Below are 57,671 nucleotides of genomic sequence, written 5' to 3'. Positions count from 1 at the left end.
CGCCGGAGCAGGCCTGGCCCACAAAGCCATTGCCGAACTCGACCGCACCGACATCACCACCGACGACGACACTGTGTGGATCGGCGGCCGCCACCGAATCCGCATCGCCCCCCACGACGCCAGCAATGTCGAGCCGGCCACGATATGGCACCGGTGGCACACCGTCCTGCAGTTCTCCGAGCGCTACCCGTCGACGACGTTGCTTACAGAACATCTGCAGCGCAACACGTTTCCCGATATGACCGGGCTTCCGCAGCGCAGTGGTCCGGTTGCGGTGCCGATCGACCGGTGGGGCCACCTACCCTTGCCAGTCACGGCGATGACCGCCGCCGAGGTCGGAGCGGTGATCACCAGGCACCGCACCGGGGCTTCGCCACTGCACACCCCGCGCAGCCTCCTCGTCAGACCCACCGACGGTGGTACCGATCGGAGTGACCCGATCGCCGCGCCTGAGCCAGTTTCTGTCGAGCTCGACTCCGGGTACTACCGCTCGGGTGTCGAGGCACGTCGACGCGCCCACACGGCGTTGGCCGATGTACCGGACATGGTCGACGACGTCGAGGACCGCATCGAGCAACTCCTGCAACGCACCCTGCAGCTCCTCGATTCATCCACCAGCGGCGACAGCACTTGATGCGGCACGCTCACGATCCGGCACCTAGGTCGTCGTCCAACTCGTCGAGCAAGAGATCGGACACCGCGCCGCTGCCGCAACGTGGGCGCAGCACCTGGATTCCGAGAACCGCGACAGATGACGTTCAAGGCTCAGGCGTGGGCTCGAGACCCGGTCGCCGATCGTCAACATATCTTGACGGCGCGTAGCCGCTCTTCATGCCATCGGCCGACATCGACACCGTAGAGGCGTCGCGGCACTTGCCCTAGCGCCCGGTGCTGCTTGTCGCCATAGCACGCCCGGATCTGCACCGGACTGCTGATCTATTGGAATGTATATAACCATATAAGACTAAGTCTGATACTTATACATACAATCAGATAGTATGAGTGCATGGAGTACGGACTGAACCCCTTCACACCCGGGTCTGGCACCCGACCCCCCGAGCTCGTCGGACGCACTGCCGAGCTCGAACGCTTCGACCTGTTGATTGCACGCGCGAAACAGCGCCGCTACGACCGCGGTTTGATGCTGCAGGGACTTCGAGGGGTCGGGAAGACCACGCTCTTGGCGACCATGGCGGACCAGGCTCGCCGCCACGACTGGGTGGTGGTCGAGGTCGAAGCCCAGACCAGTGTGGAAGGTGCCGAGGCCCTGCGGAGGCGTATCGCCAAAGATATTTCTCGCGCTGTACGGCGTCGCCAGTTCGCCGGCCCGGTCGCGGACAAGATCCGGCAGTTGACCGAAGAATTCTCGATGTCCGCCACAGCATTCGGTGTCGGAGTCGAGCTCGCTCGCTCATCCGGTGCCGAGAAACCTAGCCTGGGGGTCGAATTCGAGGACCTCGTCGAAGATCTCACCGAGGAACTCCGCAAGGACGGCACCGCGCTGGGGCTGTTCATCGACGAGATGCAGGAACTCGAACCGGCGCTCTTGCAGGTGATCCTGGCTACCCAGCACCGCGCGGCTCAGCGCGAGTGGCCGTTCTTCGTGTGCGGTGCCGGCCTGCCGAACCTTGCGCAAGCATTGGCCGACGCACGCTCGTACGCCGAGCGCCAGTTCGACTACAGGACCATCGGTCCGCTCGCCGACGATCAGGCCCGCGATGCGATCGTCACACCCATCACCCGGCTGAACCAGGACATCGATGCCGAGGCAACCGACTACGTCGTCGCGGCGAGCGACGGTTACCCGTACTTCCTTCAGGTGTTCGGTCACGAGCTCTGGCAGGCAGCCCAGCAGTCCCCGTTCACACTCGCCGACGCCGAGGACGCCGTCGACACCGGCCACGCCTCGCTCGATTCCGGCTTCTACAGCTCACGGTGGCTGCGGGCCACCGAAGCCGAGAAACGCTATCTGGTGGCGATCGCACGCAGCGGAACCGATACTCCGCGGACGGCAGCCCTCGCAGAAGCGCTCGGATCGAATCCGCAATCGATGGCACCGCACCGTGACTCCTGCATACGCAAAGGACTCATCTGGTCTCCCGCCCGCGGCCTGGTTGCGTTCACCGTCCCCGGGATGGCGGACTTCATCCGCCGCCAACCCAACGCACCGATTATCTGACCCCAACACCCAAGGACGTCGACTGGATCGACATCGAGCACGTCAATCGCTCACACCATTCAGCATCCACACAGCGCCATTGCACCAAGAGTCCAGTTCGGTCCGGCGTGGCAGCATCCAGCCGCGCTGGAGGAGGACCAGAGCGAGTAGAGCGAACAAGGCCGGTGCTCGGTATCACTCTGAACTCGTGGCCGATGCACACCGTGCGCTAGAACGGGTCCGGTGGGCCGGTGTTCATCACGGCCAGCATGTAGTCGTGATCGGGTGGATCGGCCGGGTGATCGTCGACGATCACGAACACTGATCGATCCGGCTCCGGCGGGGTGCGTGCTTCCTCCCGGGCTGCGAGCCATTCCCGCCAGACGATGCGTTCGGCGCGGTGGCGCACGATGCGGGCACGAACGGCCGAGGTGAGGCCGTGACGATGGCCGATGTCGTCTAGTTCGACGGGCCCGATACCGATGTGGGTGTTCTCGATTGCGAGGAGCCCGGCGACGCGTAGATCCAGCAGAGCCTCGTACCCGCTGGTGCGTCCCATCCCGAGGGCAGTGAACAACTCATCCGCCGTCAGAGGCTCTGCTGCGGCAACTACTGCGTCGTAGAGGACGCGGTGACGCCACCCGATGACACTCCACGCCGGGTGTACCGACTCCACTTCGGCTGGCCCTGCCACGGTATCGACTACCGCCGCTCGACCCGCATGTGTGGGCACTAGTGCGTACCGATCGGGGTTCTGGCCGACTCCGCGTTCGATCAGCAACAGCGGTGAACCTTCCATGTCCCGCAGCCGCTCCAGAACGGACCACACCGTCGATTCCGGGAGCATGCCAGCGGCGATGGACAATGACCGCCCACCGACACCGACGGTGGGCACACCTTCCACTATCTGCCCTGACACTGCGGCAGCCCACGCCAGTGCCTGAACGACTGCATGAGTAGTCCAACGATCCCGGCGATGAAGAAACTCGGACGCGACCCAGGTTTGAGCGTGGGTAAGCCATAAACGAAGAACCGGATCGTAGGTACCCCCTGTGTGCCTTTGCTTGTGCCCGGTATCCCGGACTGGGTCGGAGAGTGTCGATGCGGCCCAGTCGAGGGCGCGGGCAGTGTCGCGGCGGATGGCGCGTTCGGGTTCGGCGTAGCGGGCGTATGCGGCACGCACACCCGCCCATGCAGGCTCAGTGACGCGGGTGAGGATGTCGGTGGCGCTGGCTCCGGCCAGGACTGCGTGGGTGATGACCGATTGGCGTGCTTCCGAGCGTGAAGGCCAGCGGCGGGTGTCGATGCGGCCGGTGCTGGCGAAGTCGAGGACGCAGCGCGGCGGCGGGGCGGAACGGCAGAAACGTGGGTGCAGCCGTGCGTCATCGCTGCTGCCGAGGACGCGTTCAGAGGACGTCTCGGCGCGGATGTGAGTGTCGATCGGGCTGGTGCCCGTACGGCCCGTTCCTCCGAGCAGCGCTTCGAGGCGTTGGAGTGTGCCGGCATCGGACCCGACGGTCAGGATGTCGGCCGCTGTAGTCGGGTCGAGGTCGACGAGGGTGCGGTAGCCACCTTCTTTGCACTGCGAGCCCGGCACGGTGATGCACCCGGTTTTGTGGTTGGTCATCGGTGTGATGTCCAACGTGGGAAGTCGCGCTGCAAGAAGACGTAGCAGTGGCCGGATCTCGTCGGCGGTGACTGTTCTTCCCGGTGCCAGCGGTATCAGCACGTGGCGGCCGCCGCTGGTCGATTGATCGACGACGGCGCGGCCACCGCATTCGGTCAACCAGGCCAGCAGACGCGTCACGTCGGCGACAACGCAGCCGTGGCCATGGTGTTTGGTGTCGAAGTCCAGGGCAACGATGCCGGCGCGCTCGCGTGAGAACAGCGGAACAGCGGAAGGCAGTGCCGGCCTTTTGACCGTCAGCGGCCCCGCAGACACGTATTTACGTGTCGTCGGGTCGTAGAGACGCATCGATCGGCGCGCAGCAATGGCCGGTGCGAATCGACGCCACAGCCGGTCCGCAGTCGCATCCGGGTGGACGACACGAGCATTCAATCTTGTACCTACTTCAGGGCACGATGTACCCTGAGACATGTCCGCCAAGACAGTCCCTTCGGGGAAAGCAGCACAGAACGAGTCGCGAGTTAGTCACTCGCTTCTCTGACTTCAGAAGCCCTCGGCCCGCACGCCGGGGGTTTTTGTCATCTCAAGGTGCTGCGTAGATTTAGTTGGACTAAGACCCGAATGTCGATTCAGGTCGAGACGGCTACGCAGTCAAGGGCAGGACCCCCTGTTCATGCGCGCGATTCAGTTCGCGCGCAAGATCTTCGCGGTCGCTGGCAATCGCGATCAGATCAGCGACGTACTGACTCAGAGATGTCGCGCCAGCCGAGCTTCGCTGCGCCTTGAGCGTGTCAATCAGCTCCGACGGCAGTCGGACAGTCAGCGACGTCCGGTCACCCTTACTGGGCATCGGCATGGCACGGCCTCCTTCGTCTACTTCCGCGGTCCCAACCGGTGTCTATCCTGAACCAGAATCATTTTCGAAGCGTTGAGACACGCCGAGGAAGTCACCAGGAATTACACCTCTGTCATTCAAATGGTCTTCACGCGTTGCCGGTCCACTCTCGCAGCTGCGTCACACAATGGCCGTCGACCAATGTCTGTGGACGTGGTGGACACTATCTGGCATGGAGATCGCCCAAACCATCTCGAAGACTCTGCCTCATCCGCGCTACCGGTTGCCGTTTGCCGGAGACATCGTTGGCCTCGATACTGCCAAGCCGGTTCAAAAAGAGATGGCAATGGCCACCGAGCTAGGGGGGATCTACGAACGCAAGATTTTCGGCCACCGACTCGTGGTCGTCTCGGAACCGGAGCTTGTCGCGGAAGTGAACGACGAGAAGTACTGGGCAAAATTTCTCGCCCTGCCACATCGCAAGCTACGCGCCATCGGCGAAGACGGTCTGTTCACCGCGTTCAACTCGGAGCCGAACTGGCATCGCGCGCATGCTGTTTTAGGGCCGGCGTTCAGCAAAGGGGCCATGCGCGGTTACCACGAAGCCATGCGGGAATCAGTCAACGAACTTCTGACCTCGTGGGATAGCGGATCTGGTTCGGTAGACGCCTACGACGAGTGCTCAAAACTGACCTTCGACGTGATCGGGCGTTGCGCCCTGTCGCATGATTTTGGCTCGTTTCGCCAGGCCGTACCCTTTGCGGACGCCATCGCTCGCGTCCTTCACTATGTGAACAAGTCATCGAACGATGTGCCGATCATCCGCTCTGTCTTAGGACGAAGGGCGACGAGGCAGCACGATGAGGACCTCCAGTTCATACGCCACACTGTCGACTCCCTAATCGAACAGCGAATGGCCCAGCCTGACTCCAACAAAACATCTCCGGATCTGCTCGAACATATGCTCAGCACGCCAGACCCCGATACGGGCGACAGACTGGCCCTGGAGAACATCCGCAATCAGATCATCACTTTTTTAATCGCGGGGAACGAGACAACAGCATCGACCATCGCCTTTGCGTTGCATTTCCTGAGCACGCGGCCCGATGAGATGCAGCGGATACGGGCCGAAGTCGACGCCGTCGCTCCTGATGGCACCGACATCGAGTTCGAGAATGTGCCCAAGCTGCGACGGACACGACATGTAGTCGACGAAACTCTCCGCCTGTGGCCCGCTGCACCCGGCTACTTCCGCAAGGCTCGTGAGCGCGGAGCAACTTCGCTGGGCGGGTACGAGGTACCCGAGGGTTGGGTTTTTGTTCTCCTTCCACAGCTGCACCGCTCCCCGGAGTGGGGGCCAGAGGCAGACAAGTTCAACCCCGACCGGTTCGCCACAGGCCAGGCCAGCGACACCAACCGCCGCATCTACAAGCCATGGGGCACTGGTTTGCGAGCGTGTATCGGCCGCCAATTCGCCTTACACGAGGCAGTGCTTGCGTTAGCGTCCATCGCTCGTCGGTACGAGATTCGGGCAGACCCCGGTTACCAGCTCGATGTGCGCGAAGCAGTGACAATGAGGCCACACGGCGTCAGACTTTCTGTTTCGCGGCGGCTGTGACTGTACCGTCGTCGGTCTAGGTCGATCAGGAAGGGGAACCTGTGGACATCGCGAACAGCTGGCACCTGGTGGAAACCCTGGTGCCGGGACAGATGACAGTCATCAGTACTGGGGGGAAGGTCCGAGATTGGACCAAAATCGATCGCTTGTCACCTGGGCCTGAGTTCGATCTGCATGGTTTTCTGGAACTCACACGCAGTTCTAGCGCCCAGCAAGATGTGCTCTTCAAAGGCCGTCGGCGTGAAGCTCGCATACGCGCAGTACCAGTTCTGGGGCCGTCAGGGGAAACCCACGGCATACAGGTCTGGGTGGGGGACCCGGAGGTCGAACCCGATCCTGTGCGCATCGTTTCCGGAATAGCCTGGCTACTCGAACGCACCGTCATCGAGCAGACGGTCGAGGCTTCCGCGATGTCCGGCGTCTCTGCTGCTGATCACGTACCAGAACGAACCCCGGCTGAGTACAACGCCAAGGCTGTCAAATTCGATGGGTCCGAGGAGTTGTTCGCCCAGGCATTGGTCCCTACACACGGTCAGAAGTGGGAGGGCCCGATGTCCGTTCTCCACGCAGATGGCCGGATCATGCGTTGGCATTGCTGGGGGAGGGGGAGAACTGACCCTCCCAACGTCGGCCTCAGGCTGCTATGGCACGACGTGACAGACACAACGGAACCCGACAAACCGACATTGGCTGAGCTGGGAATGCCGAGCGGCCTCGAGAGCGGTGGAACACGCATCGCTGTATTCGACGGCCGAACCGGGATTTTGACGATGTGGTTACCGGAAGCTCCAACCTGGGTGAAATGGCGTGACCTCACAAGCGGGTGCGGCGTGTTGCACGACGACGACCGAGCGACACTGTCAGATGCTCTGGAAAAGTGGACTTACGATACGTCACCTGTGTCAGCTGATGTACGCGTCCGTGCAATCGACGGCGGCGACGCGACCGGCTGGAAATGGCAGCAAACCCGACTCGAACTACGGCCCTACCCTGGGCAACTTGGTGACCGGCTGGTCCTTGCGGTGCTCCCCGCGCTACAACCTTCCGAGCAGGTGCTAGAGGTTCCCACTCCCTAACTGATCGTGATAGCTTCGCCCTCGGCACCTTCCGCTCTCCCGAAGAGTTGAAGATTTCCTGTCGGCCGCATGGCCCCCAGACGCAGCCTTTTGAGCACCACGTGGAACACATTTCACGTGGCTAACAAGCACGCGTCTTGGAGCCAGAATGTCAATCCAGAGTCAGGTCCCCAGTCAGGCCGGTTCGCCCCGTGGCCGCTTCCGCACACGCTCGTATGCCTCGCTGACCCGTTGCGCCGGGTACCCCAACGCTTCCGCTATCTGGCGGGCGGCCGGCGCGCTCAGTTTGCTCTGCCCGCGCTCGAGCGCCCCGATGTACTGGCTACTGACGCCGATTTCGCTCGCGAGCATCCCCTGGGTCAGCCCCCTGGATATTCGCAGATCACCGAGGTATTCCTCGTCCTCCGGCACTGAGACGAAATCACTGATCTCGCTCCCGAATTCCTTAGCGCATCGAGCAAGGGTGTCTATGCGGGGATGGGACTGGCCTCGCTCCCACTGTGAGTACGTCGTCAAAGCCACTCCGAGAACACGCGCAACCTCGGCACCACTCAGCTTGAGTTCAATTCGTCGTGCCCGCAGCTTGTCAGGTGCGAAACCACGCAACCGACGCCTCACCGATGGAACCTCACGAGAGGACACGATGCCACTTGTCCCAATTCGGTAGCACATAAAGCATGTTTTGATGCTAGTGTATAGACGCGGTTGTTTAGACGATGCGATTGAGGTTCGCCCCTGGGCGTCGGTAGAGCAAGATTCGGCTTACAGACGCACACTGCATCAACCGCAGCGTCCAAGCATCACTGATACGCCAAAGAAAGCGAGAAGCCAACTGACACAGAGTAACTCGAATTAGCAGACTCCAGATGCGCCGTGATTGGTCGTCCCGAAACGCATCCGGAGTCCCCTCCACCTACAGAACAAAGCCCCAATATCGGGCCCAACTTGTATCCGCAGGGGCTCTCCCAGCCTATGCGGATCTAGCAGAACCGCAATCGGATCGGAGACACCTATGACATCTGTCGCGCAACCGCGAACGTTACATCCGGGCTCCACCTGCAATCCCGGCACCGCCCTCTGTCCCTCGGTCAACGACCGTGTTGCGGGCCTAGCCGTGTGTTCGCTCCCAGCCGTGCCCCACCACAGCCACCACAGGCTGATCTGCGAAGAGACCGGCGCGGTGATCGGTGAATGGACTGACGCCAATGCGACGTTCTTGGAACCACTTCCACGGTCTCCGCTCTTCAGCCACGTGGCCTAGTACCCCCAATCTCGACTGACGCCTGAAGAGGCGATCAGTCGCGAGGGTCTACGCGGCGAACTCACTGCACTGAGGCTCCCGTGTAGCCCCTCGGTTGGTGGACCGGCGCGAGGGTCGCGTGGTGACGCTTCGACCTCATCGTGTGCCGAACTGCGCGACCCCGCCGGGACATCGACCACACTCCCACCCCTCCACTGACAGAAAGGAATACGACCGATGCCTTGGATCTTCTCGCAGCTTTGGTTCTGGCTCGGCCTGCTGGGCTGAGCGCTCGTGGATGCCAGCGTGCAACGGACGCGCGCTGGCATCCACTCCCAAGGCATCACCCATCGTCCGCGCTGAGGGATCACCCGAAGGCTGACCCTCGTTTTCGGTCGTTCTCCCAGCGCGGACGGTGGTGGTTCCACCATCAACCACTCCTGTCACACCCGCCCAATACCGCTGCATAGCAGCGACTTACGAAAGGCACCACCACACATGTCTCCCCAGCAAGGAATCGGCGGACGTCACCGCCGCCGCAGAGAACGAGCACTCGTTCTCACTGCCGTGCCCGTCGCCGTCGCACTGGCATGGGGCACCGCAACCGCACACGCGGCACCGCAGGACTTCGTGACCGCACCCGACACCGCCCAGTCCGGCACCACCGACACCACCCCCGTCGCGCCGCCGGCCCCGACCCAGGAACGCCAGTTCCTGCCCGGCTACCAGGCCTCACCCCAGGTCCAGCAGACGCAGTGGCGTAGCTACGACGACTACCGGTCCGGCAACCAGCAGTCCTCGTACCAGACCACCTACTACGAGCCCGCCCCCGCGCCGCAGGCCTCCCCGACCGATGCACCCCCTGCCCTGCAAGCGGCCCCGCCGCCCCCGCCGCCGGTTCCGACTGTGCAGCGCAAGGTCATTGCACCGATCGACGCACCCGAGGGCTACGTCCTCGTCGGCGGCGAGCTCGTCCCGTACGACCCGAACCTGCTCGACCCGAACCTGGTGGAACAGTTCAACAACACCGGAGCCGCCATCCAAGCCGACGGCGGAAACTGGCTCGTGGACAACGGCTTCGCCGACGCACCCCGCGCCGACCGCATCGCCGCCGGCACCGCCACCGGTGTATTGACCGGTGGCGCTGTCGGCCTCGCCGCCTCCGTAGCCCCGGCCGCCGTGATCACCGGCACCGGTGCCGCTATCGGTGGCGCGCTCGGATTGGCGGCGACGACCGTAGCCACACCCGCGGTCATCTGGGCCGGACCGGTGGGGTACATCTTCGTTCCCGGTGCGGCCGCCCTCGCAGGAGCAGGCGTCGGTGCTGCCCTGTCGGCACCGATCGTGCTGGGCCTGACCGGCACCGGCGCTGCCATCGGCGGCATCCTCGGTGCCACCGTGCTCGGCGGCGAGCAGCAAATCATCGAAGAGCCTGCCCCGCTCCCGGCCCCGGCCCCGGTGAGCGTTCCAGCGGTCTCTGCTGCGCCGCTGCTTGTCGAGGCCTCCGGTACCCAGGACACGGTCGACACCACCATCGGGCAGGCAATCAGTGCTGCACCGGTATGGACCGAACCCGCCTACGAGCAGGTTCAGCAGTTCTCCTCGACGGTGCTCGAGCAGCCCGCCGTCGCTGACACGGTAGCCGCGGTGAACACCGCCGTCCCTCCCGTTCTCGACCAGGCGAAAGCAGCACTTGCAGGACTGAACATCGCGGTCTGATGTCCGGGTGCAGCCCGACCACTGCTGGTGGCCGGGCTGCACCCGAAGGTTCGACCCCGTTCGTTCCTCACCTCGACCCTCGGAAAGGCCTGTTGTGGCACCTCGAGACCGCACCACCGACACCGGCGTTGACGACGGCACCGACGACTGGTTCGCCGACCCGGTCGTTGCCGAGACCGACACCGCCGCAGCGGCGTCCGAGTATCCATCCGAACGCAGACTGACGGTCCTGGCAGAGCACCAGGCCGCCGATGTCGATCCGGACGACGACTGGTTCGTCGAGCACCCTACCGACGACATCGCTGTGGACCACCCTGACCGTGGCCCCGCATCCCAGCCAACGGATGCATACGGCTCCTTCGACGAACGGACCTCTCTACTTCGCGCTGGAGGCCCCTACACCGCGCCCACACCTTCGCAGTCCTGGTGGCGACGTCACCGCTCCGCTGTCGCCGTCACGACTGCACTCGCGGTTCTGGTCGGAGGAGGCTTGGGAGCAGCTCTGGTCCTCACCGGCGTCGGTGACGAACCGCAAGCCCCTGCCGCACTGCTGCCCGACGAGATCCTCACCACCACAACGGCTCCGACCTCGACCGCACCCGCAGCGGCCGGTGCCGCCGCAGCCGATGTCACCTGGTGCCGGGGGCAAGCCGACGGTGACCCGGTCACCGAAGACAGCGACGATCCAGGCGCAGTGGCGATCTGGCGGTTCGAGAAGGCCTTCTACTTCGACCGCGACGGGGTCGCCGCCCGCGCCGCAGGGGCACCGGATGCGGTGATGGCGTCCGCACAGCGCCTCCAGACAGGCATCGACCAGCTCGAACCCGACATCGAGTTCTGCGTGCTCGCTGATCCGGTCGACGCGGGGATCTACGACGTCACCGTCGTCGAACGCGGCCCCGGCATCGACGGCCGTATGAGCCGCCAACGGATCACCACCACCAAGACGCAGGACGGCACGACGCTCATCTCCGCCATCGTCCCGCGCTGACCCCCTATGACCAGGCACATCCGCTGGACCCCACTGAAGAAGAGAGAAGCCGTGCACACAACCATCGACCAGGTTCGTCGCCTCACTCCGCGCCTGCTCGCCGCCACCGCCGCGATGACGGTCGCGGTCTCCGCCAGCGGCGTCGCGGCCGCGCAGCCCTCCGCCACACCCACCCCGTCCGGATCGGCGACTACGAGCCAATCCAGCACCGACGGCGACTGCCCGGTGCTGCATCTCGTCGTCGTCCCCGGCACCACCGAGATCGACGAGAACTCCTCTCCCGACGCCGATTCCGGTTTCTTCTCCCGGTTGACCGTTCCGGCGATGCGTGATGCGAACTCCGGTGACGGGCCCGCTCTCGAACGCAGCTACGTCCCGTACCCGGCGAGTTTCGGTGGCAAGCCCGGCGATCGCTCCGCCGTTCCCTACGCCCAGTCCGTCGACATCGGCGTCGAGAACACCACCAAGATGATCTCCGACATCGCAGCACGCTGCCCCGGCACCAAGGTCTTCCTCTCCGGCTACTCCCAGGGCGGCGAGGTCGCCTCCCAAGTCACCCGCGACATCGGAGCAGGATACGGCCCCGTCGACGCCGACCACTTCGCCGGCGCAGCACTGTTCTCCGACCCCACCCGAGCCGAAGGCGAAGACGTCATCGCCGGCGGCGGCTCTACTCCTGCCCCGGCACCGGGAACGAGCGGCGCAGCAGTGGACACCGTCCAACTTGCCCCGGCCGTCGCCGCAGCCGCCCCCGCAGGCGGCGGTATCGCACCGACACCGAAGATCGCAGGATTCGGAGCAGTCTCGGACCGGGTCGCCTCGTACTGCACCGCAGGCGATCTCGCGTGTGACACCCCCATCGACGCCCCCGCCGCCAAGCTCGTTGCCTCCATTGCCGGACAGTCCTCGATGGACACCCGCGACCCCGTCCGGATCCTCACCGACGTCTCCACCGCCGTCGGTCGAACTGCCCTGATGACCGGCGCGTCGGTGATCAACGACAACATCGACTTCGACTCCAAGGCAGGACGATTCGAGGTCAACTCGTCCTCGGAAACAGTGCTGTCGAAGATGGCGAAGTACTCCGACCCCTCCGCCACCTCGACCGACGAGATGATCGACGAAGCGGTCGGTGCGGTCACCAAGATCGCCGGCATGGCCATCGGCGCGGCGATCACCGTCGCCAAGGACGTCATCACCCCCGAGACCATCGGCCAGCTCGCCACCGTCGGGCTCACCAACCCACCCGCAGCCCTCGGCATACTCGCCACCAAGGTGCTGTCCTCGGCGGTCAAGCTCGTACCCCCGGCGACGATCGATTCGGCCGTCGACGTCGCGTTCAAGGAAGTGTCGAACACCATCGACGAGAACGCCGGTCTCGCGCAGCTCGTCACCGACACCTCGTACTGGAACACCGCCACCAAACACGGCTCCTACGACAGTGTTCCGGTCGGATCCCAAGGTGAGACCCCCGTCGAGCTGACCGTGCGATGGATCGTCGCCCTCGCCGCTGACCTGACCGGCGATCAGTCTCTCGCCGACAAGGTCGGGGCAGTGATCAAACAAGGTGCGGCGCTGTTCGCCACCACCGACACCGTCCGCAGCGCCGGGAGCATCCTCGCCGCCCACGCCACCGTCGGAGCCACCGGCACCGCCACAACGACCACAGCGGCCACCACGACGACCCCCTCTGCTTCTGCCGCTGTGCCGACCACCGTCTCACCAACCACCACTCGGTGACCGAGAACGCCGGAGAAGGAGGTGCGCCCGACATGGCCGCACAACCAGCTGAGCACCATGACTACTACCGAGACGACGACGTGTCGGTCACCCCGGCCGGGCTGCGGATACCGCCGCCCTCACGCCGAGCACCGATTCACGACGACCCGGTCGCGGTCAGCGGTCGCCCGCCCGTGATGTGGCTCCTCGCCGCTCACGGGCGCTCCGGCGCAGGCACCCTCGCTCAGATCTGGGCCCCGGCGGGCGATGCTCGCCGGGGCTGGCCCGCAGCCGACCGGCACCGCAATGTCGTCGTCGTCTGCCGCACCGACCGCGCCGGCCTCGACGCTGCCCACGACCTTCTCCTGCAAGCTCAGGCCGGCCTCGTCGGCGACTGCACTCTCCTCGGACTGGTCCTGGTACCTGACGCCCCCGGCCCACTCCCCAAGACCCTGCGCCGATGGGCGGACGTCGTCGCCTCCGCAGCACCAGCGGTGTGGCGAGTCCCGTACGTCGAGGATCTGCGCACCCACAGACAGAACGAACTCGCGATCTGGACACCCACCGAACCCGACCCACCGCCACCCGGCCGGATGCGGGCACTGGCCCCCTCGACGACCAGCCCACACCACGAACTCGCCGCGATCGGGCGGGAGATCTTCACCGCCGCCCGCAATGCGTCAGGCCACTGAACCGCACCCTCTCAACCAACACCCAAGGAGAACACCATGATTGCCAGCCTCACCGCATCGACGACCACGTTCCTCGCGCAGAACATCGGCGATGTCAGCCCCCAAGCACCGGACGGCCCTACCGGGGACAAGATCTTGACCCTGCTGTCCTGGCTGATGTGGGGCTGCATCATCGCTGCCGTCGCCGGGATCATGATCTGTGGCGCGATGCTCGCGTACGAGAAAATCTCCGGCGGAGGCCAAGGCGGCAATGCGACCGGCAAACTCGTCGGCGGACTGTTCGGGTCCATCGTCATCGGTGGTGCCGCAGGCCTGGTCAACATGCTCGTCCTATGACCATCGTGAACTGGACTCTGTGGGGTCTGATCATTGCCTCGATTGTCGGAGTCATGGTTGGCGGCGGTGAGCTTGCGTACGACCAATTCAGGGGCCGCTGGTGTCAGGCCAACCAGCGGGCCATCGGACTGCTGTATGTGTCGATTCTGCTCGGATTCGTTGCTGGAGTGGCGAATACAGTGGTCACGGCGGCGATGACATGAACACCGTCGTGCTCGCGCAACCACCGACCTCACCGGTCGAGTGGCCCGACGAGGTGTGGCAGCCGATCATGACCGGCTTGTCGTGGCTGCTGTGGTTCGCCATCATCGCCTGCATCGCAGCGCTGTTCGTGTGCGGGGCGGTGTTCGTCAACCAACGCAAATCCACCGGCACGCAGATGGTCGAGGACGCCACCCTGGCTCGCATCCTGATCTGCGCTGCGATCATCGGCTCCGCATCCGGCATCGCCCAAGCCGTCCTCGCCTGAGTCCAATCCTACTGCAAACGCACCGAATTCAACCGAAAGGCATCTCTCGATGACCGTCTCGCGCACACTCCGGATCGCCGCAGCCGCAGCGACCGTCCTCGTTCTCGCTGCGTGCGGATCCGACAACGACGACAACCCGGCCACCGGGGCGGTCAATCCGGCACCGGACCTCCGCTCCGCTCCGGCCGAGCTGACCTGGCGCGAGATCGCAGGGGTATCGGTGCCGACATCGCGGGTCGACGGGCCCGCCACCGGGACGTCGGTGAACCGCAGCGGCTACTCCCAGACCCCGCAAGGTGCGGTCCTGGCCGCCATCATCGGCCAGACAGCACTCGCCGTCGCCGACGACCGGGCATGGCCGGAGGTGGTCAACACCGTCACCGCACCCGGGCCCGGACGTGACGAGTTCGCGGCCGCACGCGCCGCCGTCACCGTTTCCGGATCCGTTCCGGCCGACGCTGCACCGAGGTTCGTCGGGTTCGAGGTCACCGACTACACGGACAACCCACTCTCGGCGGCGGTGTCGGTGGCTCAAACCATCGGCGGCGACGACCAGCTCTACGCCTACCCCGTTGCTCTGCAGTGGATCGCCGACGACTGGCGCATTGTCCTGCCGACCACCGAAGAGAACATCGATGCGGTCGAGCTGGACTCGCTCGACGGCTTCACCACGTTGGAGCACAACTGATGAGCGCCCTGACACGCAAACTCCTCATCGGCCTCGCCGTATTCGTCGTCGTCGCGGTCGTCGGCGCGATCGTCTTCGTCATCCCGAACATGAACGACGACGACACCCCGCCGACGACCGCTGGTCCACCGCCGACGACAGCAGCACCTGCCACCGGTGGCTCCGAGCTCGACACCGGCGCGGAAGGGTTCGGTGTTCCCGACGCGGACCTGTCCGGGCGCACTGTGATGGTCCCGAACAACCCTGCCGGCCAACCATTGCCGCAGCGTGAGCCGACCGGGCCGCGTGTCGAATGCACGAATGACGGCCGACCGGTGACGTCCCCGGAGTCGATGATGATCCAACGCAACTTCGGTGTCTCGACCCTGTACTCCGAGACGGATGGTCCGTCGTACATCGACGGCCTGGTCCTCGCCGGCTACACCCGCACCCCGCAAGGCGCGGCACTGGCCGCCGCTAACTTCCTACCCCGCGGCCTCGCGGGCGGACCCGTGGCTGTCGAATCCACGGAGAAGCTCACCCTGATACCTGACGAGAAGATCGGTACCCAGGAGAAGAAAGAAGCAGAACTCGCGAAACCGGTCAACACCGAGACTGTGGCATTGCGGGCACCCATGGCGTTCAAGATCCTCTCCTGCACGGACAGTTTCGCCGTCGTCGAGCTCGCTCAGATCCGCGATGTCGATGACGCCGGTAGACGGATGCAGAACCCGACCTACACAGGACTGCGCCTGAATATGGCGTGGGATGGTGGCACCTGGAAGGTCAGCAAACTCGACGGTGCCACTACTGGCGGCCCGTACAGCTCGCTCGATGGTTTCACCCGGTGGGCACTGTGACCCGCACAGCGGCCTTCGCCGCCCGCGCTGTCGTCATCGCACTGCTCTCACTGATCGCGGTAGTCGGGGCCAGCGGACTCGCCCACGCCCAAGATCCGACACCGGCACCCACACCGAATCTGACCGAGCAGATCAACCCCGACGCCGACGGCAACGACTTCCAGCAACAACGCCGCGAGTGCGTTGCCGAAGGCTCGCCGGTCCTCGGTGACGGTTGGCTCAACGACGCACTCGAGGGAACCGCCGTGGGCGGCTTCATGGACGAGGCACTGTGCCTGGACAACGCGTTCACCGATCACCCCGGCGACGCGTTCTCCACCGCCGTCGACTCCACACTCTCGACATTCTGGGGTGACCCGGTCGGGGACTTCGCCAAATCGGTGATGGAAGGCAACACCCAAGCATTCCGGTCGGTGATGACGTTCTGGATGTCCTCGGGCATTCCGGGCCTCGCCGCCGAGAACGCCATGTCGGGCCTGCGCAACATCATCTCCGGATTCACCGTGGTCGCCTTGTTCGCCTCGATCGTGATTGCGATGATCAAGCTCGCGATCGCCCGCAAACAAGCGGTGATGGAAGGGGCCACCGAGACCGCGACCATGTTGGTGCGCACCGTCGTCACCGTGTCACTGCTGCCGATTCTGGTGTTGATGTTCCATCAAGGCGGCGACATCGCCTCTGCATACGCGCTGGAGAAGTTCGTCGGCGGAGACCTGAACGAGAAGATCACTGCCATCACCGCGTTCGACGACAAGACCGGCCTCGGCCCGATCCTCGCGCTCGCCTGCGCTGGGTTCGCATTCCTCGGGTCGGTCGCCCAATTGATCGCACTGTTGATCCGTGAGGCGGTGCTGTGCGTCGTCGTGGCCGTGATCCCGCTCGCCGCTGCCGCGTCGGCCACCGGCACCGGGCGCAGCTCCTACAAGTCGATGATTGCCTTCACTCTCGGCGCGTTGCTGTTCAAACCGGTCGCGACGCTGCTGTACCTGTTCGCGTTCTGGGCGTCGTCGGCGTCGAGCTCGGATCAGATCGCCACCGTCATCATCGGCTCCGTCCTCCTGGCGATAATCGGGTTCTCCCTACCCACCTTGATCAAGATCGTCGCTCCCGCAGCGGACACCATCTCCGCCGGTGGCAGGGAGGTCGGTCAGCTCGGCGCAGCAGGCGGGGCGGTGATGGGTGCCGGTGGGATGGCTGCATCGCGTGCCCTCGGCTCGGTCGCGAACTCCGTCGGCGGATCCTCGGGTGGCGGCAAGGGCGGGTCTTCGGGTGCGGCCGGTACCGGCGCACGTTCGTCTCCCGGTTTCCAGGGCCGCTACAACGGTGGAGCGAGTCCCTCGCACGCGGGCGCATCGTCCGGGCCGATGGGCGCAGCCCGCAGAGTCGGAACGGCCGCTGCATCGGCCGGCCGCACCGGTACCTCGGCAACCCTGCGCGGCGCAGCAGGGGCACTCAAAGCTGCGGGCACCGTAGGCCGCACCGCAGGCTCGGCCTCGACCACTCTCGGCTCGGCCGCTGAAGGCGCAGTCGGCAACTACCACGGACGGATTCAACGATGAGCGCGCAGCTCGAAGCCCCGTACGAGCCGCCGATCTATTCGGCAGGTAACCGGCCGCAGAGCACGTTCGCGTTTGGCCTGCCGACGAAGGTCATTGCCTACGGTGCAGGGTTTTTCGCGGTCTCGTTCGCAGTCCTGATCTTCGTCCACGTCGTCGTTGGACTGGCTCTGATGGGTGTCGGCGCGCTCATCCTCACCCCTCTGGTCATCGCCCCGAACGGCCGAACCCTTTACGAGACAGGACAACTGAGAATGCAATGGATGCGGCGTAAGCACATCGACAAGTCCACGGAGTACCACGCCGGACCGCACTCGAGGATCCCTGGTGGCCGCTACAAGCTCCCTGGCCTGCTCGCCCGCACCAAGGTCTACATGGGAATCGACCGTCACGGCAACGAGTTCGGGATGATCCACAACCCCGACGATCACCGCTACACCGTCGTATTCGATGCCCTCCCGGGCGGTGACGAAGCGATCGTCCAGCGCGACAAAGACCTCTACACCGCAGACTGGGGCGTCTACCTCGCCGACCTCGGACTACCCGGCGACATCGTCGGAGCTGTGGTGGTGGTGGAGAACATCCCTGCCACGGGCCTGCGCCTGGCACGGCGCGCCGAACACGAACTCGTCCCCACCGCACCGCCGCTGGCTGCGTCGTTCGTCGAGCAGTCCGCCGTCCGGATGCCCTCGGGTCGCCACCGCACCCTGGCACGGCTGTCGATCACCTTCCGCGCCACCACCCGCGAACGCCAGAAGGACCCCGAAGAGATGGCCACCGAACTGGCCCGCCGTCTGCCGGATCTGTACGAGTCGCTCTCCGGTGCCGGGATCGACGCCCAGCCGATGACCGCCGCCGAGATCACCGCGGCCGTGCACCGCTCCTACAACCCCTCGACCGAGAACGACTTCGAGGAACTCGAAATCTCCGGCGAAGAGCATGGCGTGGACTGGGACGACGCCGGACCGGGACGCGCGAAGACAGAGTGGGGTCACTACCGCCACGACGGCGGTGTCTCGGTCGTGTGGGAGATGGCTGCACCGCCGGAATCGGTGTTCACCGACACCGTCCTCAAACCGCTGCTGCAGCCGCACGACGACATCCCCCGTAAGCGATTGACGCTCGTCTACCGCCCCTACACCGCCGGGGATGCCGCGAAGAAGGTCGACAAGCAACACCGAGACGCCCTGCACGCGATCAACTCTCGCGGCAACAAGATCACCTCCGCCGGGTCGGAGAAGCGCCACGAGATCGCCGAGCAGGCCCGCCGCGAGATGGTCTCCGGAGCCGGATACGAACGCTATTCGGCACTGCTGACGATCACCGTCGGATCGGTCGAAGAAATTGCGAACGCGGCCGCCGTCACCGAATCACTCGCTGCCCGCTCCCGCCTGCGACTGCGGCGTGCGTTCGCCTTCCAGGACGCCGCGTTCGCCGCCGGTCTCGGCGTCGGAGTGCTCCTGCCCGATCAGATCTCCACTTCGATCCTCGTGCGCCGCAGCTAGAGCGCCGCCGACCGCATCCGGCCCACCCCTGCCCGAGAAAAGAGACACTCACGATGACGACGACCGACCACCGCCCGCGCAGGGACTACGACCCTCGGTACGACGAGGCCAGGTCCGACGAGCCCGACCTGTACGAGACGTCAACGCCGCAGCCGTCGGCGTTCGTGCGGTGGATCATCGGCGACACCGACTACGCCGAGCTCGCCGCCCTCATCGCCACCGGCGACGCCGAAGAGCCCTCCGCTCTTTCCCGGCGCGGCCTCGGGCTGACCCGGTGGCGCAACGACCACCCACGGGCCGAACAAGCCGTCCACGAGGCAGCGGGAGACCCCTGGTGGCGCGCAGCACTGTCGTCGAGCGCACGCGGCCTCAAAGGAGCCGGTGGTGGCCGGATGTCGACCGTCCCGGCCCCGATCGAGTACGAAGCGACCTCGGTGCAGATGTGCGGGCTCAACCCGTGGGCGATCGGCGCGGCCGCACCCTCGGCGGGCACCATCGTCGGTCAGCACGCCATCACCGGCAACGCCGTCTCCTGCGATCCGTTCGCGTACTTCCGCGACAAGCTCATCGGAAACCCGTCGATGTTCGTTCTGTCCCTGCCCGGCCTGGGGAAGTCGACGCTGATCCGCAAGATCCTCCTCGGGGCGTGCGGATGGGGGCAGACCCCGATCGTCGCCGGCGACATCAAAGGCGAGTACGTAAAGCTCACCCACCTGGTCGGCGGGCAGGTGATCACCCTCGGCCACGGCGGTGGACATCTCAACCCCCTCGCCGCCGGAGCCCTCGGGCAGGCCGTCGTCCGCGCGATCGCCGCCCGCAACGCAGAAACCGACCCCGATCGCATCGCCGAGCTCGACGAGCTGATCGACGTCGCCACCATCACCATCTCCACCCGCCAGATCAACGCCGTCTGCGCCCTGGTCGAGCTGATCCGCTACGACACCCACTCGGTGAAAGCCTTCGAGAACTCCCTGATCGGTATCGCGCTGCGCGAGCTGTACGCCGACGGCGGATTCTCCTACACCCACCCGCCGCTGCTCAAAGACCTCTACACCCGCATCGACGCCGGCTCGGCAGACATGCTCCAAGCGGCCTACAAGACCGATCGCGAGGGCTACCGCGAAGCCATCACCGAACTGATGCAAGCCCTCGGTGCACTGACCTCAGGCCCACTCGGAGACATCTTCGCCGACCACACCACCGAACCGATCGACCTCGACGCACCGATGATCTGCATCGACGTCTCATCCCTCGACCGGGGAGACACCACCCTCAAAGCGGCCGTGATGCTCTCCTGCTGGGCCGACGCCTACGGCACCGTCGAAGCTGCACACCTGCTCGCCGACGCAGGCCTGGACCGCCAACGCCTGTTCCTGATGGCACTCGACGAGCTGTGGCAGGTCATCGGTGCCGGACCGGGCATGGTCGCCCGCGTCAACGAGATCACCCGCCTCAACCGCACCGACGCGACCGGGCTGCTGATGATCACCCACACCGGCCGTGACCTCGAAACCCTGCCCACCGAAGCCGACATCAAGACCGCGAAGGGCTTCATCGACCGCGCCGGCATGGTCGTGTGCGGGGGACTGCCGATCGGCGAGGTCGAGCGCCTGTCCGGGGAGCTGAAGTTCACCGACGCCGAAGCAGGGATGGTCACCTCCTGGTCGCGCGGGGCAGCGCTACGCGGGTCCGAACGGCGCACCGTCCGCAACCCGATCGGGCGCGGGAAGTTCCTGATCAAGGTCGCCAAGGACAACACCCCCGGCATCCCCATCCAGACGGTGCTCACCGACGTCGAATACGACACCGGAGTCCACGACACCAACGCCCGCTTCGCCGAGTACTTCGCCGGCGGCCAGCACCACGCCGCCGATACCGACGACGCCCATTACGCGCACGACACGGCACTGGTCGGAGCGCAGTGATGACCGCCGAGTACCCCCGCGCCGAATACCCGGCGCAGACCCGCGCGTGGGCGCTCGATCAATACGAGAAGTCGCGACACAACTACTCCTCCCGCGCCGAATGCGTTGCCGCCTTGGCTGTCTCGATCGGGGCACACGAGAACACCGTGGCCCGGTGGATCAAGGACAAGTACGGGCCCTCGCGTCGCCCCGCAGCGGACGAGGTGACCGCACGACTTCGTGCCGCCGAGGAGGAGATCACCCGACTGCGGTCGGAGAACCGTTCCCTCACCGAGCGTTTGGCCGCCCACGCCCCGCGATCGATCGTCGCGGAGTCGATTTCGGCGGCGGCGGCGTTGTGAAAAAAGGCGGCGCGATCGCCCTCGCTGTGGTGCTCGCACTGTCACTGTTCGTGGTCCTGTTCGTCACCACCGGTGTGCGCGAGGAAGTGCCGACCGATTGTCTTCCCGGGAAGGGCATTTCCTCTGCTGCAGGCGGGGTTCCGGCCGGGTCGTTCTCCAAGCCGGTCAAGACCACCGAATCGACCGTGTCGAGCCCGTTCGGGACGCGATGGGGCACCAACCACAACGGCATCGACCTGGCAGGTCCGGTCGGGACACCGATCTACGCCTACGCCGACGGCGTCGTCTCGAAAGCCGGACCCGCCGACGGGTTCGGCATGTGGATCGTGCTCGATCACAACATCGACGGCGCGGTCGTCTCCACCGTCTACGGCCACATGTTCCCCGACGGTGTGCTGGTGAAGGTCGGGGACCGCGTCACCGCCGGTCAGCACATCGCCGACATCGGCAACAACGGACAGTCGACCGGCGCGCACCTGCACTTCGAGTACCACCCCGGCGGCTGGGCACCGGGCAACGCGATCGACCCGCAACCCTTCTACGACGCCGCCGCCGACCCCGGCACCGGAGCGACCGGCCAGAGCCCACTCCCGTCGACGAGCACCCCGACAACCCCCGCACCGTCGACCGGCGGCTCCGCCGAGATGGCAGCACTGCCCGCCAATGTCGGCTCCGAGGAGCACTTCCAGGTCGACACGGTCCGCGTCGCCCGCGCTGTGCACGCGAAGTTCCCGCAGATCACCACCATAGGTGGGTGGCGCGCCGACGGTGGGGGATTCGACGACCACCCCTCCGGCCGGGCCGCGGACATCATGATCGACAACTGGCCCTCCGAGGAAGGCAAAGCACTCGGCGACCAGGTCAAGGACTACCTGTGGAGCAACCGCGACTACCTCCAGATCGAATACATGATCTGGCGACAGGAATACATCCCCTCCCAAGGTGAACCGAACACCATGGAGGACAGGGGATCTCCCACCCAGAACCACTTCGACCACGTCCACGTCACCACCGTCGGCCACGGCGCACCGGCACCCGGGCAGACCTACGGGCCCGTCCCCGGCGGCGGCGGATCCGCAGCGAAGGCGACCGGGAACTGCACCACCGCACCCGGTGCCGGTCTCGGTGATCACGGAGATCTCGCCGCCGGCCAGATCCCTCCCGAGTTCGAGCCGTGGCTCGCTCTGTCGTCCGCTCAGTGCCGCGAAGTCTCTCCCGCGATCCTCGCCGCTCAGCTCAAACAGGAATCCGGCTTCACACCGGGTCTGACCAGCCCGGCCGGGGCCGAAGGGTATGCGCAGTTCCTCCCCGGAACGTGGGCGTCGTTCGGTTTCCCCGTCGACGATCAGGGCGTGGTCACCGGAGCTGCGGGGGAGGGCGATCCCAACGACATCGGCGATGCCGTCATGGCGCAGGGACGCTACAACTGCTCGGTCGCCGACACCCTACGGCCGGGTATCGAATCCGGCTCTATCACCGGCGATCCCGTGGAGCTGATGCTCGCCGGATACAACGCCGGCCCAGGAGCGGTCCAACAGTTCGGCGGCGTCCCGCCCTACTCGGAGACCCAGAACTACGTCACCACCATCACCGCCACCGCATCCGACTACGACCTGGCCCGATAGCCGCCACCGACCAATGCTCGACGGAAAGGCCCACTCATGAGCACCGCGCCGACACGCACCAGCCACCACCTGACGTCCCACGATCGGCATCGAGCACTGACAGCCCTTGCTCTGACCTCGGTCATCGTATGGACGGTGTGGGCTGTTCCCGTCGCCCGATTGATCCTGGAGTCGATGATCACCACGATCGAGGACAGCGGCCGCGCCGCGGCGACCAGCGACGTTCTCGCGCATGGTTGGTGGGCCGTCATTGCCGTCACCGCGGCGATGACCATAGGCAGCCTCATCGCTGTCGCCGACGCCTCTGCGCGAGCGCAGAACTGGACTGTCACTGCGCTCCGCAAAGCCATCCACGTGGCGGCGACCGCGCTCGTCATGTGGGCGATCTGGACGGTGAGCGTTGTCGCCGGAGCAGGAGTCCCCACCGTCGGCTAGCGCGGCACACAACCACATTTGTTGTCGGTGGCCACCAGGACACTGGCACCATCACAGACCAAGGAGCACAGATATGGCACAGATCCTCCACAACCGCCAGGCGGATGCACCGATCGTCGATTGGCTCGAAGTCATCGCCAAAGCCGCTGCGCTGGGCCAGATCTGCGACACCGACGCTGAGTCAGCGAACGACTCCGACTCGCAGGAGCACACGAGATGAGCCGAAGAGCAGGCATCGTGTTCGCGTGTCTCGGTCTCGTCGGGGTGGTCGCCATTGCCGCTCTGGTCGTGTTCGTGTTCCGCGGTTCGGACACACCGCCACCACCGGGCACGGACGCCGGGATCGCCATCGACCCGTCGGCCACCGACCCGGTCGGCGTCGCGACGTCGGTGATGTCCGGTGTGTTCACCTGGCAACCGGCAGTGCAGGATTCACCGTGGGATGCCCTGCACGCCCAGCGCGACAACGTGACCGGATCGATGGCCACCGCCGCCGCCACGCCACCCGATCCAGCCCCGCAGCCGATCCCGGAGTGGTCGGCATGGGCACGCAGCGGAGACGTCGTCACCGCCGTCGCTCGACCGGACACCAGCGTCTACGCCGACGGCACAGCCGCCGAGATGGACGGTGACAACCAGTCCACCGTGGCTGTCGTCATCGACCGCGTCGTCCAACACCGCAGCGGTGAGATCACCCCGTTCACCGGCTACACCGGAGCCGTCGACCTCGAACGCACCGCTGACGGCTGGAAGGTCGCGAACTATCGCCTCGTCAGCGCAGGCCTCTAGCCCGACCGGCCACCGGCAACACCCTCGCTGTCCACACGCCGCACGCACCGCAGAGAAGGATCTATTGTCATGGGAAAAGTCGGAATCCTCACCGAAAAGCCCTCCGCAGCTCGCAACTTCGCCGCCGCACTGGGCGGTATGAGTGGCACGTTCGCAGGCACGGAGTACGTCATCGTCCACGCTCGCGGCCACCTGCTGGAGTTGAAAGACCCTTCCGCGATGGTGCCCGCGCCTCTCACCGACAAGTACAAGAGCTGGGAGCTCGAATATCTCCCGTGGAACGCCGACGACTTCCGCTGGGAGCGAGAGATCCGGCGCCGGGTGTCCGGCGGCAAGCTGGTCACCGATCCGGACGCGAAAAGCTTGCTGCAGGACCTCAAGACAGTGCTCTCGGAGTGCGAGAGCGTCTGCAATGCAGCCGATCTCGATCCGACAGGTGAAGGCTCACTGCTGGGCTGGGAGATCGTGGAGTACCTGGGCCTCGAGAACAAGAAGCTCGAACGCATGGAGTTCCTGGACGAGACACCGGCATCGCTGCGTAAGGCCTTCACAGCCCGTCGCCCGGTCACGGCGATCGCTGCCGAGGGCGACTACCGCAAGGCCGACTTCCGGTCGAAGTGGGACATGCTCTCGATGCAGTTCACCAGAGTTGCGACCAAGACGACCGGGGCGAGCACGGTACTGCGTAACGGGCGGCTCAAGTCCGCGATGGTCGTGATCGTCGGTGACGGGCTCGACGCGCACCACGGATACGTCAAGAAGGCGTTCTACGAGAACCGGTTTCGGGACGAGAACGGCGTGACGTACACCGACCCCGAGGTCGATCGATTCGAGAACGAGAACGATGTTCCCGGCGGCCTTCAGTCGTCACCGGTCGTCCACGACGGGACCACACGCAAGAAAACGGGACCGCCGAAACTGATGGACCTGGCCGGACTGTCGTCACTGCTCGCGAAGAAGGGCTTCGGGGCGAAGAACGTTCTCGACACCTATCAGAAGATGTACGAGGCGCAGGTGGTGTCCTACCCGCGTACCGAGGACAAGTTCATCTCGATCGAGCAGTTCAACGAGCTGCTTCCATCGGTCGACGCGATCGCCGGTGTGGTGGGCGTGGATCCGGCGGCGCTGAGCCATCGCGGCCCACGTACGAGCCACGTCAAGTCCGGTGGCGCGCACGGTGCCAACCGTCCGGGGCCCAACGTACCGCCGAGCCTCGCGGCAGTGGAGAAGGCCTACGGCGAGCTGGGTCGGGAGATCTACGAGCTCCTCGCGAAGAACTACCTGACGATGCTCGCCCCCGATTACGAGTACGACCAGCATCGCGGCCACGTCGAGAAGTACCCGAGCTTCGTCGGCTCGCTGAATGTGCCCGCAGTGCTCGGATGGAAAGGTGTGTTCGTCGTCGAGGAGGAGGACGGCGGCGAGCGCGACGAGCAACCCACTGGTGCGACGGCGTTGGGTACTATCGCGGACCCGTTCGTCCACGAGGGCTTCCCGCCGCGGCCGCCGCATCCGACGATGGGATGGTTGATGAAACAGCTCGAGAAGCGGAGCGTAGGTACCGGCGCGACCCGGACAAGCACCTATGCCGAGGTCACGAACAACTCGGGCGGCAAGGCCTTGATGATCGAGAAGCGCGGCAAGATCACCCTCAGCGCGATCGGTGAACTCAACCATCGGATCCTGCCGGGCACGCACATCGGGGATCTGACGATCACCGAGCAGGTCTTCGAGCAGATGGCGCAGATCGAGGCCGGAACCGGCAAGGCAGCCGACTATCTTTCCCTCGTGGCGGATCTGGTGCGCCGCGACCTCGCGACGATGACGGCGAATGCGAGGACGTTGTCCGGCGAGCTCACCGCACGGATGGGCAAGGCCGGGGTGACCCGAGAAGCGATGGAGATGATCGAGCTGCCACCGGAGCTGCATTTCACCCACGCAGGCACGGTCGTGACCCGCGCCAAGCGGGTCTTCGGCGGCCACCGGTTCACCGACACCGAAGCAGCGGCACTGCTCGCCGGCCGGGTCATCGAGATCGTCTCGACGAGCGCGAAGTCGGGAAAGACGTTCACCTGCACGGGAAAGCTCGAACCAGGCGTGAGGGAGAAAGACGGCAAGCAGTACCCACACGTGAGCTTCAACCCTCGATTCGAGGAGCGTGCACCTCGGACCGATCTGGTCAGTGGAGTGTGGAAAGGCAAGCCGGTGACGTTCAAAGGTCGCGGATGGGGTGCCAACGAACACTGGCGGGGTAAGGACTTCACCGATCAGGAACTGGAGAAGCTATTGGCCGGGGAGACCATCGAATTCGACGCCACGAGCAAGACAGGTAAGACGTACCGGGCCCGAGGCGCACTGGCCGCAGGTACGTACCAGGGCAGCAAGACATTTGGATTCAAGCTGAAGTTCGAGGACCGCAAATCCACCGCAGGCACCAAGAAACGCACCGTGCGTCGGTAAACGGGTGCCGCAGGACAGCAGCGGGGTCGTACGCCTGCACCCATCGGGGAAAAGAGTTCGAGCGGCAGGTTCAGAAGAAGGTCAGCTGCGCCTCGTCGACGCGGACACGTCCGGGCTTCGTCCGGAGGGGTCGTACCGGGGGAGCGTGCCGAGCCGGCACCGCCGGTGCGGAACCTTCGGCGATGCCGAGTTCGGCGCACGCGCGGCGCGCCAATTCCTCTCGTACACGCGATCTTTCGGCCACGCGCGCACGTCCGATCACAGTGTCTCGGGCACTCCACTCCAACTCCCACGCCGCCGATCCCGGAGGCGGCGCGCCCACAGCGCGATCGGTCACCCGATCGAGGAGTTGATCGATCCTGTCGATTACCACCTGCGCAAGCTCGTCGAGCACACGCTCAGGCACCGTGGCCACGCACTGGTTGTCGCTCACACCCGACACTGTAGAGGCGGGCACTGACGAATATGCTGCAGGGCAACCTGCCTCATGAAACTAGTTGCGGCACAGTGCCTGAATGCCATGGTGACGCTTCCTCATACTGATCCAGCACCATCGGACCGTGAGCGCTCGCGCCGATCTTGGCGGCGCGTTACGATTCGGTCAACGTCGACCGTATAAGACGGTCAATCCGCTACCCGTGCGGCTCCCGCCGGCTATGTCGTTGCTCGGGCGTTGCTTGCGCAGACGATGAGCGAGCTCGGTCAAGACGAGGTGCGCCAACTCGACAAACAGCAGTCTTTGCCTGTGATTCGAGACAATCGCACACACGCTGTCGAGACCGGCGAAGCCACACCTGTTCCTGTCGCAGCAAGAGCTGACCTTCTGCTCAGCGTCTGCAACGCGGTACCGTCCATGGCCATCATCGGTGACTCCGACCGAGCTGTCGATATTTCCTATCCTGTCTGCGACGGCGTCACCCCTGGCATATCTGACCGTTACGGTCGTTCTACCAGTCCAAGGTGGGCGCAATTAGTTCGCCGACGATCGCTGCGCTGACCGGTTCCGGCCGCGTCTGCGTCCACGCGGCGGTGCACACGTCGAGGTGGTTGTAGCCGGTAACCGCGATGGTGCGACCGTCGGTGGGTGCGTTTGCTTGCTGCAGCCCGTCTGCGAAACCGGAGTCCGCGCCGTCCAGGTAGAGGATGGGGCGGTCGGGCATGGTCAGGACGGGAGCGAAGTTCTGCAGGTCCGCTGTGCGGTCTCCGGAGTTGAGAGCGAGCAGTTCGAGCAGTAGTCGCAGGGGGAAGTTCCACTCGATGCCGTCGACTACCGGGTTCGCCATCAAGCTCGCCAGTTGTCGTATGTCGGTGACTTCGCTGTCGGGAGTGGTGTACGTGATGCCGTCGCGGGTCTGAAGTCCGCTGGTGGGGATGCGGTCGTAGGGCAGCCAGGTGATTGGGCCGTCGATGGCAACGGGGGCGACCATCGTGTTCCCGCCGACGAGACCGGTGTAGATCTGCGGCAGCTGGGCGGGGAGAACGAGGTTCTTGAGGTCGGCGGGCGTGCCGAATCCGCCGATGCTGCTGCGTAAGTAGCCCAGTGGTTGGGTGTTGTCGTCGAGCACGAGTCCCAGCAGCGCCGCGTTGGTGATTCGAGTGCGGGAGATGTCGGGTTCGGCGCGGAGAAAGTCGACGACGGTGGGGGATATCAGCGCTTGTGCAAGTAGCTCGTTGAGGAGGTCGTCGGGGATGGTGCCCACGATCGTGGACTCGGCATCGGGGGCAAGGTCTGCAGCGGAAGCGATGCTCGCCGCCAAGCCCAGGGCGCGGTTGAGCAGCGGGATCGTCGGTAGAACGCCCGTCGCGGGGGTGAGGGCATTGAGTCCGATGCCCAGTGAGTCGATGGCGTCGAACAATGCAGAGCCGGTGGTGGCGAAACGAGAGTCGAGGGAGAAGTATCCGGCGCAGGGTGCGGCGAGGGCTCCGTTGACGTCGAGCCGATTGGCTTGTGCCCCGGCGATGAGGGCTCCGAGGGAGTGTCCTCCGCAGAAGAGTTTGCTCGACCTGAACTGCTCTGGGAGCTGGTCGGTGATGACTTGTTGGTCGCGAAGAGTTTGCTCGATGCCGAGCAGACTCGTCACGGCGATGTCAGGATCGAGGGGGGCTTCGATGCGCGCGTTGTCCTGTAGGTAGTACTGCGCTGCAGCATCTGGATCGTTGTTCTGTTTTGCGCGCTCGAGCCCGGTGGGGTCTTCGAGACAGTTCGCTCGGCGGTCTATGACCCACACTTCGATGTTGCGGCCCTGAAGGGCCGCTGCGCGCACGGTGTTCGAGGCGAACGGTGCCAACATTCCTGCGCCTTCGTACACCCCCGGTTGGGTGATGAGTACTGCATCCGACTTCTCCGGATCATCTGGGCCCGAACCGGATTTGACGCGGAGGTAGCCCAGGTTCTGGCAGGCATCGGGGATTGCTATGCCGCTGGGCCCGAGGGGTGCCGAAACAGTGACGTACGTGGTCTCGACGTTCGGCGCTGCGGTGGGCCCCATGTCGTAAGGCTCGATGAAAGCAAGGCTGGTCGGCGCGGCGGCGGCAGTCGGTGCCGATGTCACCGCGATGGCCACGGCCACAGCGATCGCGCAGACCGGTCGCAGGACGGAGAGGGGGCGTGCAGTCATGTCGGTCCTTGTTCGTTGCCGGACCGGACCGGTCCGGTCTGTGGCGGCAGGCCCCCGCGCTGCCGATTGTTGTGTGGAACTGACTATCTCGATGCTGTCGTGTCGGAGGTGTTGCTCCGCTGCTGCGTGCGACTCGTGCAGTGCCGAGGCGCTGCACGAGTCGGTCGGCGGTGGCGGGTGTATCGCAGCGACGCCGGCCGTCAGGGGTGTTGGCTTGGCCCTGACGACGTTGCGCTGTGTTGAAGCTTGTCGCGCAGTTTGTGTTTCATGATCTTGCCGGACGGGTTGCGGGGGATCTCGGCGATGACCAGCTCGCGCGGCAGTTTGTAGTCGGAGACCAGCTTTCCGGCGTGCTCACGGAGTTCGTCGAGCGTGATGTCGCAACCGGGAAGTGGGGTGACGACGGCGACGATGGTTTCGCCGTACACGGCGTCGCTGCGGCCGACGACGGCGCAGTCGGCAACCCCGGGGGTGCCGGCCAGAGCATTCTCGACTTCGACGGAGTAGACGTTGCGGCCACCGGTGATGATCATGTCCTTCATTCGGTCGACCAGCGTGATGTATCCGTCGTCGTCGATTCGCGCGAGGTCGCCGGTGTGCAGCCATCCCTCGCGTAGGACGTCTGCGGTCTCTCGCGGCTTGTTCCAGTAGCCCTTCATGACGGTCTCGCCCTGCAGGATCAGCTCCCCGGTCTCCCCGCGTGGCACATCCCGGTTCTCCGGGTCGACCACTCGGACGACGGTGTTGAGCAGGCTGAATCGGCCGCTTGCGGAGGGCTTGGCCCGTACCTCGTGCGGGCGGCTGTAGATTCCGCCCGGTCCACCTTCGGTCTGACCGCACGCTTGGTAGAGGTTCACTGCCGGCAGTGCGTCGAGGAGGCGGCCGACGGCGTCAGCGGGCATCGGTGCGGCACCGAAGATTCCGGTCCTCCATGCGCTGAGGTCGCGGTCGGCGAGGTCGGGTTGGCGGAGCAGCATCTGGTACATCGTCGGCACGCCGAAGAAGCCGGTGATCCGCTCGCTCTCGAGCGCGTCCAGTACTGCTGTGGGCTCGAAGCCGGGGAGTACGACATGTGTCGCGCCGACCATCGTGCCGGGAATGAGCATCATCGTCAGCTCGGCTGCATGGTAGAGCGGAGCGACGTGCAGCAGCCGGTCCGCCTCGGTGAGCCCGAACAGGCTGGTGAGTGAAATACCCACCCAGATGGTCCGATGATGGTCGAACAGAGCGCCTTTGGGGCGACCTGTAGTTCCGGAGGTGTAGAGAATCAGCGCATCGTCGGATTCGTCGACCAGGACCTCGGGTGTGGAGTCGGGCTCGTCGGCGGCGAGGTCCGCGAGACTGCGGTGCCCCTCCACGTGTCCGAGCGCGAGGAGCAGCGGGGAGCTCGCGTCACCGACGGTCTCGGTGACCACCTGCGAGACGGTTGCATCGAATGCCAGGACCGATGCACCTGAATCGTCGAGGAGATAGCGCAGTTCCGGTCCAGCGGATCGTGGGTTGATGGGTACGACGATGGCTCCGAGCTTTGCCGCGGCATAGAACGCGATCACGAACCAATCGGAGTTCCCGGCCATCAGGGCGAATCGATCTCCCTTGCTCAACCCGAGTCGGTGCAGTGCGTGGGCTGCACGATTGACCTCGGCGTCGAGTTCTCGGTAGGTACGCCTACTCGATGCGAGCACCAGCGCCGTCCTGTCCGGACACCGCTGCGCACTGACGGTCAACATGCTTCCGATCGTTGGCATAGCCGCTTTCCCCTTCGATACCTGCTCGGTAAATTTCTACTGGCAATAGTAGAGGTTGCAAATCGTTCTGTAGTGGCTTTCAATGCAATAAGTAATTTTTCATTAGCTTCTACAGCCTTGTCGGCTTCGCGAGCTCAGCGCCCTGATCCCAGGGGGCGACGCGACGGGACGCCGTGCCCCGGTGCGGCGTCGAGAGTTACGAGAAGTGCGGTGTGCGCGTGGTACATCACTAGGATCGGCACCATCGGATGTTCGGAACGGATCGGCGGGCAATGAGTACAGCGCAGGTGAAGTCCACCGGAGTCGGTACGCGCCGCCCCCGCGACCGTCGGGCCCAGATATTGACGGCCGCTGCGGCTCAGTTCGGCACTGTCGGATACAGCAACGCCAACATCTCCGAGATCGCCGATGCGGTGGGCATCACAGCAGGAGCGCTGTACAAGCACTTCCGCAACAAGGAATCGATGCTCACCGAACTGACACTCGAAGGCTCCGATCGGTTCGTTGCCGCGCTCGCCGACGACACTGCCGACTTCGCCTCGACGATGTCGACGTTGGTAACGCTGGCAGTCTCGCGCCGCGACATCGGAGTGCTCTGGCAACGCGAGGCCCGCAATCTCCCCGAGCATCAACGGACCGAACTTCGCGATCGCCGCCGATACTGCCAGCAGCGTGTCGGTGAGTTGATCGCCGCTCACAGGCCGGCCTCCAGTGCAGACGAGTGCCGACTCCTCGCCGATGCCGTGATTGCAATCCTGCTCAGTCCCTCCTACCACCGCGCACAGGTGCCCAGCGAGCGGTACCGGTCACTGCTCGAGACGATCATCGGCAGGGTCGTCGACGTCCGTTTCGATCAGCCGGAACCGAGCGTCGACCCTGTCAGGACACTCGCACCGCCACGGCACACGCGCCGCTCTCGGCGAGAAGTCCTTCTGGGTGAAGCGACAACACTGTTCGCCGAACGCGGCTTCCACGCTGTGACGATGGACGAGATCGGGCAATCCGCCGGAATGGCCGGACCGAGCGTGTACAACCACTTCGCGAAGAAGGACGACATTCTCATCGCCGCACTCAATCGGGGTGCCGACATGCTTGACATCGGGTTGAACAAAGCGCTCGCACACGCGGAATCTGCGGCGCACGGCGTGCATCTGTCGTTGGTGTCGTACATCGAGTCGATGACCGATCATCCTGCTCTGGTGACCATCGTGGTCAACGAAACGGCGAGTCTGACCGACCCGTTGCGGCACCAGCTGCGGTCCAGGCAGCGCGAATACGTCGACGAGTGGGTTCATCTTCTGGCCTCTGTTCATCCCGGTACCGATACCGATACCGAGGAACTGCGGGCAACCGTCCTCGCCGCGATCACGGTGGTCAACATCGTGGTCGTCAACATCGCGGTCGATCGGTTCACCACGACACCGGCAGGCGAACTCGTTCACGAGCTCGCCTGCATCGGCGACGCGGTACTCGGGCTCGATCGCTGATCGCACGTATCGGTCAGCGGACTGCGCCCGAGGAGGTCATCGCGGTCACGGTGTCCGCCCCGAGACCCCAGCGGGTGAGCGTCTCGGTCACGTCGCGACCGCCGTCGTCCATCGGGACCGGAACCGCGTTGACCGTTCGGTCGAACCGGGGGGCCGGTGCCGGTTGCACGACCCCACCGACCTCGATGAACGCTTCGCGAGCCTTGTTGTGCGGGTGCTCGTGCGCTTCCCATGGCGACAGCACGGGGGAGACGCAGGCGTCGGAGTCTGCGAACACCTCCGTCCAATGCGCGCGAGTGTTCTGCACGAATTTGCTTGCGATCAGCTTCTTCAGCTCCGGCCATGCGGCGGCATCCAACTGGGAGGGGATCTCGGCCGCAATCACGCCCAGGGCGTCGAGGAGTTGCGCGTAGAACTGCGGCTCCACCGATCCGACGGCCATATACAGACCGTCGGATGTTTCGTAGGTGTCGTAGAACGGCGCTCCACCGTCGAGGGCGTTGGTTCCCCGCGGGCCGTCCCACATGCCGCTGGCGTGCATGCCGTGCATGAACGTGGTCAACAACGCTGCCCCGTCCACCATTGCAGCGTCGACGACCTGTCCCTGCCCGGACCGCTCCCGCTCGAACAGTGCCGAGACGATCCCGAGCGCGAGCATCAACCCACCGCCGCCGAAGTCGCCGACCAGATTCATCGGCGCGTGGGGCCTCTCACCGGCGCGCCCGATCGGTTCCAACGCCCCGGCCACGGCGATGTAGTTGATGTCATGGCCGGCCCGCGGGGCCAGCGGGCCGTCCTGGCCCCAACCGGTCATGCGCCCGTACACCAGCCGCGGGTTGATCTCGAGCAGCTCGGTAGGTCCGATGCCGAGACGTTCGGCCACCCCCGGCCGGAATCCTTCGACGAACACGTCCGCAGTGGCCACCAGTGTGCGTACCGCCTCGATCCCGGCAGGATCCTTCAAATCCACCGCGATGCTGCGCCGCCCGCGATCGAGAGGCCCGGCAGGCGGGGTGAGACCTGCCGATGCACGTCCGCCCGCGCGGTCGACCCGGATGATCTCGGCCCCCATATCGGCCAGGATCATGCACCCGAACGGGGCCGGAGCCAGGCTCGCAATCTCGACCACTCGTACGCCATCCAGAGGTCCCACAGTGTTCGTCGCTTTCTCTTCGATTCGAGTCGGGCGGTGGAGCAGCTACAGCGATCGCGCGATGAGGTCCTTCATCACTTCGTTCGATCCGCCGTAGATGCGTTGCACGCGGGCATCGGCGTACATCCGGGCGATCTGATATTCGGCCATGTATCCGTAGCCACCGAACAGCTGAAGGCACTTGTCGACGACCTGCCCCTGCACCTCCGTGGTGTACGCCTTCGCCATCGACGCGGTCGCACTGTCGAGCTCGCCGCGCAGATGACGCTCGATGCAGCTGTCGACGAACACTCGTGACACGTGAGCAAGGGTGGCGCATTCGGCGAGCTGGAAGCGGGTGTTCTGCATGTCGAAGAGCGGACCGCCGAATGCCGCACGGTCCTTGGTGTACTGCACTGTCAGAGCCACAGCGGTTTGCGTTGCTGCGGCTGCGCACACCCCGATCACCAACCGCTCGTGTGGTAACTGTTTCATCAGGTACGCGAAGCCGGCGCCGGCGTCGCCGAGCAGATTCTCGGCCGGGACACGGACGTCTTCGAAGAACAACTCGGCGGTGTCCTGACCCTTCATGCCGATCTTGTCCAGCACGCGCCCCACTCGGTATCCCGGGGCATCGGCGGTCTCGACGACGATCAGCGATACGCCCTTGGCACCGGCCGACGGATCGGTCTTGACGGCGACGATGACCAGGTCGGCGTGTTTGCCGTTGGAGATGAACGTCTTCGCCCCGTTGAGCACGAAGTCATCGCCGTCGCGGCGGGCGCTGCTGCGCATGGTCTTGAGGTCGGATCCGGCACCCGGCTCACTCATGGCGATCGCCCCGACGATCTCACCGGTGGCCATCTTGGGCAACCATCGCTGCTTCTGGTCCTCGGTTCCGTACGCAAGGATGTAGTGGGCGACGATGCCGCTGTGCACCATGTTGCCGAAGCTGGTGTCGCCGAGACCGTACTGGGCGTCGAAGATCGCGAAGTCGTGGGCGTAGGTCCCGCCGCCGCCGCCGTATTCCTCCGGGATCGAGGCGCACAGCAGACCGAGGTCTCCCGCGGCGTTCCAGAAGCTCCGGTCGACGCACTTCTGCTCGGCGAAGCGTTCCTGGTTCGGTAGGAGCTCGGCCTGGAAGAATTTCGTGGCCATGTCCTTGAGCGCGACGACGTCGTCGTCGATCCATGTCGGCCGATAGTCCGCTGTCTTCATCGTCGACTCCTAGAAGTTGAAGCCGCCGCCGCAGACCAAGGTCTGGGCGCTGACGTAGTCGGACTCGGGGGTGCACAGCAGGTACACCGATCCCGCGGCTTCGCTGGGTGCGCCGGCGCGCCCGAGCGGGATCATCTGCTCCATCGCGGTCATCAGATCGGGGTTGACGCCGACCTTGATCTCGCGGCCCTGCACATCGATGGTGGCTGCGCCGTCGGCCGAGGCTTCGGTGAGGCGGGTCTTGATGAATCCGAACGCCACGGTGTTGACGGTGACGTTGTAGCGGCCCCACTCCTTGGCGAGCGTCTTGGTCAGACCGGTGATGCCTGCCTTGGCCGAGGAGTAGTTGGCTTGGCCGGGGTTGCCGCCGGTGCCGGCGAGGGAGGAGATGTTGACGACCTTGCGGCACGGCACGGGCTGACCGTCCTGCTTGGCCTTCTTCACCGCGGCGGCGATCACGGGCTGCGCGGCACGCAGAATGCGGAAGGGGGCCTTGAGGTGCACGTCGAGGATGGCGTCCCACTGCTCGTCGGTCATCTTCTGAATCACCGAATCCCAGGTGTAGCCGGCGTTGTTGACGATGATGTCCAGGCCGCCGAACGAATCGACTGCGGTCTGCACGAACCGCTCGGCGAAGCCGTCGTCGGTGACGCTGCCCGCGCATGCCACGGCCTGCCCGCCCGCTGCTGTGATCGCGGCAACGGTTTCCTCGGCCGGTGCGGTATCGAGATCGTTGACGACGACCTTCGCGCCTTCGCGGGCGAGCTTGAGCGCAATTTCACGGCCGATGCCGCGTCCGGAACCGGAGACGATGGCGACCTTGTTGTCGAGATTTCCCATGATGTGAACGGTCTCTTTCAGTCGAGTGCGACGACGGCGTCGCCGGTGAGTGTGACGGTGCCGTCGGCAAGAGTGACGGTGAGTTCCACAGTGGCGGTTCGGGTTCCGGCCGAGTCGTCGATGGAGACGACTTTGCCGGTGGCGGTCGGCTTGGCCGATACCGGTGTGATGGAGGCGAACCGAACCCGGTAGGACCGAATCGATTCCTGCGGAACCCAATTGGTCAGCAACCGACCCAGGTGGGCCATGGAGAGCATGCCGTGGGCGAAGACGTCCTCGAGGCCGGCAGACTTCGCGACGTCGATATCGATGTGCATCGGATTGTGATCGCCCGATGCACCGGCGAACAGCGCCAGCGTGGTTCGAGAGATTCTGCCGACGTCCAGGGCCGGAAGTTCGGTCCCGACCGTGATGTGTTCGGTGGATGTCATTGTCCGCCTCCCGGGTTGCGTACGACGAGCACTGCGCGAAGATCGGCGACGGCGGATCCGTCGGCTCGGGTCACGGCGGTGTCCTTGACGACGAAGTCCAACGCACCGCCCTTCTTCGAGTAGATATCGGTGATGGTCGACCTCGCGGTCAAGGTGTCGCCTGCATGTGCCGTCGAGTGGTAGGTGAAGATCTGCTCACCGTGCAAGACGAAGCGCAGATCGACACCGAGGTCCGACATCCACGCGAACGGATCGGGGCTGTCGAGCTCGATGGAGAACAGGAACGTCGGCGGCACCGGCAGATCCGGATGCCCGGCGGCCTGGGCCGCATCGGTATCGATATAGACGGGGTTCGTTTCCCCGATTGCCTTGGCGAAGAAGCGCAACCGCGCTGCATCGACGGTGATCGCGACCGGCTCGAGCTCGGTCCCGATCGCTGCGGGATCGATGGACATTCTCAGCTCACCTTCTCGTACAGGGTGACCACGGCGGCACCGCCGAGTCCGATGTTGTGTTGCAGAGCGACCTTGAGATCTCCCTCGACCTGACGGTTCTCGGCCTGTCCACGCAACTGCCACACCAGTTCTGCGCACTGTGCCAGGCCGGTCGCGCCGAGCGGATGCCCCTTGGACAACAGCCCGCCGGAGGGGTTGGTGACGACTCGGCCGCCGTAGGTGTTGTCGCCGTCGTTGATGAACTTCTCGGCCGTTCCCTCGGGCGTGAGACCGATCGCTTCGTAGGTGAGCAGCTCGTTGGCGGTGAAGCAGTCGTGCAGCTCGACGACGCGGATGTCCTCGGGGCCGACACCGGACATCTCGTAGACCTGCTGCGCCGCTGCCTTCGACATGTCGTAGCCGACGATCTTGGTCATGTCCTTCTCGTCGAACGTCGAGGCGAAATCGGTGGTCATGGCCTGCGCTTTGATCACGATCGAGGCGTCGAGCCCGTTCTTCTTCGCGTACTCCTCGCTGACGATGACCGCCGCAGCGGCCCCACAGGTCGGCGGGCAGCACTGCAACCGGGTCAGTGAGCCGTAAATGTGCGGCGATGCGAGCACTTCTTCGACGCTCGTCGGGGTCTTGAACACCGCGTAGGGATTGTTCGCCGCATGCAACCGGGACTTGACGGAGATCTTTGCGAACGTCTCGGGCGAGGTGCCGTACCTGTCTGCGTACTGCTTGCCTGCACCTCCGAACATCTGTGCGGCAAAGGGGGATTCGTCTCGGACCTGGATCTGATCCATCACCTCGTCGAAGCGCTCGAACGGACTCGGTCGATCGGAGTAGCCCATCGACAGTGCGCCGCGTTGCATCTGCTCGAACCCGACCGCCAGTGCGACATCGACTGCGCCGGATTCGACGGCCTGCCGCGCGAGATACAGGGCGGAGGAGCCGGTGGAGCAGTTGTTGTTGACGTTGATGACGGGGATACCGGTCAACCCAAGTCCGTACACGACGGCCTGGCCGCACGTGGAATCGCCGTATACGTACCCGGCGTACGCCTGCTGGATGACGTTGTACTCGATTCCAGCGTCGGCCAATGCCGCGCGCGCGGCAGTAGTGCCCATCACGTCGTAGGTATCGGACTTGCTCGGTGTGGCGAAGGGGATCATTCCCACACCCGCCACCACTGCTCTGCGCGTCATCGAAAGCTCCAATCGATTACTAATGCTGATTTACTTAGTGAACCAGAACTCCTGTTCGCAGGCAATACCGCATAGCGATCCGAAGCAAATGACCAATCCTCGACCCGCGGGGTCCGACGACGGGGCCCCCGATTCACTTCCTCGACGCATCGGCCCGAAGTCGGCCGTCGACCATCTCTACGATGCTGTCCATCGACGTCAGGTGCGCGGTCGTGGGCGCTCCGTTCCCGGACGACTTCCGGGCCTACCATGGCCGCCGTGCCTGTAGACCTGTCGTCGTTGACCATTGCCGAGCTGCTGCGCCTGTGGGCCGGAACCATGAACGAACTCCGTGTCCGGGGAGTAGTTCGAACGAACAACAACCCGGTTGGTGACATCGCTGAGGCGATAGTGCACGAGCACTACGGTGGCCAGCGAGGTTCGTTCTCCCAGAAAGGCTGGGATGTCCAGGATCCGAGCGGGCGTCGCTTGCAGGTCAAGGGAATGCGGCAGACCGAGCTTCGAGGCAGACGAAACCTCAGCGCAATCCGCGATAGCGATTACGACGTGGTCGTGGTCGTAGTTTTCGACATCGACTTCGCACTGACCAGAACCATCGAGATACCGCGCCCGGTCGTCGAGGAGCTCTTCAAGATCCGCCCGTACGTCAACGGGCGAATCATCACTGTGTCCGATGCACTGACCAGCGTCGCTTCGGTCTCGTCCATCGACATGACGGCTGCGTACGAGCGCGTCGGCTCCCCAGCAGCCCGCTCGACCATCGGTGTCGACGTGCCGTCCGTACCGGATCCGTAGACGGCGGTCACGTCACGTGGAGGACCGTCGATTCGGCTGTCCGTACCGGCATCGCATAGCGCTGCTGCGAGATCCTCACGGTGGTCTCATCAAGCTTCTACCGAGGACGGCTCGAAATGCGCGGAACGGTCACTGCCATGTACAGGTCGATCTGCCTGGCTCGATCCTCCCTCGCTAGCTCCTCGTATATTCGAAAAGCGAAGTGCTGGAACAATATGCAGCACTTTACCTGACATAATATCTGTTATCGGTAATGAATGTCGTTGTAGAAATACCTGGACAGCCGCGCGTTGGCAGCGCAACTCGTTCGCTCGTGAAACGTGTGCAGTCGATCGAAAAACTGGCAAGCTCGACGCGGTGTGGTTTGATCCCGGCTCATCGACGAAGACGGCGTCTGCGAGGCGTTCAACAGAGCAATTGAAGAGGCGCGCTCGTGGTAACTGAGCTCCGACGAATCCGTGGCGAGGATGGCAGCTGCCCCGCGCGCTCTCTCCAGCAAACGCACCAAGGATCGTAACTTGGCCAGTCGCGTCGGATCGACGCGCGTCAGGCCGATGCCGTCCGGTAAAGATGACACAAACTAGCGGACACGAATCGCACCCGATGCCCGATTCGGTCACGCTCGATGGCTTCCTTGCGCCTCCCTATCTGACGCCAGGTCGGACTGCCGGTCCCCTGCGCGTCAAGGCGGTATCAACTAGGCGGAAGCACCAGGCGTCGCGCTGATCGGCACGTCAATGCGGTCCCGTGCGACCACTACTCCATCCTGTACCACATAGCATTCGACCACATGCTCGCCGCGGAAGGAGGTGCGTTCGTGCCTGCCGGTCACGCGGTTCGGCTCGACGATCTGCCCGCGAATTTGGTTCCGACGCTCGGCTTCATCACCTTGGTTGAGCACTTTCCAACGGACATCGTATGAACCAGGAACGTCGCACTCGGCGATGGTGAAGTCCAATTCCTTGTTGGGCAGAAGCAGAGATTTGGCGTGGAGCATCTCGCGCAGGGATGCCGGACGCCAACCGTTTTGGGCAACGGTGCAGTCAATTGCGAGCATGTACTGGACGTCGATCGGGTACTTCTGCTCGACAAACTCTTCGGTGTTGTCGAAAGAGCGAGCCGATTCGACGACGGCCTTGAGTGGCACTGATGTTCCAAAGACCTCGCGCCACTTCTTGTTCGCCGAAGTTTTGCCCTCTTCAGCGATCGCTTCGAGGCAACGGTTGTACGCCTTCTTGGCTTTCGGCTGGAACCGCGCCTTGACCTTTACTCGCTGGCTACTGCCCAGTGCCAGGTAAAAGTCCTTGTCCGGCTCCTGGTGGAGGAAGCCGAAGAAGTCGCGGACCATCAAATCGAACGATCCACTCCCAGCCGAGTCGTAGTCAGTGGTCTGGGCGAAGAACCGATGCACCAGTGTGTCAATGAGCAGGCCGCCGATACCTACACCGTTAGCGTTCTTCCACGCTCGGGCCATCCTCGCAAGATGCCGCATATTCGTCGACGTGCGGTCGTTGCACGCCTTTGTGGCCTCGATCTCGGCGCGAGGCTTGGTGACCTTCCAACTTCCAGCGGCTGTGTCCGGGTAATCGAAACTGCCATCAGAGTTCTCGAACGCTGGCTGGACCTCAAACTTGAAAGCGTTGCTCGTGAATTGCACGCGCACAACGCACTGATCGACGCGGATGTCGGTGTTCGAGTAGCGAGCCTTCAGGTCGTCCCGGACGCGCTCGAGCATCCTTCGCGGACCGGATTCACTGCTGTAATCGGTCCGGATATCGGAAGGGAGGATGTAAATCATATCGAGATCGGAAACACCTTTGACGGCGGTGTGCCGGCCGTAGGAGCCGACCATCAACTTGTGGGCGGTGTCGCCGTCCTTGGACCGGAAGTCCTTGTTCAGCGACTTCGTAATTTCGTCTCTGCGCGCCCCAACCGACGCCGCCGTGCCGCCGACTTTGAGGTTCGCGAGTAACGCGTCGAAGATTTCCGATGTCTTCACGATCGTGCCTCGCCCCGACTGAGACGAAGCGCTTCGGGGAGGAACAGGTCGATCTCGTTGCCAGAGAAGGTCATCTCCTCGTTGTGCTTGAGTCCTTCTTGCGCCCGTGTGTATGCCTTCGAGGTCGTCCTAGGAGAGTCGGCGTAAGCGCCGCGGGTGGCCTCCTGGAGCTCGTCGCGCCGAGTCCTGGCCTGCTCATCGGAGATGCCGCCGGACATCAGGTCGGAGATCAAGGAGATGTAAGACTCACGGATGTCCCAGAGCTGGGAGGCGACGCCGCGATGGGCGTCGGATTCGTCCGCGAACCTGAAATTCTTGGCCCCAAGGCTGATCCAGGTCACCAGGAGCGCGATGAACGATGTGACCAGACTGGTAAGTGCCGAGTCTCCGAATAGGCCGACCACCGCGACCAGGAAGGTGCCGGAGCTGACAGCCGTGAGCGCAATAAGGACACCCTGCTGCCACCGGTGCTTCGTGAAGCAAATGTCGGCCTGCTTTTCGCGGGTTTTGTGGCTGTAGACCACGCGACCGAAGGACTCTCGTACCTGCGCTAGCAAGTACGAGTCCTCTCCAGCCTGACCTGTATAGCCAGGCTCCGTCTCTTCTGCCACATCTTTCCGATCGTCGTCACCGGCCGGTGCATCCCCGTGAGGATCTCCGAGTAGGTGTCGCCCAGATGCGACGCCTGATGACGGTCGCTGCACTTGGTGCCAAGTATGCCCAAGGCCACCGACACGAAAAGAACCACTCTTCGATTACACCCTCGCTTCGCCGACCTCATGCCAGAGCAACTGCTTATGCCTCTCTACCCGCCACGGACCGCTCGATCTGGACCCGGCCTCGTACGGGAAGAACGTGAATCCAGGTAGCGAGTCCGCGTGACCGTCCTCCACTCGCCCAATTTTTACCGTTCTCTCTGGGCCACTTCTGCGGCCGTTGGGATGCTGCACATCACGAGATGTCAGCTGTGATGAGCACCAGTATGGCCTGTCGGCCACGCTGCATATGGGCCGATCACTCTTCGTTCGACCTCCGCAAACTAGGGTCGACAACGTTGATCTCGTGATTGAAGTAACCCCCACGGAGGCTTAGTGAGCGACTTCGAGCAGTTCCTCGGTGACGCGGATGTCCGTGAAATCCCGTGGACGAAGCCAACCGGTGCCCCGGTGTCGCTCGTTACTGACAGAGTGCTCATCGCGGACGGCATCGACGCATTGGAAATCGCGGTGGCCTCTGCGGCGATTAGACCCAAAGTCGACGAGGTTCGTCGGTTGTGGTCCATCAGATGGGGACGTCGGGCAGCGCCGGTCGTTCTCGTTGTTGCTTACGTTGTCGACGGAACTTACAAAGCTGCTGTGTGTGGCACTAAGGACGACCCTGTCGTCTTGACTGACTTAGACCTATCGCAGGTCGAGAGGATTTGCGCGGCCGCGCTCTCTGCGCCAGACCAGGCCAACGCTGAACGCGCCTTCCATCGGCTGCTGATCGGACAAAAAGATCAACTGGTTGCCGGCCTTACCAACGCTGGATTATTCGCCTCTCACGAACTGAGGGCAGGTGTTCCTACACGACCGGATTGGCAGAGTGAACGCGACAAGGGAAGCGCACTACTGCGGCAGCGCGGAACCGATCTGATTCGCGGCCTGGGATACAAGGCGACGCCCCACGGATCTGTTGCGCTGATCCTGATGTCGAACGATACCCACCGCGCAGTAGCCGTTCTGCTCGATGACCACGAGGTATTTGATCGTCCAACAGCTCGCTTTGGCGCAGTATCGCCGGTCGCGCAAGGTCTGGCTATTGCCCAACAACAAGGCTTGCCTTGGCTGGTCATCACCAGAGGGACACAGATTCGGCTCTATCCCGCCAAACCCGACGTCGGCGTCGGGCGGAAGGGTCAGGCAGAGACATTCACGGAACTGGACTTGGCGTTGCTCGCCGACAGCGATGCGGCATACCTTCCTTTACTCTTTTCGTCCAATGCACTGAGCTCCAACGGCAGCGTCTCCGCGATACTCGACGCCTCGTCCGATCACGCCGCCGCACTCGGAAAGCGGCTCCGCGACCGGGTCTACGTCGACGTGGTCCCTCAACTGGCAGTGGCTGTCGCGAACCGGATGGGTGCCACATCGGAGGCTGATCTCGGGGAGGCCTACCACCAAACCCTGATCATCTTGTTCCGACTTCTCTTCGTCTCCTACGCAGAAGACCGTGGCCTGCTCCCCTACCAACGCAACCCTCGATACACCAAGAAAGCCCTTAAGACCACCGCACGCGAACTGGCCGAGAACCCAGACATGACGTTCGACCCGGCGGCCACCGACCGGTGGGACGACCTCCTGGCGATCTGGCGCGCGGTCGACGACGGAAACAAAGAGTGGGGTGTGCCGGCATACAACGGTGGTCTCTTCGCAAGTGACGAGGTGCACCCATCGGGCAAGGCCATAGCCGCGATGCGACTGACCAACGACGAGATCGGCCCAGCTCTCAAAGCGCTCGTCGTAGACACCGGAGAAGACGGAACGTTCGGTCCCGTCGACTTTCGATCATTGTCTGTACGCGAGTTCGGCACGATCTATGAAGGCCTTCTCGAATCATCATTGAGTGTCGCGCCGCATGATCTGACAGTCGACCCCAAGACGGGTGCCTATCTACCTGCGAAGTCCTCGGACATGGTCGAGATCCCATCGGGCCAGGTGTACTTCCACAATGCCTCCGGCTCACGAAAAGCGTCCGGCTCCTACTTCACCAAAGCGTTCGCCGTCGAGCACCTGCTCGACGCATCTCTCGAACCAGCCCTCACTGCGCATCTTGAGGCCATTGCGCTCCTGCTTGAGCAAGGTGACGGCGCTCGGGCCGCCGACAAGTTCTTTGATTTCCGCGTAGCCGACCTCGCGATGGGATCCGGACACTTCCTGGTAGCAGCAATAGACCGCATCGAAAACCGGTTCGCGACGTTTCTTGCGAATCACCCGATACCAGAGGTGACGGAGGAACTACGCCGGCTGACCGTTACCGCCCAAGAGACGCTGGGGCCGGAATCACTCGACATCGAGCTAGAATCCCGCGCGGTCTTGCGCCGGCAAATCGCGCGGCGATGCATCTACGGCTTGGACTTGAATCTCATTGCCGTCGAGCTGGCGCGCCTCGCTATTTGGATCCACACATTCGTGCCAGGACTCCCAATGAGCTCACTGTCGCACGGATTGGTCGTGGGCAATAGCTTGACCGGAATCGCCACCGTCGAGGAAGTGTTGGACATCCTCGACCCCGACGCAAGCGACGGCACAATCAGCATCTTCGAAGACCAGATCCTCGAAGAACTGAACACCGCGCGCGAACGACTACTGAGGGTCGCCAGGACATCCGAAGCAACCAAGAAGGAAGTCCGAGAAGCTACCAAAGCACATGCTCAGGCACGGAAGGACGCACACGGCGTCTCGGCGATCTTCGACGCCGCTATTGCCACCAGGCTGGGATTGATCAGTCGGGTCGCGACCCCGGACTCTGCGATCCGCGCCGCAAAGAAAAGTGACGTGCAGCAACAGATCAGGCATCTTCAAGCAGCGCATTTTCCCGTCCTCTTCCCTGAGGTATTTCTCCGCGAACGACCCGGCTTCGACGTTCTCCTTGGCAACCCCCCGTGGGAAGAAACCACCGTAGAAAAACTGGGATGGTGGGCACTTCGCTTCCCTGGTTTGAAGAGTTTGAAAGATAAAGCGCAGAAGGAGCGGATTACAGAACTCGAAGAAACGCGCACGGACCTCGTCTCCGAGTACGAGGCAGCAATTATTGAGGCCGGTCTGCTGCGCGGCGCTCTTCTCAAGGGCCCGTTTCCGGGGATGGGCACGGGCGATCCAGACCTGTACAAGGCGTTTACCTGGAGATTCTGGCAGGCACTTCGCCAAGACGGTGCGATCGGGGTTGTCCTACCGCGAAGCGCTCTCAGCGCTGCGGGCAGTGCCGAGTGGCGTGAAGATATTTTAACGAACGGCACTTTCTCCGACGTGACCCTTCTGGTCAACACTAAAGGATGGGTATTCGATGACATGGAGCACCGCTACACGGTTGGCCTGGTGACGATCAGAAAGGGCCAGCAATACTCCGGTGCGCTTAAGCTTCGCGGGCCGTTCGCCTCACTTTCCGAGTATCGACAGAAAGTTGGATTGGGGAGTGCGGAAGTATCGACGGAAGACTTTCGGGGATGGTCCGACGGCGCAGCTTTCCCTGCAATTCCAGACGCTGCGGCGCTGTCGATCTTCATCAAGATGCGGTCACACCCGCGGCTCGACGTCCGTTCAGGATCGTGGAGGGCACGTCCTCAACGTGAATTCGACGCGACAAACGACAAGAAGCATTTTTCGACAGATCTATCCAAGGCAGTCGGATGGCCGGTTTTCAAAGGTGCTTCTTTCGACATATGGCAACCCGACACCGGAACTTACTACGGATGGGCGGACCCCAAACATGCACAGGCCGAGCTCCAATCTCGCCGGCACCGACAGGCACGACTGAAAAGGTCCGCGTTCTCCGAATTCTCTCAATCCCAAATTGAAGATGAGACCACTCTGCCGTGCCTGAATACTCGCATCATGTTCAGGGATATATCGCGATCGACCGATACCCGGACGATGCGCGCTGTATTGGTTCCCGCCGGGCGGGTTGCCACTAATAAAGCGCCGTACTTTTTGTTTCCGTCAGGAGATAGCCGAGACGAAGCGTATCTCCTCGGTGTCCTGTGCAGCATTCCGCTGGACTGGATCGCGCGTACGGTCGTTGAGCTCAGCATGAATTTCCACATTCTCAATGGTCTTCCTGTCCCACGGCCAGACCCTGACAGTGTTTTGCGAAAGCAGGTAGTCGAAATTGCCGGACGGCTGGCAGCTACTGATGAGCGCTACCGTAAGTGGGCCGATGAAGTCGGGGTCAAAACCGGTTCCGTCGCAGACGAGACGATGAAGTCTGACCTGATTGCCGAACTCGATGCGCTGGTCAGCCTGTTGTACGACCTCGACCGCGACGAGGTCGTGCATGTCTTCGAAACCTTCCACCGAGGATGGAACTACCAACCGCGCTTGACCGCGGTTTTGAGTCATTTCGATTCATGGAAGGCCAAGGTGACAAAGTGATCAACGACGGACCGAATGCGACGTATCGTGCGGAGTTCAGCACCAACAGGGAAGGGATCGAACGGGTCGCGGACGCGATTAACAGCCTCTTGGGAGGCCTTCGTACCCGTCTTGTCGTTCCCCCTGCCTTGGCCATCGCTACGGCTTATTTCAACCCCGGCGGATTCAACCTCCTGGCCGAAGAGCTCGAGCAAACCGGTGGGGTGAGGCTCCTGCTCGGTGCCGAACCCACAGAGGCCGAAGACCGCCCACGTATACGCGTCCTTGCCGAGCGCCGTCGTCGCCGCGGTCCATCGCCTGAAATACAGCGTGCGCTTGAGGGCCACCGTCGCTCGTTGGAAGAGGACCGCGACCTCCTGGGGTTCACACGAGAATCCGACCAGCAAGCCCGCCGACTCGTTCGATGGTTGAAAGACAATCCGTCCGTTCAGGTTCGCCGCTACGAGCAGGGTTTTCTGCACGGCAAAGCCTTCATCGTCGAAACAGATGCGACAGCCGTCATCGCCGGATCGTCGAACTTCACTTACGCCGGTCTCGCCAAGAACAAGGAACTCAACCTCGGCAAGTACGACCCCCACACCGTCAACCAGGTACTGGACTGGTTCAACGAACAATGGGAGGCATCGGCACCCTACGATCTGGCGGCACTGTTCGAGGCTCGCTGGTCACAGCACCAACCATGGGATGTATTCCTCCGAATGCTGTTCGAGCTCTACGGCGCTGACCTCGACGACGAAACTGCCATCTCCTCCCGACTGGGGTTGACGGCCTTTCAGGCAGACGGCGTCTGGCGCGCCCGCCGCATCCTCGCACGGCGTAAAGGGGTCCTAATCGCCGACGAAGTCGGACTCGGTAAGACCTTTCTCGCCGGCGAACTGATTCACGAAGCCGTGTTCGACCGTCGCCAGAAGGTACTGATAATCTGCCCGGCCACCTTGCGTGATTCGACGTGGACACCGTTCCTGCGGGAGAAGAATCTGCGGGCCGACGTCCTGTCGTTCGAGCAGCTGGTCGTGGACATCGAAGATGCAGGTGCGCGAACAGCGAGGCTGCAAGCGCTCGACGAATACGCCATGGTGGTCGTCGACGAGGCCCACGCGCTCCGCAATGACAAGACGCTACGCGCAGATGCGATACGGCAGTTGCTGTCCGGGCCCAATCCGAAGGATCTCGTCGAACTGACTGCGACGCCGGTCAACAACAGTCTCGAAGATCTGTACAACTTGATCACGTATTTCGCGCCGAACGATGCTGCGTTCGGCGATGTCGGTATCCCGTCGCTTCGCGCGTACTTCCAGCGTGCAATCGCGATGAATCCCGATGATCTCTCCCCCGAGCATCTTTTCGACGTTCTCGACGAAGTGGCCGTTCGCCGCACCCGTCGGTTCGTCAAGAACCACTACGTCGGGGACAAGATCGTCATCAACGGTATCGAGAAGGAGATCACGTTCCCAACCTGCCGGGTGGTCAAGGTCGACTACAACCTCAACGAAGTACTGCCCGGAGTGTTCGACGACCTCGCGATCGCGCTCGGCGCGAACGTGCAGGATGACCCCGATTCCGATGCCCTCGCCGCCGGTGTGATCCTCGACGACCCCGGCGCGGTGCTGACAATGGCGCGGTACGTGCCTTCCCGATTTCGCAAGGACGGCGACACCGAGCAGTACGAGGCTCAGAATGCGGGACTGCTCCGGTCGGGTCTGCTCAAGCGATTCGAGTCATCGTCGTTTGCGTTCGAGCGCACTGTCGGCAAGATGATCGGCTCCCACGATCAGTTTCTCGCTGCACTGGACGCCGGCCTCGTCCTGACCGGCGACACCCTGCGGGAGTGGGCGACGACCAACGTCGAGGACGTCGACGAGTGGATGGACTCCCTGGACGATCTGGACGGTGTCGCTCCTGCCGCCGACTACGACGTCGCGGCACTCACCGACGCCGTGCGAGCGGACCGCGACCTGCTCAAGGCATTCGAGCTCCGGGTACGCACGGTCCATTCGGGCACAGATCCCAAGATCAAGGCCCTCGTCGAGGAACTCGCCGCCATCGCCCACGACGCCGCGGCCGAGGGCATCGGTGAGCAGGACACCCGCAACAAGCGCAAGGTTCTGGTGTTCACGTACTTCGCGGACACCGCGCGATATCTCGAGACTGCCTTGGTGGGTGCGATACAAACCGATCCGCGGCTTGCGGTGTACCAGGGACGCGCGGTCACCGTGAGCGGGCCGGACAAGATCAACCGGTCCGACGTCATCATCGGTTTCGCACCGCTCACCGCCGGGACCGGCGTGGAAGAAGACAAGTACGACCTCATCGTGACCACCGACGTTCTCGCCGAAGGCGTCAACCTGCAACAGGCACGGCACATCATCAACTACGACCTGCCCTGGAACCCGATGCGTTTGGTGCAGCGCCATGGCCGCATCGACCGCATCGGATCACCACACACGGAAGTGTTCATGCGGTGCTTCTTCCCTGACGTCGACCTCGACAGGCTGCTGCGATTGGAAGAACGGCTTCAACGCAAGCTCAAACAAGCGGCGGCGTCCATCGGTGTCGGTGAAGTCCTCCCCGGCGTCGCCCCGGTCGATCGCAGCATCACCGACACACGAGAGCGCATCGAGCAGATCCGGCGGGAAGAAGCGGCGCTGTTCAACGATGACGGCAATGCCACTCTCTCCGGAGAGGAATACCGCAGGCGACTGGCCAATGCGTTCCGTGACACGAACACCAAGCATCGCGTCCTCGCCCTGCCGTGGGGCTCGGGCACCGGCTTCGCGCGAGCGGGAGCCGATCCTGGTTTCGTGTTCTGCGCGCGCATCGGTGACCACGCGAAGCCCTGGTATCGATATGTCCCCCTGAATGCGGACTTGACCGTGCAGACTGTCGGCGACGATCCCGTCGTTGTCGAGGACACACTGTCGTGCCTGGCGCACGCCGACCCGCAGGTCGAGACGACGCCGGTGATCCTGGGCGAAACCATGTACGAGGCAGCGTTCGCCGCGTGGGCGGTAGCGCAGCAGCACATCCATACGCAGTGGATGTATCAAACCGACCCTGCGAATCTCGCAGCTGAGATACCGCGGGTGATGCGCGATGCGACAGCTCTGGTTCGCGATCACGGCAGCTTTCTCGGCGATCTGCAGGATTCGCTGGCGACCAGGCTCAATGCACCGTATGCGCTGCGTATTCAACGCGAGATTCGCCGCGAGCTGACCATGCCGGGCGTATCGGACCGCGACAGAGTTCTTGCGCTGCGGGACTTGGCCGATCTTCGCGGGCTGACTCCACCTCCCGCGCCGCCGGTGCTCCCGGTGATCGACTCCAACGACATCTATCTGGTCTGCTGGACGGCAATAACACCGGCGAATCCTGTTGTTACATAACGATCGTCCGATACCGAGCGTGCGAATAGGCTCCTGGCCGGCCTGACATAAGGGCTGCTTATCGGTCGAGCCCTTCAGGGCCGGCCTAGCACTCCCCTGGCCTACTACGTCCGACATGTCTCACAGTTCAGGCGCGTTCGGCTCGGACCGTGTGGGTGGCGCGCAGCCACCGGCTCAGGTAGCTCGAGGACGATGCCAGAGCTGGATGCTCGGTGAGGTAGTCGGTGAACCAGACCGACAATCCGTCCCAGTGCTGCGCATCGCCCGGCGGGTGCAGGGTCCATCCCAGCTCATGCAATCTCCAGTGCGCTTTCGCGGAGTTGCGCAGCATCGAGGTCGTGACCCAGTTCGAGGCCTCGTCTGCTCCCCCGCGAGCGACCGGCTCGACGTGGTCGATGGTCGGGAACAGCTCCCACAGCGCGAAGTGGGTCTCGGTCATCTTCCCGTTGGGGTGCGCGGGAAATTCCTCGGGCAGCAGCATCGACAGGGTGCGGAGCGCTCCAGGATGGATCAACCGGTCGCCGGAGTAGCGGTCGAGAAAGCCGTCGCGGTAGAAGGTACGCAGCATCTCGGTGAGCGTGTATCGGCGTTGCGCGGCTGCGCCGATGACCAGTGGGTAGTCGGTGTCGATGATGGCCTTGGCGGCGTCGGCGTCTCCACTGCTGAGAGCCGCGCAGGCCCGGGCGAGGATGTCTGCTTTCTGCGGCGGTTCGGGCGTTCCGGTGGCCACCGCGTTCTCGCCGGTCATGCGGGCAGGTCGCGGCCGGCCTGCCACATCACGTGGTCGACTTCCCATGCGGTGGTGCGCCGCCCGCCGGGAATGTCGTTGATACGGGCGACCAGTTCGTGGACGATCGCGGTAGCGCTGACCGGTGATGCGGTCACACCGTGGTGGCGCAGCCACCGCAGCACCATGCGGTCGGGCTTGATGCGGTCGTCGTCGCCGATCAGCATCCACAGGTATCCGCGGCGCACCCCGTATCCGCCTTCTCCGGGTACGGCCTGCAGCGCGGTGTCGAGGCGCTCGAATGCCGGTCCATCGCTCATGGTCGCGCGAGCTTGGTCGAGGGTGTCGATGCCTGCGGCGCGGAAGATGTCGACGTGGTCGAGCACGGCGTGGGCTTTGCTGGTGCCGCCGCGGGTAGAGGTCCGCTGGCGATTGGTGCGAGCGGTGAGCGAGTCGACATCGAATCGGGAGCGAAAGACCTCCAGCGGAACGGGATCCGGCATCGGCGGCGACGAGTTCGGCACCGAGGCCTTCGTGACTCCGAAGTCCGCTGCCACGCGGTTGACCAAGGGCACGACGGTGGTGGCGTAGGTCGCGCCGATACTCCAGACTGCGTCGACGATCGCAAAGCTCAGGCTGACCCAGCGTCGTTCGCGGGGGCGCGGGTTCAACCCCAGGACTGCAGCAGTGAGCCGGTCCAGCCCGGCACTGTCGAGTACGGTCGCCATCGTCTGATCATCCACCCGGCCACCTTGCGAACACAGGACGTGCTGGCGAGCGTGTCGCAGACACCGCTGTGGGCATCTGCTCGAAAGATCCGCACTGCTTCGCTGCCTTATGGATCTACTGGTCGGCGTTCCGCCGAGGAATCCGAGGACGGCCATGGCAGATCTGGAACCATGCCGTACTGCCACCACAGATCATGTAAATACCTCTTGCACAATGCTGCTCAGCTGTGTGGGTGGACAATGACGGTCGTGTGCGGTGGTGGGTAGAGATGAGCGTGTCCGTCGTTGACGGTCAGCTCGAACCCGCAGACGGCGACCAGCGGTAGTGCGTCCGATACGACAACCCTCAGCCCGCGCCCACCTACAGCAGATTTTGCGTGGTTCATCTCTGCCGCTCGCTCGAGTGCAGTGTCTTCTGCGTAGACCCCCACACACCGCATGTACATCGGATCGGTGTCGTCGACTTCGAAGACCATTCGTTGGACCGGCGATCGCCGCAGCGCTGCCATCTCACGCACCTGCGTGGATATGGACGTCGCCACCTCGCGGCATGTGCAGATGAGCGATGCCGTCCGCGTCGACGCTCAACCTGTATCCCCCGAGGCTGACCTCCGGAGGTCCCGCCCGGTGGGCTTCGAGAATCGTGTCGGTATCGAAAAGCTTGACCGGCCAGCCCTGTCCGGGCTTCCACGCGAAATCCGGTGACAGACGCTGCCCCAGCAGACCCCGGGCCCGCTCGTCGAGCGTGGCGTCGTCCTCGGTGAGGACTTCCCACCGGTTCGAGTCAGCGGTCGACGGCACGACTTTCGAGACGGCCTTGACGACCGTGATGATTCCGCTCGTGACACCGATGATGATGTCCGCGTACGACTCGATGTCTGCGATCGTCTGACTGCGATGGAACGGCCAGATTCCCACGGTGTAGTGGGCCTTGTCTGCCTCGCTCATATCGGGACCGACTGTCCGGGAAGTATTGACCAACACTGCCATTGCATTCTCCTGCCATTCGTGCGGCAGCCCCTCCGGCTGCTCGCAAGAAGGATCACACAAAAAAGCCACCAGTGTCAACGCCTGAGCGCGATAAGTACGGTAAGTGCTACCTACCTTCGGCTGACTCAAGCCCTGAAGTGACGAGGCCGGCCCATTCGGAGCTCGCAATCTATGGGTATCTATTAGTATTTATGGGCACTTCACCATAAATTGCTATAGTTCTCCATATGGACCCAGCTCTGAACCCGTTCAAGCCTGGATCGGGCCTGCGCCCACCCGCACTCGAAGGACGCACCCGCCAACGAGAAGAGTTCGACCTACTGGTGGCCCGGAGCAAGAACCGCAACTACGACCGAGGCATGATCCTGTCCGGCCTACGCGGAGTCGGAAAGACCACGCTGCTCAACAACTTGTCGGAACACGCCGAGCGTCAAGGTTGGTTGACGATCGGTCTCGAGGCGCGGCCCAACGAGTCCGGCGTCAGCGCCGTGCGCGCCAAGCTCGGTGCCGAACTCGCCGCCGGCCTGCGCCGGTTCAGCCGCAAACACCAGATGCAGAAGGCGCTCGACGACCTGATCTCCCTCGCCCGTGGGTTCACCCTCGGCGTCGGGGTCGGACCGGCCAAAGTCGAATTGTCACTCGATCACGGTGCCGCCAGCGGAGACATCGACCTCGACCTCGAAGAACTCGTCGAGGCGATCAGCGCCGCGATGAAGAAGAAGGGCACCGCGTTCGGGCTGTTCATCGACGAGATGCAGGACCTGGACTCCGACCTCCTCGGCGCATTGCTGTCCGTGCAGCATCGGGCCAGCCAGCGGGAGTGGCCGTTCTTCGTCATCGGCGCGGGCCTGCCCAACCTTCCGTCTGTCCTCGCCGACAACCGGTCCTACGCCGAGCGGCAGTTCGCCTACAGCACCATCGGTCCCCTCGCGCCGGCCGATGCTGCCGAAGCTCTGGAGATCCCGGTCAACCAGCACGGCGGGTCCTTCACCCCCGACGCCCTGGCCCTTCTCGTCGAGGCCAGCGGCGGGTACCCGTACTTCCTGCAGGAATACGGCAAAGCCGTCTGGAACGTTGCTGCCACATCAGTGTTTGACGAGGACGATGCCCACCTCGCGGTCGAGGAAGGACAACGAGCACTGGACGAGGGGTTCTTCCCCTCACGATGGAATCGCCCCTCCGACAGAGAGCGTCGCTACATGCGTGCCATAGCGCTCGCCGCAGACGACGCACCGCGTTCGGGAGTCGTCGCCGCGGCGATGGGAGTGAGCACGACGGGCGTCAGCGATGTCCGGGACTCCCTGATCCGCAAAGGCCTGATCTGGTCCCCCGAACACGGCCGGATCGCGTTCACCGTGCCGGGGATGTCGGACTTCATCCGGCGTCAGCCCACCGACTGAAAAGCCCTGCGATTGCCCAGCGCAGCGCTGTGCACGATCCTGTAACGATGGCACCCAACAGCAAACGCGTCGTACTGTCCAACGGACGCGACTGGATCAGCATCTTTCTCGACGGACGCGTCAAAGTTGCTTCCAGGAAACATCTCTGGGAGATCGCAGACACAGGCAGGCACACCGCGTTAGGTCAGTACGTCACCCTCGGTGTCGGCCGAGAACTCGACGTGGACCCGCCCAGCGGTGCACGCAAGGTTCCCGACTTCGCCGTCGACCTCGATCCACAGGGCGGACAAGCCACAGCGGCCACCGTGGCCGCAGACAACGGCACCTTCGTCGAGCTCCATCACGACGGCAGCATCACCGTGGGAAACGACGGCCGCGACATCGCCGAAACGTTCAACACCGGACGAGAATCGCTCGACGGAGGGCCATCCGGTCGCGGCGGCGCGGTCATGATCACGTTCGCCGGCACCTACAGGCCATCACGGTTGCGCGAGAACAACTTTCTGGTGAAAATACCCGCTCGCGAACGTCCCGCTGCCAACCGCCTCTACCCCGGCGAGTACATCCTCGACGACGGCAAGATCGGGCCACCGGCAAATGCTCCCGAAACGTGGTTCAGATGATCGCGGCCCGCGCATCGAATTTTTCGCCCCCGGTAGCGAACCCGCCCGTTCAGCTCGAGTGCGCGACGGGACCTAGTTCTCCGGGTTGTCGAACGCAGCAATGACATGCGCGGTGGGGTTGCTCCCGGAACGAAACTCCTGAGCAGTGACTCCGCGTGTGCCACCACGGAGAACGGATCCTTGGCGGCCGACCTTGACCCGACCGTCGGCGAAGCGAACGAGCTTGAGGCCATCCGGCCATTCGGTGACGTCGTTGCCGCTGCGGTTCTTGTATGTCTTCGGCATTCCGAAGTCGAGCCCATCCATGATGGGAAGTCTATGACTGTCAGACTTCGCGCCGGGCACACCCGGGGCACTGACCTACTCCGCTGCGCCGGCCAACCGAGCTCGCAAATGAAGTAAGGCGTTCCTGGTTTCCCTCACCGTCACCAGAAGTCCATTTCGTCGGGCTTCTCACACGGTAGTCCTCGCTCGAACAGCACCGACCGCGGGAAAGATCGACTCGATGCCTCGGGATGAAGAAGGTCGAGTGCAGTTCGAAAGATCCTCTGATAGTGTTCCTGCACAACATTTTCAGCGGAATCGAACTTACGTCGGTGCATCGCCAAGACATGGGCCTCCAACTGTCCCGGCGCTCCTTCGAGATACCAGCCGAACGGGCTCAACGGCGTACTCGCCCGCGTCAGGCAGTTGTGGGCGGTCCTGACAACTGATCGACGATCGCGTTCGTCGTCGTCCGATGCGCCAGAGTTCGTATCGTGGGGTGGCAGCGGGCACTCGAACAGCGTCACGAGAATGTCACGTTGCAGGTTGTAGTAGCCGCTCATCCCTTCATTCCACTGCCGGTATTTTTCGGCATCGAAGTAGGCGTCCACCACATCTTTGATCGTCAAGTCGCTCACCTCGGCGAGGATATCGGTGTGGTTCGATCACATCATCGGAATGGGTCGGATGCCCTCAGCTGCAGGCCTCGGCCTTGATGCGCTGGCATCCTTGAGCGGTGGAATCTCTACTGTGGGCGCTGGCCCAAGCACGAACCCCGATTGCACCGCCGGTCGTGGAGTGGATGCTCGAGACCTGCACACCAAAATTCCGCACGTGGACACTGCTGCTCGGACGCACCGACATCACCGACGTCCAGGCGTGGACCTTGCTGTGGCGAGACGGGAAATTGGAGCAGTCGGCTCAGGTCCAACCACGCGGGTCCGAGCATTACTGGACCAGCAACCAATCGTCGGAACGGTTGGCCGAGGACGTGGCAACCTACCTTGCACGGCCAGACGTTCCACCGGGAGCAGTGTCCCGAATAAGGGGCACGCTCGATTCAACGGCCTTGACTCGACTGGACCTACTTCGAGCCGTGACACGAGCGGGCGGAAGCGATCTGGTGTGCCACGAGATCGCAGCAGAGCCCCCGAACGGTTCCACGCGGGGTCCCCACTTGGGTAGTCGGGAAATCGCCCTCGTCGAGCGATACCGCGCCACCGTCAGCGAGGCCGCGGACCAGAGGTCCCTAGAGCTCGACAGTCACCTGACGGCGATCCTGCACGAACACGACCTCATCGAACGGGTGAACAGCGCACGGTCCCTGTCAGCATTCGGCATCGAAGCACTCGCAGCGTGCATGTTCGGGCACGGATCGGTAGCACCTGCACCGGAATGCGCCGACGACGCCAGTGCGGCTTGGCTGGAAGAGGCCACCACATACGTCATGCAGTCGGGCGAGAACTACCGACTCGGACCGATCGTCTCGGCGCTACGGCCGATCCTGCGGATGCACCGAGACCCCGCAGAATTGTCGGCACGCAGATGGTGGCCACGCCGACTCCGAGACTTCGGAGAAGCCGGCACCGTCCCCCACACGTTCGCCCTCCCTTCGGAGGAAGGCGAGTTCATCATTCGCATGCTCGGCGACGACGTGAACCGCTACCGGTCCTTGGCAGCGCTGCTCGAGATCCGTCCCGATGATTCACTGCGGAAGCTGTGCGACGCTGCGTGACTGCTACGACGACACAGTCGTACTCACTGCAGCAATTCGCGGATGCCTCACCCAATCCGAGGTGGCATTCGTCAGTCTTAACTGACGAATGCCACACGCAGTCATCCTCTTTGGTCCAACCAGTGAGCCATCCACCGCGGTGCGGCATTGAGAGTAGGACCACCACATGCACATGGTGTCCGCCGCCGTAAGACACAACCGCCCCTGCCGACGCGGTGCAATTGCGCGTCCTTAACGACCGATACCGTCCCCTCGGCTTGCCGCTGCCCGCCCCCACTCTCTTCGCGGCCGGGTGTATTCCGTGCTACAAACCACGGATGATGAAAGCTGTGCGGAGCATATCGGTACTCGTTGCGTTGAGTTCCGTATGCGCCGGCTGCGGTTCACCGGACCCCGCAGCGCCGGCCGGGCCGATGGCAACTTTCGCACCGACGTCGACCCAGGCGGGGCCGACGCTGGCGACCGGTGTACCGACGAATTCGCGTGACGCTCTGGAGAAGCAGTGGGGCGAATTGGCCGGGATGGGCTGCGAAGACCCAGCACTGTGCGATGTCCTCTTTGCACTGGACGAACCGACGAACGCAACCGGGTGCATGGATCAGCTCCCCTCCGAGAATGGTCGACTTTCTGCGTTTCCAGTCACGGTCCAAACAAGTGAGAAGTTCGATGCTGCGGACTACGGGACTCTGCTCCGGAGCTTCGATTTCGTCGCGATCCGCGCAAATGGAGTTACCACGTCAAACCTCATGACAGACGCAACGCTGAACTGCGCGGAGTCAGATGCCGCATTGCCCGCGAATCCGGTCAGGTCCTCGAAATACCAGGGTTTCGTTGTGCTGGATCTTCCACTCGACACCACGTCTATCGGATACGTGCCATTCAGCGATCAAGGCGGTTGGGAATGGAAGATCGGCGGCATCGCCTAGTCGAAGGCCACTGCTTCGCAGAGTCCTTCCGAACCTGAGCCTTGAGGGGCACGTACGGCCGAAGTCGTCACTCACCTACCTCGGGAGGGGCTTCTGCACACGTGAGCGTTCCCGTGATGGTCACCCAGCCGACCTGGTTGTAGTCAGCGAAGAAGCTCGATGAATGGGCGACGCCCACAGCACCGAAACTGACTGTGGACCTGTCCGGGGACACCTCGACAACCGCCTGGGGTACGTAGTCCCCGCCTGGTTGGTCGACCCCAGACCCGTTCGCCTCCCATACAATGGTTCGCGAATCTTCATCACGAAACGCGGCCGACACGTCCGGGTCGAAGCGCAGACGCCCTTCATCGGCTCCGTCTGCATACTTGCTGTGGAGCTTGATACCGAGTGCAGACTTACCCCCGACCGACGGCCCGGCCACATATTCCCATCCCCGAAACGTCGATTCGCCCGGTCTGTACGCTGCGCAGTTCACCGATGTTGATTCCCATGTTCCCGACCAAGCACCTGACACCTCGACCCGCGCGGTACCGGGCAGTCGCGGCACGAGATCGGGCACTGGCGGCAGCGCCGGTGGACCAGCATCATCAGGCTTACCGCTGTATCGGAATGTCGGTTCTTCCGGTGGAGCCGGCGCGGCGGTCGCGCTCGTGGACTGTGCCGTCGAAGCGTTGGATTGGTCCCGCTGATCCCGTTCGTCGATCTCGGCCAGCACCGGTGACGACGCGGGCAGAAGCTCCCGCATCCCCGCGTCTTCGGGCTTGCCAACGTACAAGATGACAGAATCGCTCTGACGCAACGAGCGATCTGCCGCCGGTTCCTGCCGAACGACCGCCCAATTCGAGTCGACCCACGGCACGCGCTCTCCCAGGGCATCTCGATCCTCGAACTCCTCGAACCCAGCAGCGTCGAGGGTGTCGTGGGCGTCATCGAGCCACAGGCCTGTCACGTCCGGGACTGAGGGCGGTTCTGTCTCACTCGCCGAACATCCGGACGCAACCATCGCGGTAGCTACGACGACTATGCAACCGTGCGCCACTCGCCGCAGCCGGTGTTGTGACTTGTCCACAAAGAGCGTTTGATAGTGCCCCATGGGGTGGTGTAATTCGGATCGGTGAACCATCCGGTTCATGATCAACGAGTTGTGTTGTATGTTAGGCGCTTTCGAGCTGAGGTGTCAACGACTCAGCGGTCGTGTCGGTTGATA

At 63.7% G+C, this 57,671-nt stretch carries 52 protein-coding genes (1 of these 52 running past the window's edge); 30 read left to right on the top strand and 22 right to left on the bottom strand.

Going from position 1 to position 57,671, the window contains the following annotated elements:
* A protein-coding gene (locus tag MTX34_RS22305; protein ID WP_243597308.1) for a hypothetical protein crosses the window boundary here: on the top strand, nt 1-634 show its 3' portion. The gene continues 368 nt to the left of window position 1, outside the view; the window shows 634 of its 1,002 coding nt (coding positions 369-1,002); its start codon lies off the left edge, out of view; the stop codon is at nt 632-634.
* A gap of 372 nt (nt 635-1,006) precedes the next feature.
* Nucleotides 1,007-2,179, top strand: a complete 1,173-nt coding sequence (locus MTX34_RS22300; protein WP_243597307.1) for an ATP-binding protein — start codon at nt 1,007-1,009, stop codon at nt 2,177-2,179.
* 208 nt (nt 2,180-2,387) lie between these two features.
* Here MTX34_RS22300 and MTX34_RS22295 read toward each other — a convergent pair whose 3' ends face one another.
* Together MTX34_RS22295 and MTX34_RS22290 are read right to left on the bottom strand one after the other, a co-directional pair.
* Nucleotides 2,388-4,217: a hypothetical protein gene (locus MTX34_RS22295; RefSeq protein ID WP_243597306.1), complete on the bottom strand. Its 1,830-nt coding sequence runs from the start codon at nt 4,215-4,217 to the stop codon at nt 2,388-2,390.
* 211 nt (nt 4,218-4,428) lie between these two features.
* Nucleotides 4,429-4,641, bottom strand: coding sequence for a hypothetical protein (locus MTX34_RS22290; protein WP_032370879.1), 213 nt, complete (start codon nt 4,639-4,641; stop codon nt 4,429-4,431).
* A 211-nt stretch (nt 4,642-4,852) separates the two neighbouring features.
* On the opposite strand from MTX34_RS22290, the gene MTX34_RS22285 reads away from it, so the two are divergent.
* Together MTX34_RS22285 and MTX34_RS22280 are read left to right on the top strand one after the other, a co-directional pair.
* Entirely contained in the window at nt 4,853-6,238 is a 1,386-nt protein-coding gene (locus tag MTX34_RS22285; protein ID WP_243597305.1) for a cytochrome P450, read from the top strand.
* Nucleotides 6,239-6,279: 41 nt separating this feature from the next.
* Nucleotides 6,280-7,314 (top strand): GAF domain-containing protein, encoded by a 1,035-nt coding sequence (locus MTX34_RS22280; RefSeq protein ID WP_243597304.1) that lies wholly within the window; start codon nt 6,280-6,282, stop codon nt 7,312-7,314.
* Nucleotides 7,315-7,488: 174 nt separating this feature from the next.
* On the opposite strand, the gene MTX34_RS22275 is transcribed toward MTX34_RS22280, so the two are convergent.
* Nucleotides 7,489-7,986 (bottom strand): helix-turn-helix transcriptional regulator, encoded by a 498-nt coding sequence (locus MTX34_RS22275; RefSeq protein WP_094685989.1) that lies wholly within the window; start codon nt 7,984-7,986, stop codon nt 7,489-7,491.
* A gap of 1,066 nt (nt 7,987-9,052) precedes the next feature.
* Here MTX34_RS22275 and MTX34_RS22270 point away from each other — a divergent pair.
* The 18 genes from MTX34_RS22270 to MTX34_RS22185 all read left to right on the top strand — a co-directional run bounded on the left by MTX34_RS22270 (nt 9,053) and on the right by MTX34_RS22185 (nt 26,643).
* Nucleotides 9,053-10,273: a hypothetical protein gene (locus MTX34_RS22270; RefSeq protein WP_243597303.1), complete on the top strand. Its 1,221-nt coding sequence runs from the start codon at nt 9,053-9,055 to the stop codon at nt 10,271-10,273.
* Between the two features lie 94 nt (nt 10,274-10,367).
* Nucleotides 10,368-11,264 carry a hypothetical protein gene (locus MTX34_RS22265; protein ID WP_243597302.1) on the top strand — a complete coding sequence of 299 codons (897 nt, stop codon included), beginning with the start codon at nt 10,368-10,370 and terminating at the stop codon, nt 11,262-11,264.
* Between the two features lie 6 nt (nt 11,265-11,270).
* Entirely contained in the window at nt 11,271-13,004 is a 1,734-nt protein-coding gene (locus MTX34_RS22260; RefSeq protein WP_243597301.1) for a cutinase family protein, read from the top strand.
* A 32-nt stretch (nt 13,005-13,036) separates the two neighbouring features.
* Entirely contained in the window at nt 13,037-13,675 is a 639-nt protein-coding gene (locus tag MTX34_RS22255) for a DUF6668 family protein (RefSeq protein ID WP_243597300.1), read from the top strand.
* Nucleotides 13,676-13,711: 36 nt separating this feature from the next.
* Nucleotides 13,712-14,011 (top strand): hypothetical protein, encoded by a 300-nt coding sequence (locus tag MTX34_RS22250; protein ID WP_051364808.1) that lies wholly within the window; start codon nt 13,712-13,714, stop codon nt 14,009-14,011.
* On the top strand, nt 14,008-14,214 hold the full coding sequence (locus tag MTX34_RS22245) for a hypothetical protein (RefSeq protein WP_032386870.1): 207 nt from the start codon (nt 14,008-14,010) through the stop codon (nt 14,212-14,214). The genes MTX34_RS22250 and MTX34_RS22245 overlap by 4 nt, the downstream gene beginning before the upstream one ends.
* The gene (locus MTX34_RS22240) at nt 14,211-14,480 is read left to right on the top strand and encodes a hypothetical protein (protein ID WP_243597299.1); all 270 of its coding nucleotides are present in this window, start codon (nt 14,211-14,213) and stop codon (nt 14,478-14,480) included. Before MTX34_RS22245 ends, MTX34_RS22240 begins: the two co-directional genes overlap by 4 nt.
* A gap of 49 nt (nt 14,481-14,529) precedes the next feature.
* Entirely contained in the window at nt 14,530-15,168 is a 639-nt protein-coding gene (locus MTX34_RS22235; protein WP_243597298.1) for a hypothetical protein, read from the top strand.
* Entirely contained in the window at nt 15,168-16,007 is an 840-nt protein-coding gene (locus MTX34_RS22230) for a hypothetical protein (protein ID WP_243597297.1), read from the top strand. The genes MTX34_RS22235 and MTX34_RS22230 overlap by 1 nt, the downstream gene beginning before the upstream one ends.
* The gene (locus tag MTX34_RS22225; protein WP_243610843.1) at nt 15,995-17,566 is read left to right on the top strand and encodes a hypothetical protein; all 1,572 of its coding nucleotides are present in this window, start codon (nt 15,995-15,997) and stop codon (nt 17,564-17,566) included. The genes MTX34_RS22230 and MTX34_RS22225 overlap by 13 nt, the downstream gene beginning before the upstream one ends.
* Nucleotides 17,563-19,068, top strand: coding sequence for an SCO6880 family protein (locus MTX34_RS22220; protein WP_068426425.1), 1,506 nt, complete (start codon nt 17,563-17,565; stop codon nt 19,066-19,068). Before MTX34_RS22225 ends, MTX34_RS22220 begins: the two co-directional genes overlap by 4 nt.
* Before the next feature lie 53 nt (nt 19,069-19,121).
* A complete protein-coding gene (locus MTX34_RS22215) occupies nt 19,122-20,993 on the top strand; it encodes an ATP/GTP-binding protein (RefSeq protein WP_243610842.1) in 1,872 nt (623 codons plus the stop codon).
* On the top strand, nt 20,993-21,334 hold the full coding sequence (locus MTX34_RS22210) for a transposase (RefSeq protein WP_243610841.1): 342 nt from the start codon (nt 20,993-20,995) through the stop codon (nt 21,332-21,334). The genes MTX34_RS22215 and MTX34_RS22210 overlap by 1 nt, the downstream gene beginning before the upstream one ends.
* Entirely contained in the window at nt 21,331-22,959 is a 1,629-nt protein-coding gene (locus tag MTX34_RS22205; protein ID WP_243610840.1) for a M23 family metallopeptidase, read from the top strand. Before MTX34_RS22210 ends, MTX34_RS22205 begins: the two co-directional genes overlap by 4 nt.
* A 36-nt stretch (nt 22,960-22,995) precedes the next feature.
* A complete protein-coding gene (locus MTX34_RS22200) occupies nt 22,996-23,394 on the top strand; it encodes a hypothetical protein (protein WP_243610839.1) in 399 nt (132 codons plus the stop codon).
* A 73-nt stretch (nt 23,395-23,467) separates the two neighbouring features.
* On the top strand, nt 23,468-23,614 hold the full coding sequence (locus MTX34_RS22195) for a hypothetical protein (RefSeq protein ID WP_243597291.1): 147 nt from the start codon (nt 23,468-23,470) through the stop codon (nt 23,612-23,614).
* The gene (locus tag MTX34_RS22190; protein ID WP_243610838.1) at nt 23,611-24,183 is read left to right on the top strand and encodes a hypothetical protein; all 573 of its coding nucleotides are present in this window, start codon (nt 23,611-23,613) and stop codon (nt 24,181-24,183) included. The genes MTX34_RS22195 and MTX34_RS22190 overlap by 4 nt, the downstream gene beginning before the upstream one ends.
* Nucleotides 24,184-24,252: 69 nt before the next feature.
* Nucleotides 24,253-26,643, top strand: coding sequence for a DNA topoisomerase III (locus MTX34_RS22185; RefSeq protein ID WP_243610837.1), 2,391 nt, complete (start codon nt 24,253-24,255; stop codon nt 26,641-26,643).
* Nucleotides 26,644-26,713: 70 nt separating this feature from the next.
* Here the strand turns inward: MTX34_RS22185 and MTX34_RS22180 are convergent, their stop codons facing one another.
* The 3 genes from MTX34_RS22180 to MTX34_RS22170 all read right to left on the bottom strand — a co-directional run bounded on the left by MTX34_RS22180 (nt 26,714) and on the right by MTX34_RS22170 (nt 30,991).
* Nucleotides 26,714-27,076: a hypothetical protein gene (locus MTX34_RS22180; protein WP_243597288.1), complete on the bottom strand. Its 363-nt coding sequence runs from the start codon at nt 27,074-27,076 to the stop codon at nt 26,714-26,716.
* Nucleotides 27,077-27,590: 514 nt separating this feature from the next.
* Entirely contained in the window at nt 27,591-29,261 is a 1,671-nt protein-coding gene (locus MTX34_RS22175; protein WP_243597287.1) for a hypothetical protein, read from the bottom strand.
* A 200-nt stretch (nt 29,262-29,461) separates the two neighbouring features.
* Nucleotides 29,462-30,991: a class I adenylate-forming enzyme family protein gene (locus MTX34_RS22170; protein WP_243597286.1), complete on the bottom strand. Its 1,530-nt coding sequence runs from the start codon at nt 30,989-30,991 to the stop codon at nt 29,462-29,464.
* A gap of 290 nt (nt 30,992-31,281) precedes the next feature.
* Here MTX34_RS22170 and MTX34_RS22165 point away from each other — a divergent pair, with 290 nt between their 5' ends.
* Nucleotides 31,282-32,496, top strand: coding sequence for a TetR/AcrR family transcriptional regulator (locus MTX34_RS22165; RefSeq protein ID WP_243597285.1), 1,215 nt, complete (start codon nt 31,282-31,284; stop codon nt 32,494-32,496).
* Nucleotides 32,497-32,509: 13 nt separating this feature from the next.
* Here MTX34_RS22165 and MTX34_RS22160 read toward each other — a convergent pair whose 3' ends face one another.
* From MTX34_RS22160 to MTX34_RS22135, 6 genes are read right to left on the bottom strand one after another with little or no spacing between them, the layout of a single operon-like run.
* Nucleotides 32,510-33,649, bottom strand: a complete 1,140-nt coding sequence (locus MTX34_RS22160; RefSeq protein WP_243597284.1) for a CaiB/BaiF CoA-transferase family protein — start codon at nt 33,647-33,649, stop codon at nt 32,510-32,512.
* 45 nt (nt 33,650-33,694) lie between these two features.
* Nucleotides 33,695-34,846 carry an acyl-CoA dehydrogenase family protein gene (locus tag MTX34_RS22155; protein ID WP_243597283.1) on the bottom strand — a complete coding sequence of 384 codons (1,152 nt, stop codon included), beginning with the start codon at nt 34,844-34,846 and terminating at the stop codon, nt 33,695-33,697.
* 9 nt (nt 34,847-34,855) lie between these two features.
* Nucleotides 34,856-35,686: an SDR family NAD(P)-dependent oxidoreductase gene (locus MTX34_RS22150; RefSeq protein WP_243597282.1), complete on the bottom strand. Its 831-nt coding sequence runs from the start codon at nt 35,684-35,686 to the stop codon at nt 34,856-34,858.
* A 17-nt stretch (nt 35,687-35,703) separates the two neighbouring features.
* A complete protein-coding gene (locus tag MTX34_RS22145; protein WP_243597281.1) occupies nt 35,704-36,117 on the bottom strand; it encodes a MaoC/PaaZ C-terminal domain-containing protein in 414 nt (137 codons plus the stop codon).
* Nucleotides 36,114-36,572: a MaoC family dehydratase N-terminal domain-containing protein gene (locus tag MTX34_RS22140; RefSeq protein ID WP_243597280.1), complete on the bottom strand. Its 459-nt coding sequence runs from the start codon at nt 36,570-36,572 to the stop codon at nt 36,114-36,116. Before MTX34_RS22140 ends, MTX34_RS22145 begins: the two co-directional genes overlap by 4 nt.
* A 2-nt stretch (nt 36,573-36,574) precedes the next feature.
* Nucleotides 36,575-37,762: a lipid-transfer protein gene (locus MTX34_RS22135; protein WP_243597279.1), complete on the bottom strand. Its 1,188-nt coding sequence runs from the start codon at nt 37,760-37,762 to the stop codon at nt 36,575-36,577.
* Nucleotides 37,763-38,020: 258 nt separating this feature from the next.
* On the opposite strand from MTX34_RS22135, the gene MTX34_RS22130 reads away from it, so the two are divergent.
* Entirely contained in the window at nt 38,021-38,557 is a 537-nt protein-coding gene (locus MTX34_RS22130; protein WP_243597278.1) for a hypothetical protein, read from the top strand.
* A 697-nt stretch (nt 38,558-39,254) separates the two neighbouring features.
* Here the strand turns inward: MTX34_RS22130 and MTX34_RS26060 are convergent.
* Together MTX34_RS26060 and MTX34_RS22120 are read right to left on the bottom strand one after the other, a co-directional pair.
* On the bottom strand, nt 39,255-40,556 hold the full coding sequence (locus MTX34_RS26060; protein ID WP_206509836.1) for a nucleotidyltransferase: 1,302 nt from the start codon (nt 40,554-40,556) through the stop codon (nt 39,255-39,257).
* Nucleotides 40,553-41,167, bottom strand: coding sequence for an SLATT domain-containing protein (locus MTX34_RS22120; RefSeq protein ID WP_206509835.1), 615 nt, complete (start codon nt 41,165-41,167; stop codon nt 40,553-40,555). The genes MTX34_RS26060 and MTX34_RS22120 overlap by 4 nt, the downstream gene beginning before the upstream one ends.
* 480 nt (nt 41,168-41,647) lie before the next feature.
* Between MTX34_RS22120 and MTX34_RS22115 the strand changes: the two genes are divergently transcribed.
* On the top strand, nt 41,648-45,685 hold the full coding sequence (locus MTX34_RS22115) for an Eco57I restriction-modification methylase domain-containing protein (protein ID WP_206509834.1): 4,038 nt from the start codon (nt 41,648-41,650) through the stop codon (nt 45,683-45,685).
* On the opposite strand, the gene MTX34_RS26190 is transcribed toward MTX34_RS22115, so the two are convergent.
* Entirely contained in the window at nt 45,649-46,011 is a 363-nt protein-coding gene (locus MTX34_RS26190; protein ID WP_374640273.1) for a hypothetical protein, read from the bottom strand. The genes MTX34_RS22115 and MTX34_RS26190 overlap by 37 nt on opposite strands.
* A 9-nt stretch (nt 46,012-46,020) precedes the next feature.
* On the opposite strand from MTX34_RS26190, the gene MTX34_RS22110 reads away from it, so the two are divergent.
* Nucleotides 46,021-49,068 carry an SNF2-related protein gene (locus MTX34_RS22110; protein ID WP_374640271.1) on the top strand — a complete coding sequence of 1,016 codons (3,048 nt, stop codon included), beginning with the start codon at nt 46,021-46,023 and terminating at the stop codon, nt 49,066-49,068.
* A 127-nt stretch (nt 49,069-49,195) separates the two neighbouring features.
* On the opposite strand, the gene MTX34_RS22105 is transcribed toward MTX34_RS22110, so the two are convergent.
* The 4 genes from MTX34_RS22105 to MTX34_RS22090 all read right to left on the bottom strand — a co-directional run bounded on the left by MTX34_RS22105 (nt 49,196) and on the right by MTX34_RS22090 (nt 51,513).
* The gene (locus MTX34_RS22105) at nt 49,196-49,816 is read right to left on the bottom strand and encodes an HNH endonuclease (protein ID WP_243610835.1); all 621 of its coding nucleotides are present in this window, start codon (nt 49,814-49,816) and stop codon (nt 49,196-49,198) included.
* Nucleotides 49,813-50,538 carry a hypothetical protein gene (locus MTX34_RS22100; RefSeq protein WP_243610834.1) on the bottom strand — a complete coding sequence of 242 codons (726 nt, stop codon included), beginning with the start codon at nt 50,536-50,538 and terminating at the stop codon, nt 49,813-49,815. Before MTX34_RS22100 ends, MTX34_RS22105 begins: the two co-directional genes overlap by 4 nt.
* Nucleotides 50,539-50,744: 206 nt before the next feature.
* Nucleotides 50,745-51,032 carry a hypothetical protein gene (locus MTX34_RS22095; protein WP_243610833.1) on the bottom strand — a complete coding sequence of 96 codons (288 nt, stop codon included), beginning with the start codon at nt 51,030-51,032 and terminating at the stop codon, nt 50,745-50,747.
* Nucleotide 51,033: 1 nt separating this feature from the next.
* Complete coding sequence (locus tag MTX34_RS22090; RefSeq protein WP_243610832.1) at nt 51,034-51,513, bottom strand: hypothetical protein; 480 nt, start codon at nt 51,511-51,513, stop codon at nt 51,034-51,036.
* Between the two features lie 227 nt (nt 51,514-51,740).
* On the opposite strand from MTX34_RS22090, the gene MTX34_RS22085 reads away from it, so the two are divergent.
* Nucleotides 51,741-52,913, top strand: a complete 1,173-nt coding sequence (locus MTX34_RS22085) for an ATP-binding protein (RefSeq protein WP_243610831.1) — start codon at nt 51,741-51,743, stop codon at nt 52,911-52,913.
* Between the two features lie 47 nt (nt 52,914-52,960).
* Nucleotides 52,961-53,536, top strand: coding sequence for a hypothetical protein (locus tag MTX34_RS22080; protein ID WP_243610830.1), 576 nt, complete (start codon nt 52,961-52,963; stop codon nt 53,534-53,536).
* 72 nt (nt 53,537-53,608) lie between these two features.
* Here the strand turns inward: MTX34_RS22080 and MTX34_RS22075 are convergent, their stop codons facing one another.
* Nucleotides 53,609-53,842, bottom strand: a complete 234-nt coding sequence (locus MTX34_RS22075) for a hypothetical protein (RefSeq protein WP_243610829.1) — start codon at nt 53,840-53,842, stop codon at nt 53,609-53,611.
* 119 nt (nt 53,843-53,961) lie between these two features.
* Complete coding sequence (locus MTX34_RS22070; protein WP_243610828.1) at nt 53,962-54,438, bottom strand: hypothetical protein; 477 nt, start codon at nt 54,436-54,438, stop codon at nt 53,962-53,964.
* A gap of 98 nt (nt 54,439-54,536) precedes the next feature.
* Between MTX34_RS22070 and MTX34_RS22065 the strand changes: the two genes are divergently transcribed.
* Nucleotides 54,537-55,535 carry a hypothetical protein gene (locus MTX34_RS22065; protein ID WP_243610827.1) on the top strand — a complete coding sequence of 333 codons (999 nt, stop codon included), beginning with the start codon at nt 54,537-54,539 and terminating at the stop codon, nt 55,533-55,535.
* A gap of 593 nt (nt 55,536-56,128) precedes the next feature.
* Nucleotides 56,129-56,461 carry a hypothetical protein gene (locus MTX34_RS22060; RefSeq protein ID WP_243610826.1) on the top strand — a complete coding sequence of 111 codons (333 nt, stop codon included), beginning with the start codon at nt 56,129-56,131 and terminating at the stop codon, nt 56,459-56,461.
* A 67-nt stretch (nt 56,462-56,528) separates the two neighbouring features.
* On the opposite strand, the gene MTX34_RS26185 is transcribed toward MTX34_RS22060, so the two are convergent.
* The gene (locus MTX34_RS26185; protein WP_374640297.1) at nt 56,529-57,467 is read right to left on the bottom strand and encodes a PASTA domain-containing protein; all 939 of its coding nucleotides are present in this window, start codon (nt 57,465-57,467) and stop codon (nt 56,529-56,531) included.
* Between the last annotated feature and the right edge of the window lie 204 nt (nt 57,468-57,671).

The organism is Rhodococcus sp. ARC_M5 (genome assembly GCF_022810405.1).
Taxonomy (GTDB): domain Bacteria; phylum Actinomycetota; class Actinomycetes; order Mycobacteriales; family Mycobacteriaceae; genus Rhodococcoides; species Rhodococcoides navarretei.
The sequence above is the reverse complement of the archived record's forward strand: the minus strand, read 5'-3'. Positions and strand labels throughout refer to the sequence as shown.

What these genes read in the sequence shown, in the direction of transcription:
- MTX34_RS22300 (WP_243597307.1), top strand. Translation starts at nt 1,007, where the DNA reads ATGGAGTACGGACTGAACCCCTTCACACCCGGGTCTGGCACCCGACCC.
- MTX34_RS22290 (WP_032370879.1), bottom strand. Translation starts at nt 4,641, where the DNA reads ATGCCGATGCCCAGTAAGGGTGACCGGACGTCGCTGACTGTCCGACTG.
- MTX34_RS22285 (WP_243597305.1), top strand. Translation starts at nt 4,853, where the DNA reads ATGGAGATCGCCCAAACCATCTCGAAGACTCTGCCTCATCCGCGCTAC.
- MTX34_RS22275 (WP_094685989.1), bottom strand. Translation starts at nt 7,986, where the DNA reads ATGTGCTACCGAATTGGGACAAGTGGCATCGTGTCCTCTCGTGAGGTT.
- MTX34_RS22270 (WP_243597303.1), top strand. Translation starts at nt 9,053, where the DNA reads ATGTCTCCCCAGCAAGGAATCGGCGGACGTCACCGCCGCCGCAGAGAA.
- MTX34_RS22260 (WP_243597301.1), top strand. Translation starts at nt 11,271, where the DNA reads ATGACCAGGCACATCCGCTGGACCCCACTGAAGAAGAGAGAAGCCGTG.
- MTX34_RS22255 (WP_243597300.1), top strand. Translation starts at nt 13,037, where the DNA reads ATGGCCGCACAACCAGCTGAGCACCATGACTACTACCGAGACGACGAC.
- MTX34_RS22250 (WP_051364808.1), top strand. Translation starts at nt 13,712, where the DNA reads ATGATTGCCAGCCTCACCGCATCGACGACCACGTTCCTCGCGCAGAAC.
- MTX34_RS22245 (WP_032386870.1), top strand. Translation starts at nt 14,008, where the DNA reads ATGACCATCGTGAACTGGACTCTGTGGGGTCTGATCATTGCCTCGATT.
- MTX34_RS22240 (WP_243597299.1), top strand. Translation starts at nt 14,211, where the DNA reads ATGAACACCGTCGTGCTCGCGCAACCACCGACCTCACCGGTCGAGTGG.
- MTX34_RS22235 (WP_243597298.1), top strand. Translation starts at nt 14,530, where the DNA reads ATGACCGTCTCGCGCACACTCCGGATCGCCGCAGCCGCAGCGACCGTC.
- MTX34_RS22230 (WP_243597297.1), top strand. Translation starts at nt 15,168, where the DNA reads ATGAGCGCCCTGACACGCAAACTCCTCATCGGCCTCGCCGTATTCGTC.
- MTX34_RS22220 (WP_068426425.1), top strand. Translation starts at nt 17,563, where the DNA reads ATGAGCGCGCAGCTCGAAGCCCCGTACGAGCCGCCGATCTATTCGGCA.
- MTX34_RS22215 (WP_243610842.1), top strand. Translation starts at nt 19,122, where the DNA reads ATGACGACGACCGACCACCGCCCGCGCAGGGACTACGACCCTCGGTAC.
- MTX34_RS22210 (WP_243610841.1), top strand. Translation starts at nt 20,993, where the DNA reads ATGACCGCCGAGTACCCCCGCGCCGAATACCCGGCGCAGACCCGCGCG.
- MTX34_RS22200 (WP_243610839.1), top strand. Translation starts at nt 22,996, where the DNA reads ATGAGCACCGCGCCGACACGCACCAGCCACCACCTGACGTCCCACGAT.
- MTX34_RS22195 (WP_243597291.1), top strand. Translation starts at nt 23,468, where the DNA reads ATGGCACAGATCCTCCACAACCGCCAGGCGGATGCACCGATCGTCGAT.
- MTX34_RS22190 (WP_243610838.1), top strand. Translation starts at nt 23,611, where the DNA reads ATGAGCCGAAGAGCAGGCATCGTGTTCGCGTGTCTCGGTCTCGTCGGG.
- MTX34_RS22185 (WP_243610837.1), top strand. Translation starts at nt 24,253, where the DNA reads ATGGGAAAAGTCGGAATCCTCACCGAAAAGCCCTCCGCAGCTCGCAAC.
- MTX34_RS22175 (WP_243597287.1), bottom strand. Translation starts at nt 29,261, where the DNA reads ATGACTGCACGCCCCCTCTCCGTCCTGCGACCGGTCTGCGCGATCGCT.
- MTX34_RS22170 (WP_243597286.1), bottom strand. Translation starts at nt 30,991, where the DNA reads ATGTTGACCGTCAGTGCGCAGCGGTGTCCGGACAGGACGGCGCTGGTG.
- MTX34_RS22165 (WP_243597285.1), top strand. Translation starts at nt 31,282, where the DNA reads ATGAGTACAGCGCAGGTGAAGTCCACCGGAGTCGGTACGCGCCGCCCC.
- MTX34_RS22155 (WP_243597283.1), bottom strand. Translation starts at nt 34,846, where the DNA reads ATGAAGACAGCGGACTATCGGCCGACATGGATCGACGACGACGTCGTC.
- MTX34_RS22150 (WP_243597282.1), bottom strand. Translation starts at nt 35,686, where the DNA reads ATGGGAAATCTCGACAACAAGGTCGCCATCGTCTCCGGTTCCGGACGC.
- MTX34_RS22145 (WP_243597281.1), bottom strand. Translation starts at nt 36,117, where the DNA reads ATGACATCCACCGAACACATCACGGTCGGGACCGAACTTCCGGCCCTG.
- MTX34_RS22140 (WP_243597280.1), bottom strand. Translation starts at nt 36,572, where the DNA reads ATGTCCATCGATCCCGCAGCGATCGGGACCGAGCTCGAGCCGGTCGCG.
- MTX34_RS22135 (WP_243597279.1), bottom strand. Translation starts at nt 37,762, where the DNA reads ATGACGCGCAGAGCAGTGGTGGCGGGTGTGGGAATGATCCCCTTCGCC.
- MTX34_RS22105 (WP_243610835.1), bottom strand. Translation starts at nt 49,816, where the DNA reads ATGACCGGCGAGAACGCGGTGGCCACCGGAACGCCCGAACCGCCGCAG.
- MTX34_RS22095 (WP_243610833.1), bottom strand. Translation starts at nt 51,032, where the DNA reads ATGGCAGCGCTGCGGCGATCGCCGGTCCAACGAATGGTCTTCGAAGTC.
- MTX34_RS22090 (WP_243610832.1), bottom strand. Translation starts at nt 51,513, where the DNA reads ATGGCAGTGTTGGTCAATACTTCCCGGACAGTCGGTCCCGATATGAGC.
- MTX34_RS22085 (WP_243610831.1), top strand. Translation starts at nt 51,741, where the DNA reads ATGGACCCAGCTCTGAACCCGTTCAAGCCTGGATCGGGCCTGCGCCCA.
- MTX34_RS22080 (WP_243610830.1), top strand. Translation starts at nt 52,961, where the DNA reads ATGGCACCCAACAGCAAACGCGTCGTACTGTCCAACGGACGCGACTGG.
- MTX34_RS22075 (WP_243610829.1), bottom strand. Translation starts at nt 53,842, where the DNA reads ATGGATGGGCTCGACTTCGGAATGCCGAAGACATACAAGAACCGCAGC.
- MTX34_RS22060 (WP_243610826.1), top strand. Translation starts at nt 56,129, where the DNA reads ATGGATCAGCTCCCCTCCGAGAATGGTCGACTTTCTGCGTTTCCAGTC.
- MTX34_RS26185 (WP_374640297.1), bottom strand. Translation starts at nt 57,467, where the DNA reads ATGGTTGCGTCCGGATGTTCGGCGAGTGAGACAGAACCGCCCTCAGTC.